The sequence below is a fragment of the Thalassotalea euphylliae genome, from assembly GCF_003390335.1.
GTDB lineage: Bacteria > Pseudomonadota > Gammaproteobacteria > Enterobacterales > Alteromonadaceae > Thalassotalea_F > Thalassotalea_F euphylliae_B.
This window is the reverse complement of the sequence record NZ_QUOU01000001.1, coordinates 4,555,185-4,612,855: the sequence shown is the minus strand read 5'-3', so window position 1 is coordinate 4,612,855 and position 57,671 is coordinate 4,555,185. Positions and strand designations below refer to the sequence as shown.

47 protein-coding genes, 1 tRNA gene and 2 riboswitches (2 of these 50 cut by a window edge) are annotated in these 57,671 nt (G+C 45.2%); of the genes, 24 read left to right on the top strand and 24 right to left on the bottom strand.

Translation table 11 applies throughout. From position 1 onward, the window contains the following. On the top strand, positions 1 to 1,832 hold the 3' portion of the coding sequence (locus DXX93_RS20005; RefSeq protein ID WP_181902277.1) for a PqiB family protein. 1,249 nt of this gene lie to the left of the window's left edge; only the last 1,832 of its 3,081 coding nucleotides appear in the window; the start codon falls outside the window, past its left edge; it ends in the stop codon at positions 1,830 to 1,832. On the opposite strand, the gene thiE is transcribed toward DXX93_RS20005, so the two are convergent. Genes thiE through thiC form a run of 5 tightly spaced genes read right to left on the bottom strand, consistent with a single transcriptional unit; the run spans position 1,829 to position 7,769 of the window. Further along, positions 1,829 to 3,490 carry a thiamine phosphate synthase gene (thiE, locus tag DXX93_RS20000; protein ID WP_116009653.1) on the bottom strand — a complete coding sequence of 554 codons (1,662 nt, stop codon included), beginning with the start codon at positions 3,488 to 3,490 and terminating at the stop codon, positions 1,829 to 1,831. The genes DXX93_RS20005 and thiE overlap by 4 nt on opposite strands. Positions 3,491 to 3,542: 52 nt before the next feature. After that, complete coding sequence (locus DXX93_RS19995; protein ID WP_116009652.1) at positions 3,543 to 4,337, bottom strand: thiazole synthase; 795 nt, start codon at positions 4,335 to 4,337, stop codon at positions 3,543 to 3,545. Between the two features lie 2 nt (positions 4,338 to 4,339). Continuing rightward, a complete protein-coding gene (thiS, locus tag DXX93_RS19990) occupies positions 4,340 to 4,588 on the bottom strand; it encodes a sulfur carrier protein ThiS (protein ID WP_116009651.1) in 249 nt (82 codons plus the stop codon). Positions 4,589 to 4,608: 20 nt separating this feature from the next. Then, positions 4,609 to 5,784, bottom strand: coding sequence for an FAD-dependent oxidoreductase (locus tag DXX93_RS19985; RefSeq protein ID WP_116009650.1), 1,176 nt, complete (start codon positions 5,782 to 5,784; stop codon positions 4,609 to 4,611). 5 nt (positions 5,785 to 5,789) lie between these two features. Continuing rightward, a complete protein-coding gene (gene thiC, locus DXX93_RS19980; protein ID WP_116009649.1) occupies positions 5,790 to 7,769 on the bottom strand; it encodes a phosphomethylpyrimidine synthase ThiC in 1,980 nt (659 codons plus the stop codon). A gap of 111 nt (positions 7,770 to 7,880) precedes the next feature. After that, positions 7,881 to 7,979, bottom strand: a riboswitch (TPP riboswitch). Between the two features lie 177 nt (positions 7,980 to 8,156). On the opposite strand from thiC, the gene DXX93_RS19975 reads away from it, so the two are divergent. After that, positions 8,157 to 9,854 carry a M1 family metallopeptidase gene (locus tag DXX93_RS19975; protein WP_220347587.1) on the top strand — a complete coding sequence of 566 codons (1,698 nt, stop codon included), beginning with the start codon at positions 8,157 to 8,159 and terminating at the stop codon, positions 9,852 to 9,854. 74 nt (positions 9,855 to 9,928) lie between these two features. Here the strand turns inward: DXX93_RS19975 and DXX93_RS19970 are convergent, their stop codons facing one another. Beyond that, entirely contained in the window at positions 9,929 to 10,228 is a 300-nt protein-coding gene (locus DXX93_RS19970; protein WP_116009648.1) for a c-type cytochrome, read from the bottom strand. A 122-nt stretch (positions 10,229 to 10,350) separates the two neighbouring features. Between DXX93_RS19970 and DXX93_RS19965 the strand changes: the two genes are divergently transcribed. Together DXX93_RS19965 and DXX93_RS19960 are read left to right on the top strand one after the other, a co-directional pair. Then, entirely contained in the window at positions 10,351 to 11,823 is a 1,473-nt protein-coding gene (locus DXX93_RS19965; RefSeq protein WP_116009647.1) for a protein adenylyltransferase SelO, read from the top strand. Further along, positions 11,811 to 12,146 carry a DUF3630 family protein gene (locus DXX93_RS19960; protein ID WP_116009646.1) on the top strand — a complete coding sequence of 112 codons (336 nt, stop codon included), beginning with the start codon at positions 11,811 to 11,813 and terminating at the stop codon, positions 12,144 to 12,146. The genes DXX93_RS19965 and DXX93_RS19960 overlap by 13 nt, the downstream gene beginning before the upstream one ends. 11 nt (positions 12,147 to 12,157) lie before the next feature. Here DXX93_RS19960 and DXX93_RS19955 read toward each other — a convergent pair whose 3' ends face one another. Beyond that, complete coding sequence (locus DXX93_RS19955; RefSeq protein ID WP_147302731.1) at positions 12,158 to 13,171, bottom strand: GGDEF domain-containing protein; 1,014 nt, start codon at positions 13,169 to 13,171, stop codon at positions 12,158 to 12,160. 207 nt (positions 13,172 to 13,378) lie between these two features. Here DXX93_RS19955 and DXX93_RS19950 point away from each other — a divergent pair, with 207 nt between their 5' ends. The 3 genes from DXX93_RS19950 (at position 13,379) to DXX93_RS19940 (ending at position 18,029) form a co-directional block, all read left to right on the top strand. Further along, the gene (locus DXX93_RS19950; protein ID WP_258872728.1) at positions 13,379 to 15,214 is read left to right on the top strand and encodes a DUF885 domain-containing protein; all 1,836 of its coding nucleotides are present in this window, start codon (positions 13,379 to 13,381) and stop codon (positions 15,212 to 15,214) included. A gap of 190 nt (positions 15,215 to 15,404) precedes the next feature. Then, positions 15,405 to 15,487: riboswitch (cyclic di-GMP riboswitch) on the bottom strand. Positions 15,488 to 15,602: 115 nt separating this feature from the next. After that, entirely contained in the window at positions 15,603 to 17,441 is a 1,839-nt protein-coding gene (locus DXX93_RS19945) for a tetratricopeptide repeat protein (RefSeq protein WP_147302730.1), read from the top strand. A gap of 24 nt (positions 17,442 to 17,465) precedes the next feature. Beyond that, the gene (locus DXX93_RS19940; RefSeq protein ID WP_116009643.1) at positions 17,466 to 18,029 is read left to right on the top strand and encodes a hypothetical protein; all 564 of its coding nucleotides are present in this window, start codon (positions 17,466 to 17,468) and stop codon (positions 18,027 to 18,029) included. Positions 18,030 to 18,108: 79 nt separating this feature from the next. Here the strand turns inward: DXX93_RS19940 and DXX93_RS19935 are convergent, their stop codons facing one another. Beyond that, positions 18,109 to 18,363 carry a hypothetical protein gene (locus DXX93_RS19935; RefSeq protein ID WP_116009642.1) on the bottom strand — a complete coding sequence of 85 codons (255 nt, stop codon included), beginning with the start codon at positions 18,361 to 18,363 and terminating at the stop codon, positions 18,109 to 18,111. A 231-nt stretch (positions 18,364 to 18,594) separates the two neighbouring features. Here DXX93_RS19935 and tesB point away from each other — a divergent pair, with 231 nt between their 5' ends. Next, complete coding sequence (gene tesB, locus DXX93_RS19930; RefSeq protein WP_116009641.1) at positions 18,595 to 19,452, top strand: acyl-CoA thioesterase II; 858 nt, start codon at positions 18,595 to 18,597, stop codon at positions 19,450 to 19,452. Positions 19,453 to 19,506: 54 nt separating this feature from the next. Here tesB and DXX93_RS19925 read toward each other — a convergent pair whose 3' ends face one another. After that, positions 19,507 to 20,754 carry a mechanosensitive ion channel family protein gene (locus tag DXX93_RS19925; RefSeq protein ID WP_258872727.1) on the bottom strand — a complete coding sequence of 416 codons (1,248 nt, stop codon included), beginning with the start codon at positions 20,752 to 20,754 and terminating at the stop codon, positions 19,507 to 19,509. 30 nt (positions 20,755 to 20,784) lie between these two features. Then, positions 20,785 to 21,705 (bottom strand): acyltransferase, encoded by a 921-nt coding sequence (locus tag DXX93_RS19920; protein WP_116009640.1) that lies wholly within the window; start codon positions 21,703 to 21,705, stop codon positions 20,785 to 20,787. 509 nt (positions 21,706 to 22,214) lie between these two features. Between DXX93_RS19920 and proB the strand changes: the two genes are divergently transcribed. Next, a complete protein-coding gene (gene proB / locus DXX93_RS19915) occupies positions 22,215 to 23,423 on the top strand; it encodes a glutamate 5-kinase (protein WP_116009639.1) in 1,209 nt (402 codons plus the stop codon). Then, complete coding sequence (locus DXX93_RS19910) at positions 23,423 to 24,682, top strand: glutamate-5-semialdehyde dehydrogenase (RefSeq protein ID WP_116009638.1); 1,260 nt, start codon at positions 23,423 to 23,425, stop codon at positions 24,680 to 24,682. Before proB ends, DXX93_RS19910 begins: the two co-directional genes overlap by 1 nt. 168 nt (positions 24,683 to 24,850) lie before the next feature. Here the strand turns inward: DXX93_RS19910 and DXX93_RS19905 are convergent, their stop codons facing one another. The 5 genes from DXX93_RS19905 to DXX93_RS19885 all read right to left on the bottom strand — a co-directional run bounded on the left by DXX93_RS19905 (position 24,851) and on the right by DXX93_RS19885 (position 32,937). Further along, entirely contained in the window at positions 24,851 to 27,670 is a 2,820-nt protein-coding gene (locus DXX93_RS19905) for an insulinase family protein (protein ID WP_116009637.1), read from the bottom strand. Between the two features lie 383 nt (positions 27,671 to 28,053). Then, positions 28,054 to 30,465 (bottom strand): ABC transporter permease, encoded by a 2,412-nt coding sequence (locus tag DXX93_RS19900; RefSeq protein WP_116009636.1) that lies wholly within the window; start codon positions 30,463 to 30,465, stop codon positions 28,054 to 28,056. A 3-nt stretch (positions 30,466 to 30,468) separates the two neighbouring features. After that, entirely contained in the window at positions 30,469 to 31,170 is a 702-nt protein-coding gene (locus DXX93_RS19895; RefSeq protein ID WP_116009635.1) for an ABC transporter ATP-binding protein, read from the bottom strand. Next, positions 31,151 to 32,431 (bottom strand): efflux RND transporter periplasmic adaptor subunit, encoded by a 1,281-nt coding sequence (locus tag DXX93_RS19890; RefSeq protein WP_116009634.1) that lies wholly within the window; start codon positions 32,429 to 32,431, stop codon positions 31,151 to 31,153. Before DXX93_RS19890 ends, DXX93_RS19895 begins: the two co-directional genes overlap by 20 nt. Positions 32,432 to 32,457: 26 nt before the next feature. Next, entirely contained in the window at positions 32,458 to 32,937 is a 480-nt protein-coding gene (locus DXX93_RS19885; RefSeq protein WP_147302729.1) for a hypothetical protein, read from the bottom strand. Positions 32,938 to 33,358: 421 nt separating this feature from the next. Here DXX93_RS19885 and DXX93_RS19880 point away from each other — a divergent pair, with 421 nt between their 5' ends. The 3 genes from DXX93_RS19880 (at position 33,359) to DXX93_RS19875 (ending at position 37,400) form a co-directional block, all read left to right on the top strand. After that, positions 33,359 to 35,449, top strand: a complete 2,091-nt coding sequence (locus DXX93_RS19880; RefSeq protein ID WP_116009632.1) for a winged helix-turn-helix domain-containing protein — start codon at positions 33,359 to 33,361, stop codon at positions 35,447 to 35,449. Positions 35,450 to 35,556: 107 nt separating this feature from the next. Further along, complete coding sequence (locus DXX93_RS20835; protein WP_181902276.1) at positions 35,557 to 35,727, top strand: hypothetical protein; 171 nt, start codon at positions 35,557 to 35,559, stop codon at positions 35,725 to 35,727. A gap of 32 nt (positions 35,728 to 35,759) precedes the next feature. Continuing rightward, positions 35,760 to 37,400, top strand: coding sequence for a TIGR04141 family sporadically distributed protein (locus DXX93_RS19875; RefSeq protein WP_116009631.1), 1,641 nt, complete (start codon positions 35,760 to 35,762; stop codon positions 37,398 to 37,400). A gap of 65 nt (positions 37,401 to 37,465) precedes the next feature. On the opposite strand, the gene DXX93_RS19870 is transcribed toward DXX93_RS19875, so the two are convergent. Further along, positions 37,466 to 38,032, bottom strand: coding sequence for an SOS response-associated peptidase (locus DXX93_RS19870; protein ID WP_116009630.1), 567 nt, complete (start codon positions 38,030 to 38,032; stop codon positions 37,466 to 37,468). Positions 38,033 to 38,311: 279 nt separating this feature from the next. On the opposite strand from DXX93_RS19870, the gene DXX93_RS19865 reads away from it, so the two are divergent. Next, complete coding sequence (locus tag DXX93_RS19865; RefSeq protein WP_116009629.1) at positions 38,312 to 38,575, top strand: CBU_0592 family membrane protein; 264 nt, start codon at positions 38,312 to 38,314, stop codon at positions 38,573 to 38,575. A gap of 100 nt (positions 38,576 to 38,675) precedes the next feature. On the opposite strand, the gene DXX93_RS19860 is transcribed toward DXX93_RS19865, so the two are convergent. Both DXX93_RS19860 and DXX93_RS19855 read right to left on the bottom strand, forming a co-directional pair. Beyond that, positions 38,676 to 39,705 (bottom strand): IS630 family transposase gene (locus DXX93_RS19860; RefSeq protein WP_441351376.1). Its coding sequence is split into 2 segments (ribosomal slippage): positions 38,676 to 39,245 and positions 39,247 to 39,705, totalling 1,029 coding nucleotides; the frame shifts between segments, so codons are not numbered across the junction. A gap of 139 nt (positions 39,706 to 39,844) precedes the next feature. Beyond that, positions 39,845 to 39,920: transfer RNA gene (locus DXX93_RS19855), tRNA-His, on the bottom strand. Between the two features lie 147 nt (positions 39,921 to 40,067). On the opposite strand from DXX93_RS19855, the gene DXX93_RS19850 reads away from it, so the two are divergent. Continuing rightward, the gene (locus DXX93_RS19850; RefSeq protein ID WP_116010068.1) at positions 40,068 to 40,613 is read left to right on the top strand and encodes a DUF1285 domain-containing protein; all 546 of its coding nucleotides are present in this window, start codon (positions 40,068 to 40,070) and stop codon (positions 40,611 to 40,613) included. A gap of 43 nt (positions 40,614 to 40,656) precedes the next feature. Here the strand turns inward: DXX93_RS19850 and hemN are convergent, their stop codons facing one another. The 5 genes from hemN to purU form a co-directional block, all read right to left on the bottom strand. Beyond that, positions 40,657 to 42,027, bottom strand: coding sequence for an oxygen-independent coproporphyrinogen III oxidase (hemN, locus tag DXX93_RS19845; RefSeq protein ID WP_116009628.1), 1,371 nt, complete (start codon positions 42,025 to 42,027; stop codon positions 40,657 to 40,659). A 92-nt stretch (positions 42,028 to 42,119) separates the two neighbouring features. Continuing rightward, entirely contained in the window at positions 42,120 to 42,452 is a 333-nt protein-coding gene (locus tag DXX93_RS19840; protein ID WP_116009627.1) for a TraR/DksA family transcriptional regulator, read from the bottom strand. A 31-nt stretch (positions 42,453 to 42,483) separates the two neighbouring features. Further along, on the bottom strand, positions 42,484 to 42,981 hold the full coding sequence (locus DXX93_RS19835; RefSeq protein ID WP_116009626.1) for a DUF2489 domain-containing protein: 498 nt from the start codon (positions 42,979 to 42,981) through the stop codon (positions 42,484 to 42,486). Positions 42,982 to 42,993: 12 nt separating this feature from the next. Then, complete coding sequence (yihI, locus tag DXX93_RS19830; protein WP_116009625.1) at positions 42,994 to 43,578, bottom strand: Der GTPase-activating protein YihI; 585 nt, start codon at positions 43,576 to 43,578, stop codon at positions 42,994 to 42,996. A gap of 1,195 nt (positions 43,579 to 44,773) precedes the next feature. After that, positions 44,774 to 45,634 (bottom strand): formyltetrahydrofolate deformylase, encoded by an 861-nt coding sequence (purU, locus tag DXX93_RS19825; protein ID WP_116009624.1) that lies wholly within the window; start codon positions 45,632 to 45,634, stop codon positions 44,774 to 44,776. Positions 45,635 to 46,051: 417 nt separating this feature from the next. Here purU and DXX93_RS19820 point away from each other — a divergent pair, with 417 nt between their 5' ends. The 7 genes from DXX93_RS19820 (at position 46,052) to DXX93_RS19790 (ending at position 55,159) form a co-directional block, all read left to right on the top strand. Next, on the top strand, positions 46,052 to 47,938 hold the full coding sequence (locus tag DXX93_RS19820) for a methyl-accepting chemotaxis protein (protein ID WP_181902275.1): 1,887 nt from the start codon (positions 46,052 to 46,054) through the stop codon (positions 47,936 to 47,938). 100 nt (positions 47,939 to 48,038) lie between these two features. Beyond that, a complete protein-coding gene (locus DXX93_RS19815; RefSeq protein ID WP_258872726.1) occupies positions 48,039 to 48,695 on the top strand; it encodes a peroxiredoxin-like family protein in 657 nt (218 codons plus the stop codon). A 170-nt stretch (positions 48,696 to 48,865) separates the two neighbouring features. Next, positions 48,866 to 49,375 (top strand): META domain-containing protein, encoded by a 510-nt coding sequence (locus DXX93_RS19810; protein ID WP_116009622.1) that lies wholly within the window; start codon positions 48,866 to 48,868, stop codon positions 49,373 to 49,375. 187 nt (positions 49,376 to 49,562) lie between these two features. Then, entirely contained in the window at positions 49,563 to 50,369 is an 807-nt protein-coding gene (gene hutG, locus DXX93_RS19805) for an N-formylglutamate deformylase (RefSeq protein ID WP_116009621.1), read from the top strand. A gap of 13 nt (positions 50,370 to 50,382) precedes the next feature. After that, a complete protein-coding gene (locus DXX93_RS19800; protein ID WP_116009620.1) occupies positions 50,383 to 51,759 on the top strand; it encodes a formimidoylglutamate deiminase in 1,377 nt (458 codons plus the stop codon). Positions 51,760 to 51,887: 128 nt separating this feature from the next. Then, positions 51,888 to 52,838, top strand: coding sequence for a formate dehydrogenase accessory sulfurtransferase FdhD (gene fdhD / locus DXX93_RS19795; RefSeq protein WP_116009619.1), 951 nt, complete (start codon positions 51,888 to 51,890; stop codon positions 52,836 to 52,838). Then, the gene (locus DXX93_RS19790) at positions 52,838 to 55,159 is read left to right on the top strand and encodes an FdhF/YdeP family oxidoreductase (RefSeq protein ID WP_116009618.1); all 2,322 of its coding nucleotides are present in this window, start codon (positions 52,838 to 52,840) and stop codon (positions 55,157 to 55,159) included. The genes fdhD and DXX93_RS19790 overlap by 1 nt, the downstream gene beginning before the upstream one ends. Here the strand turns inward: DXX93_RS19790 and DXX93_RS19785 are convergent. After that, positions 55,136 to 55,489 (bottom strand): hypothetical protein, encoded by a 354-nt coding sequence (locus DXX93_RS19785; protein ID WP_116009617.1) that lies wholly within the window; start codon positions 55,487 to 55,489, stop codon positions 55,136 to 55,138. The two genes, DXX93_RS19790 and DXX93_RS19785, sit on opposite strands and share 24 nt — an antisense overlap. 129 nt (positions 55,490 to 55,618) lie before the next feature. Here DXX93_RS19785 and ccoG point away from each other — a divergent pair, with 129 nt between their 5' ends. After that, a complete protein-coding gene (ccoG, locus tag DXX93_RS19780; RefSeq protein ID WP_116009616.1) occupies positions 55,619 to 57,058 on the top strand; it encodes a cytochrome c oxidase accessory protein CcoG in 1,440 nt (479 codons plus the stop codon). After that, positions 57,058 to 57,671, top strand: partial view of a serine/threonine protein kinase gene (locus tag DXX93_RS19775; RefSeq protein WP_116009615.1) — the 5' portion only. The gene runs 364 nt beyond the window's last position; only the first 614 of its 978 coding nucleotides appear in the window; it begins with the start codon at positions 57,058 to 57,060; its stop codon lies off the right edge, out of view. Before ccoG ends, DXX93_RS19775 begins: the two co-directional genes overlap by 1 nt.

The following is a 57,671-nucleotide window of genomic DNA, read 5'->3' as shown; positions in this document are numbered from 1 at the left end:
ATATTTTTTATAAGCAACAAGTGGTCGGTAATATCCAAGCCATTGAAAATACTGGCCCAAGTGCGTTTGAAGTGCATATTCATATTCAACCTCAATACCAAAGTTACGTGAGTAAAGACAGCCGGTTTTGGAATGCCAGCGGTGTCAGAATTGCGGGTAACATTCAACAGCTCGATATCCAAAGTCAATCCATGCAAGCCATACTGGCAGGTGGTATCGCTTTTGATAAAGGCGTAGCAGAAAGCGCAGGAAAAAGTACAGCAGCGACACAAGAGCAAGCCAATAACGGCGACACTTTTGTGCTGTATGAGCACATCGACATGGCCAAGCAACGGGTTGCGATTGAGCTGGCGATGGCAACGGCTAAAGATGTTCGAAAAGGCACGCGCATCATGTATCGCGGTGAGCAGATCGGTGCCGTGCACAGTATTCGCTACATAGATGATAGTGCTCGTTTAGCGGTGGGGATTCTGCCCGAATTTCGTTGGCTATTAAAGGAAGATACGCAGTTTTGGTTGGTCAAATCTAAACTTACGCTTTCGGGATTAACCGATACTGAGGCGCTGTTTGGCGGTAACTATTTCAATGTCGACCTTGGCAGTACTGACAAAAACAGTACGCTTAAAAATAGTGCAGAGCGCCGTCAGTTTGTCGCCCTCGACAAAGCGCCGGCAAAACACACGTCAGCGGAAGGTTTACAGCTTACCGTGGTCAGTGAGACTGGCAGCGAAGTGAGCCCGGGTAGCCCAATTAGCTATCGCGGCATTGTCGTTGGGCAAGTGGATAATATTGAGCTGGCGCAAGATGGTGAAAACGTTGCGATTAACATCACCATTGACGAGCAGTATCGCCATTTAGTGCACGATTACACGCGTTTTTATCATGCTGGAGGCTTTACTATCACGGGCAACCTAACTGATTTTGTTGTTAAAACGGAATCGGCAGAGACGGTGTTAACCGGTGGCTTGAGCTTTTTTAACCCCGATGGTGTGATTAACCCTCAGCCGACACAAGAAGCGGCCCAATATCGCTTATTTAATGATTTACGCCACGCGCAAAATGCGGGCGTGGCTATTCGTATTGCGTTTAACCAAGTCGCGGGATTAAAGCCCAATTTAGCGATTAAATATCAAGGGCAAGATATTGGCGTGGTCGAGCGCATTGTGTTTGATAGCGATCATCACGGTGCTACAGCCATCGCTTATTTAAACCATTCGGGCCGTAAATTTGCGGTTAGCGGCACTAAGTTCTGGTTTGCTGAACCTGAGGTTGGTTTAGTGGGGTCTAAAAATGTTGAAGCCTTTATTACTGGCGGCTTTATTGACACCTTGCCTGCTAACTTAGCCATTGCTGGCAATGGCATTGCTACTGCTCAAACCGAGTTTACAGCCGAAGATTATGCGCCAGCGGTGACACAGCTACCCTATGGTTTAAATTTACAACTAACGGCCAAACGCTTGGGGTCTGTGCGCGTTGGAAACCCAGTGTTGTATCGCCAAGTGAAGGTGGGCGAAGTGATCGGTGCAGATTTGGCCCCCACCGCTGATCAAGTGCATATTTTTATTAATATCGAACAACGCTTTGCCAAATTAGTCTCGCCTGCCAGCCAGTTTTGGAATACCAGCGGCTTTAGCATGGATGCCGGATTGTTTTCTGGTGTTTCAGTGGATGCAGAGTCGATTGAAACCATACTAGCTGGCGGTATTGCCTTTGCCACCCCAGACGATCAAGCGGGCTTATCACCAGTTGCTCAGGGGCATAGTTTTACCTTAAAACAAAATCCAGCGGCTCAATGGCAAGAGTGGTCGCCGAAAATTCAACTAAATCGTTAGCGACAAGCATCAGAGCGCTGTTGGCAAATGGCTTGTAGCGCTTGCGTTGCTTGACGGTAGTCATCCGCGCGAGTGATCGCCGTTACCACAGCAATGCTATCAACGCCTGTGCTGGCAACGATTTTCGCGCGCTCATGGTTAATGCCGCCAATCGCTACGATGGGAATCTCTTGCTTGAGCGCCAGTAAATGGCGCAAATTGTCGATGCCCTGAATTTGTCCGGTCATATCTTTGGTCACTGTCGGGAAAATTGCCCCAATCGCTAAATAGCTAGACTTTAGTTGGCGCGCCAATAAAAGCTCATAACAGCCGTGGGTGCTGATCCCCAGTCTAAGCCCAGCATTAGCAATAGCATTGAGATTGGCATCGGCGAGATCTTCTTGCCCTAAGTGCACGCCGTAAGCACCGTGTTTTATCGCCAGCTGCCAGTAATCATTGATAAATAGCCGGGTCGTTGTATTGCTCGTTAGCTTTACTGCTTGGGCAATTTGTCGGTCAATCTCATCAAGCGGTAAGCCTTTGAGCCTGAGTTGGATAATATTCAGCTCAAGCGGCAGCAATTGCTCAAGCCAAGCGAGCGAATCAATTACCGGATAAAGCCCTAGCTTTTCTTTGCCAGAATCAGTGCCTAAACCATTGTCTAAATCATTATCTAAACCATTACCTAAACTCAGCGAAGGAAAGCCAGAGTTGGGTAAATTTACACTGTTGTTAACTACGTGAGGAAAATAGTTATCATCCGTGGGGAAAGCGCCAACAGCAAAAGCGCCATAGTAGTCGGTAGTTCCAGTACTCTCGCTTAACCCCTGATTGATAAATGCTTTAGTTAAGGTGAAGGCATCACGCAATAAATAACCTTGTGCCAGCAGTACCGTTAATGCTGACGCAAACGCGCAACCAGAGCCGTGACTGTAGCTAGTGTTTACTCTTGGACTGCTGAGCGTTAATACTTGTTGTTCCGGTGCGCCTGCTGAGTCGCTAGTTTCCGCAGATAGGTAGGCAATGTCTGTGCAAGTATTCGCATCACCACTGTGGCCACCTTTTACTATTACGGTTTGAACCCCTTGGCTCAGCAAGAGCGACGCCGCTTGCTCGGTTGTTTTCTCTGGTGTTTTTCCTACACAGGTAAGTGCTTGAAGTTCTGGTAAATTAGGCGTGATGACATCAAGGTATGGCAATAAGTTTTCGATCACAGCTGGATCTAATTGGCTGAACTTACCGCCAACACTGGCACTGGCAACGGGATCGTAGACAGTGATCAGTGTGGGATCTTGCTGTTTGAGCCTTGCCAATAGCGCGATCAGCCAATTGACTTGATGATCGTTTGCCAATAAACCGATCTTGATGGCGCTTGGTGGCTTGTCATTGAGGAGCAATTGGGCTTGCTGTTCAAGTACTTCCGTCGCGACTGGATTTACCGCTACTAGTCGCTCTGAGTTTTGACTGGTATTGGCGGTGATCAGTGTACAAACTTCGACCTTTCCTTGGCTAAGGCTGTGCATGGTTTTGATATCGGCGGCAATACCAGCACCGCCAGAGCAGTCGCTGCCGGAAATTGTCCAAACGATAGGCTGAGGCTTTCGTTTATCCGTTGGCTTATTGAGAGGTTTGTCGGCAACTTTATCTAATGCCAAATGGTGCGAACGCGGTGTGCTCATAAGAAACTCTTATTATTCTTTCGTCAGTGCTTAGCTTGCAATGCTCTGCTTATTAAGTTTGATGCCAAAATGGGGTATCGAGTGTTGGCGTACTTGGCTGTGCGGTCTGTCGCTCGGGCATAATGCCAGCTTGCTGAGCCAACTGCCCTGCCTCCATCGCAAAGGCAAAAGCTTTTGCCATAGCAACAGGATCACTTGCTAGCGCAACCGCGCTATTGAGCAGTACGCCGTCATATCCTAACTCCAGCGCTTGCACCGCATCTGAGGGCTTCCCAATACCGGCATCAACAATCAAGGTTGCTTGGGGTAAACGACTGCGAATCGTGGCGAGATTGTAGGGGTTCATCAAACCTTTCCCTGTACCTATTGGCGATGCCCACGGCATGATCACTTCACAACCTAAATCGTAAAGGCGCTGGCATAAGACTAAGTCATCCGTGCAATACGGCAATATTTGAAAGCCATCGTCAATTAAGGCTTTGGTTGCCTTGAGTAGCTCAATGGGATCGGGTTGCAAATTGTAGTCGTCACCTATCACTTCTAATTTTAGCCAGTGGGTTTGAAATAATTCACGTGACATGTGCGCTAAGGTAATCGCTTCATTAGCGCTTTTGCAACCTGCGGTATTGGGCAATAGCTTAATTTGATGCTCATCGGCGAGTTGTTGTAAATACTGCCACATCATTTGCCCACCCTGCTCTGCTGGTGCTTGGCGTTTAAGTGACAAGGTCATCACTTGTGCGCCGCTGGCAATTACGGCTTGCTGCATAATGGCTGGGCTTGGGTAAAGTGCCGTACCAATCAGCAGTCGGCTATCAAGCTCGGTGCCATAGATGGAAAGTGACATGCTTAACCTCCTTGGATCGGCGAAAAAAGCTCAACACTTGCGCCGTTGCTGAGCGATGTTGCTTTGTAATCACTCTTGGCAACAAAGATTTGATCGACAGCTACTGCAAATAGCTTAGGCTTTGGGTGCACTGAAAAATATTGGTCAAGCAGCTGGCTCACTGTGATGCTTGTTTCTTGGTATTCAGTCTTTTGGTATTCAGCTTGTTCAAGGGTGAAAGCTTCACCATTAACTATATAGGTATGGGTCATTTTTTTGCTCTGGTACTGTTTCAGGTGTCAGCGTATAGCGACTCGAAAAACGCTGGCGGCACTGATTTAGAGGACTTGCTACTTTTAGCCGTATTAATTTGCTGAGCCACCAAGTGTAAGCCCGTTGCTAACATCACTGGCGCGAGCAAATAACCGTGGCGATATAGGCCGTTCAGTTGGATCAGCCCTGATTGGCTTCTTGCTTGTGGTCGATTGTCGGCAAATGCTGGGCGGCTGTGGCTGAGCTGCTCAATAATCTGCGCCTCGGCAAAGCCTGGGTGTAGGCTATACAAGGCAGAAAGCAGTTCAAGTGCCGATTGCACTGTGACTTTACCCGTTGCGCCACTCTCTATTTCCGTCGCACCAATCACGTACTCATGATTGGCTTTCGGGGCGATGTAGAGCTTGTACCTTGGGTGCATTAAACGTACTGGCAGCGATAATTCGACTTCTGGCGCATATACTCGTATGACCTCACCGCGCACTGGCCTTAACATCGGCAGTGCTCCCTGATCTTCGATATTGGTATCGGCATTGGCACTAGCTCGGCTATGAATGGCACTTGCACCAATACCACGACAATCAATGACCAAGTCAAATTGCTTAGTACCTGAATCGGTACGCACTTGGAACGGAGATACCGCCAGCACTTGAGTTTGCTCATGCCAGTTGACTGTATCATTTGCTTTAAGCGCACTCGCCAATGCATTAAGCAGCTGATGGTTATCAATACAGCCTTCCCCTTGCAAATATGCACCGTTTTCAAAGCGCTCCGCTAGTGCGGGTGCCTGCTTTGCGAGTTCACTTTTGCTCAGCAATTGAAGCTGAGCTTGCGGATACTGCAGGCTGATATGGCGTGTAAAGCGCTCATAGTCACCTTGGTCAGCGCGGTGGCTAACGCAAATTGAACCATGCGCTTGAAAATCCACTGGGCTGGTAAGTTCGCCGAGTAATTCAGGCCACATGGCTAGTGCTGCCTCGCCCATGGCGACAAGCTCTGGCTCACAGCTCAACGACTCGCCATAAGGGGTAAGCAAGCCCGCAGCGGTGTAAGCGGCGCTCTGCTGACCGTCAATGGCGTCTTGATCGTACAGGCTGATCTGGTGTGCGTTATTGTGCTCGTTACAGGCTAGGCTTAGCTGCCAGGCCATTAAACGACCTAGCAGCCCGGCGCCAACAATTGCGATATTGGCCACTGTGTTTACCTTGCTTGATGATAAATTTCAGCGCCAGTCGCCTTAAATTCCGCTGACTTCTCTGCCATACCTTGAGCCAGCGTTTCATCAATGGCATCGCGACTAACACTAATGGTTTCATCAGCGAGCTTGATTTCAATGCGTTGCTCTGCCTCCAATTTTGCAGCATAGTCGCGCACATCTTGGGTGATTTTCATTGAGCAGAATTTAGGGCCACACATTGAGCAAAAATGGGCTATTTTGCCTGACTCTTGCGGCAGGGTTTCGTCATGATATTCGCGGGCGCGTTCGGGATCTAAGCCTAGGTTAAATTGGTCGTGCCAGCGAAACTCGAAGCGCGCTTTTGACAGTGCATTATCGCGAATTTGTGCACACGGATGCCCTTTTGCTAAATCGCCCGCATGCGCGGCAATTTTGTAGGTAATTAAGCCTTCTTTGACATCTTCCTTGTTGGGTAAGCCCAAGTGCTCTTTTGGCGTTACGTAGCACAGCATGGCACAGCCGTACCAACCAATATTAGCGGCACCAATCCCTGATGTGATGTGGTCATAACCGGGCGCGATATCTGTCGTTAGTGGCCCTAACGTATAGAATGGCGCTTCGTGGCAATGTGCCAGCTGCTCGTCCATATTGGCTTTAATCATATGCAGTGGCACATGACCCGGGCCTTCAATCATCACTTGGACATCGTGTTGCCAAGCGATTTTGGTGAGCTCACCTAAGGTATGAAGCTCAGAGAACTGCGCTTCGTCGTTGGCATCAGCAATCGAGCCGGGGCGCAGGCCGTCACCTAATGAAAAGGCAACATCGTACTGCTTACAAATTTCGCAAATATCTTCAAAGTGCGTGTACAGGAAGTTTTCTTGGTGGTGTGCTAAACACCATTTGGCCATAATGGAGCCACCGCGCGAGACAATACCTGTCACGCGCTTTGCCGTCATCGGCACATAGCGCAACAGCACACCGGCGTGAATGGTAAAGTAGTCTACACCCTGCTCTGCTTGTTCAATTAAGGTGTCGCGAAACACTTCCCACGTTAAGTCTTCAGCAATGCCGTTTACTTTTTCGAGTGCTTGATAAATAGGTACAGTGCCAATTGGCACTGGCGAGTTACGCACAATCCACTCACGCGTTTCGTGAATATAGCGGCCAGTGGATAAGTCCATGACGGTATCTGCGCCCCACTTGGTCGACCACACCAGCTTTTCCACTTCTTCTTCAATGGATGAGGTAACCGCTGAGTTACCGATATTGGCGTTCACCTTGATCAAGAAATTACGGCCAATAATCATCGGTTCAGATTCGGGGTGATTGATATTGGCGGGAATTATGGCGCGCCCTGCGGCCACTTCTTGGCGGACAAACTCTGGCGTAATCTGTTCAGGAATGTTGGCTTGACCAGCTTCGGTAAACTTGGCCCCAAAGCCCTGCCCGTCGTGACGTTGGCTGAGAATTTCGTCTTTCATTTCTGCCCGTTTGGTATTCTCACGAATGGCGATGTATTCCATTTCCGGCGTGATAATCCCTTGGCGTGCGTAGTGTAACTGGGTCACGTTTTTCCCGGCTTTGGCGCGGCGCACTTTCGGCAGGTTTTCAAAGCGAATATGATCAAGCCCTTCATCCGCTAAACGCTGCTGGCTATAGCCAGATGTCGCGCCCGTAAGTTCTTGAGTATCTGCGCGCTTGGCGATCCATTCACTGCGCAGTTTAGGTAAACCCTCATGGACATTAACGTTAATGTTTGGATCGGTGTAAACGCCAGAGCTGTCGTACACACGAATTGGCTCGTTAGGCTCAAAAATCGGTTTTTCTTCGGTGCCGCCGACAAAGGTGTCGCCAACGGCAATTTCACGCATGGCTACTTGAATACCGTGTAGCTTACCCGGTACATAAATTTTGCTGGAATTCGGGTAGCTTTGTCCCGACACATTGTTGATAAAGGCTTCTGCCTGCTGACGGCGCTCACGGCGCGATAATGAACTCATGGCTCTCACCTAGATAATAATGAATTATATTCGGCGGAGTTGACTAGGTATGACGAGAACAACACAAGCAGCCAGTAGCCTAAAATTATCTACTGCTAATCATGATATTGAGTTTGTGTTGCGCTTGTTCCCTTCGCAGCAATTACGCTGATCAGGTTCTACGGATCCCGCTTTCGCGATCTCAGCCCTATGGCACTCCGACAAGTTCGCTGAGCAACTTAACTTTAACTAGCTTGCTCAGATGCTTTTTAGTCTTACAAGAATTTTAACTTTGTGCAAGCGCCAGATTTATCCCATCGGCAATAAACTCACTTTACCCATAGCTTGCCTTCAACTGGTTAGCAACGCACAATATCGCTCATATTCTCAGAGCGAAGAGTTAAAAAAATGATGTCCAACAAATGGTTATCAACGACAGCGAGTGCCTTACTCGTGCTGACCAGTCATCAAGTTAATGCCCAGCAGCCGAGCGAAATCAAAAAAGCCAAGCCAAATACGCCTGACATTAGTGAACAAAGACAACAGCATTTGCGCGGCGCAATCACACCGGAACGTGCATGGTGGGATGTTAAACACTATCAGCTGTCGCTGGCCGTCGATATTGGTGACCGATCTTTTACTGGCGAAAACGTCATAACCTATCAAGTGATTGATAGTGCGAAAGAATTGCAAGTTGAGCTACAAGCACCTATGAAGCTTGAAGCTGCTGTGCAAGCAGGGCAATCCTTAGCGATTCGTCAAGAAGGTTACAGTTATTTTATTTCGCCAAACGAGCCACAGCAAATAGGTCAGGAATATCAGTTAACTTTGACCTTTTCGGGTCAACCTCATGAAGCGAAAAATGCCCCTTGGGATGGCGGTATCACTTGGTCGGAAGATGAAGATGGCATGCCTTTTATTGCCTCCTCAAACCAAGGGATTGGTGCCAGTATTTGGTGGCCGAATAAAGATCACGGTTACGACGAACCCGATCGCGGTATTGATATGTTGATTGAAGTGCCAAGACCTTTGTTTAATGTCTCTAATGGCCGCTTAATTAACATTGAAGATCAAGGGGATAGTCGAGTTTTCCACTGGCGCGTTATCAATCCTATTAATAACTACGGTGTGAATATCAATATTGCTGATTACGTTAATTTTGCGGAGCAATATCAAGGTGAAAATGGTGTGCTAGATATGGACTATTACGTGCTGCGTGCTAACGAAGAAAAAGCGCGAGTGCATTTTGGTGATGCAAAGCGAACCATTGAAGCGCTAGAGCACTGGTTTGGCCCATATCCGTTTTATCAAGACAGCTACAAGCTGGTTGAAGCCCCGTATCTTGGCATGGAGCATCAAAGCTCAGTCACTTATGGCAATAACTATCAGCAAGGCTACAAAGGGCGTGATCTCAGCGAGACAGGTTGGGGCTTAAAGTGGGATTTTTTGATTGTTCACGAAACCGCACACGAATGGTTTGCCAACAGTATCACGGCTAAGGATGTCGCTGATTTATGGATACAAGAGAGCTTTACCACTTACGCTGAAGGTTTGTTTGTTGAATATCACTATGGCAAAGCGGCAGGGGCTGAGTACTTGCGTGGACAACGCCAGAATATTCGCAATGATAAGCCAATGATAGGGACTTATCACCAACATCAAGTGGGTTCGTATGATATTTACCCCAAAGGTGCGAATATGCTGCATACGCTGCGCCAACTGCTTAATGACGATAGCAAATGGCGTGAGATCTTACGTGGTTTAAACAAAGTTTTTTACCATCAAACCGTTACTACCGAGCAAGTTGAAAACTATATCGCTGAGCAATCTGGACTAGAGCTTAATAAGTTTTTTGATCAGTACCTGCGCGACAGCCGTATTCCCGTGTTGGAATATCGACTAATGGACGGCGAATTTAAAGCCCGTTGGCGTCATGTGGTGGCTGGTTTTACCATGGCAATTCCGGCGAAGTTTACTGGTGATGTAGCAGCTGATCAGCAAAAGTTTGCGCTGACAACAGATTGGCAAACATTTGAATTACCGCAGGGGGCGACAGGTATTCAGTGGGAAAAAAACTACTATATTGCGCAGCTATTGATAGAGTAAGGTTTTGATTTATAAGGTCTTAGAAAAACAAAAAGCGCTCAAATGAGCGCTTCTGCTAAGCCCAAAGCAAATGCTTATTTAAGGCTAGCGTAGTATGCAGCTAGGTTAGCCATATCTGCATCAGTTAGGCCCATCGCCATAGGAGCCATTACTGGATCTTTACGTGCGCCAGATTTGAAATCTTTTAATTGCTTTGCAATGTAAGCTTCTTTTTGGCCAGCAAGGTTAGGGTACATTGGAATAGCAGAAATACCTTCTGCGCCGTGACAAGCTGCACACATTGCTGATTTTGCTTTACCCGCTGCAACGTCGCCCGCGAATGCTGGAGCTACCATCATTGCTGCAGTTGCAATAGCAAGAGTCATTTTTTTCATAATGTCTGTCTCTCTTAATGATTAGATTTTTCTGAGCCTTAGTCGATTATATGGAAAAAGACCTAAGTTGTCCTAGATTTTTTAGTATTATGTAAACACTTACTATGACTCAAGTAATTACGATGTCCGAGCCAATTGCGTTTAATTTCGACAATCGACTTATCAAGCATTTACCTTTTATTTATCGACCTGTATCGCCGACTCCTTTAGTGAATTCACATTTGGTGGCGACCAGTGACGCTATGCTAGCAGAGCTTGGCATTGCAAAAGATGATTTACATCAAACTAATTTTGTTGATGTTTTTGCTGGCAAGGTATTACCTAAAGGTGGCTATTTTCATGCGCAAGTCTACAGCGGTCACCAATTTGGCCAATACGTGCCGCAATTAGGTGACGGGCGGGCCATTAGCCTTGGCGAAATAGTTGCTCAGTCTGGCCAGCGATTAGATGTCCAGCTAAAAGGGGCAGGGGAAACGCCGTTTTCTCGTATGGGCGATGGCAGGGCGGTGCTGCGCTCTTGCATTCGCGAATTCCTTGCCAGTGAGGCGATGGCAGCGCTTGATATTCCCACCACACGGGCGCTATGTATTATCGGTAGTGAGCACGATGTTTATCGCGAGCGCGTAGAAAAGGGCGCGATCATGACACGAACATCGCCGAGTTACCTGCGTTTTGGTCATTTCGAATATTGGTTTCATCGAGGGAAAAAAGATGAACTTAACCAGTTAGCGGATTTCTGTTTAGCCGAATACTTTCCTGAGTGTTTAACCGAGGAAAACCCACACAAAGCCATGCTGGCGGCGATTGTGCAAGCAACTGCGATGTTAATTGCTAAATGGCAAGTGCATGGCTTTGCGCATGGGGTTATGAATACTGACAATATGTCGATCCTCGGCCTGACCATCGACTATGGCCCGTTTGGCTTTCTCGATGACTATCAACCTAGTTTTATCTGCAATCATTCCGATCATACCGGTCGCTACGCGTTTGACCAGCAGCCAAGCATTGGTTTATGGAATTTGAATGCGCTGGCTATCACGTTTTCTGATTGGTTATCGACCGAAGAAATTCGCGCAGCGCTGAGCCAATATGAGCCAATATTCGTGCAGCACTACATTTCGTTAATGCAGCGAAAGCTTGGGTTGGTAACATGGCAAGATGAAGATCAGGTGTTGTTAGGGGAGTGGTTAACACTACTGGCCAAGCAAAAAGCAGATTACACTGTGAGCTTTCGACAGCTGAATCAGGTATTTATCGATGATAGTGATAATCAGCATTGCCAAGACTTGTTGGCGCATTTTAGCGATAAACAAGTGGTTGTTGAGTGGCTGAAAAAGTATCGCCAACGACTGGCGGACGACGACATGACAGATAATGCCCGCCAGCAAATTCAAAACCAGCATAACGCCAAGTTTATCTTGCGTAACTACTTAGCGCAGCAGGCGATTAGGCAAGCAGAGCAAGGCGATTACAGCGAAATTGAGCGCCTACAAGACATTTTACAAAGCCCATTTGAAGAGCAAGCAGATGCTGAGCAATATGCTCAGCCAGCGCCAGAGTGGGGGAAGCATTTGGACATATCATGCAGCAGTTAACGCCATCATCATCGCTTGCTATTTCAGCCGTATGGCAGCGCGATGATCATCTCGATATTCGCTTTGACGGTGAGTTTGATGAAGAAGATTTTACACCATTAACCCAGCGGGTATTGGATAGGTTGGATAATGCTCGCGTGCTGGAAAACATCCCCGGAGCCGACCGCCACAATGTGCGCTTTAGTCTCCAGCTCGCAGGGCAGAATGGCTATTTTGTCTTAAATTTTGAGGTGTATAGCCAATCGTGTTGGCTAGCGGCAGAATCAGACAGCGAGTTACTTATCTTGACTGAACTTCATCATTTACTGTCTGGTGGTACTTAAACTAGAGAAAGCTAAGCCGATAACATGGATACTTGATTTTGCCCTTGACGTTGCGCATCAGACAGCGCTTTTTTTGTGCGATTAATCAGGCTTTGTAAGGTTTCTCTTTGTTGAAACTCGCTCACACCGAGCGAAATGGTCATTTGTGGTAGGCGAATGCCTGATTTGCTACTGATAAAGCGAATTCGCTCGACACCTTGACGTATTTTTTCGGCAATTTCACCTGCGATACCCATTTCCACATCTGGCAATAAAATCAGAAATTCCTCATTGCCGGTGCGCACTGGCAAGCCGCTTTCTCCAACATAATTACTGACTTTATTGGCGATTTTCGACAAAATCACATCACCAATTAGCGAGCCGAATTTATCGCTAAAGCGGTTGAATTCGTCAACACTGACAACAAGCGCGGCAATTTGACGATCGGGAGAGTCTGTCAGCCAAGCATCAAAGTGTTTGTTAAGTGCTTTGTGATTAAACAGCTTAGTGACGGGGTCGAGGTAAATTTCGCGACGAGCGGCATTGAATTCTTGATACAGGTTTTTGGCATTTTGCTCTGACGCGGTCAATTTTTCGATAAGCGCGCGTTGTTGCTCTCTTAGCTGCTCAACGGTTTGGGTTAAATTAGCAAGTGCTTGTTCCGTCTCAGCGTCATTACCACTTTGGAGAGTCGCGACATTGTTGTCTAGCGTAGATAGCAATTGTGAACTTTGTTGCGTAGAAGTTTGGCAGGTTTCACTGAGATCGGCGGTGAGCTGTTTCACTTCGTCAAACATTTCATCACGCAGGTTGTTTTGACCAAGCACATACTCTCGATAAAGCTGCTCAAACAGAAAGTTATCTAAACGGCCATAAGTGAACAAGTGCTGATCTATTTTGGTGATCAGCGGTGTGTTTTTCTCACAAATATACTCATAAGCAATAGCGTAATTTATTGGGGTTACCGGTAATTTCCACTGCGCTAACAGCTTTGCGGCTTTCGCCATTTTAACTTGTGCTTGTGCTACGGAATCATGGTGCTTCAATGATTCACCCCAACTAATCTAACTGCTCCGCCATTCTGGCTAAATTCCTTGTAAACTTCTAGCCTTGAACGCAACTTTTGTTGGTAAATAACGTAATTAAGTAAAAAATTGCATACAATTTCAACAATGATGATGCTAAAACAGTGGCTGCTCGTTTGCGAAGCTAGTTGCAAGGGGTTAGTTGCAACAGATGAGTTGACGGGTAAAATGAAAAAACAAAGAGCCTCCACAATACTAATAACACAAGCGATTAACGTGATGAAATACCTCATTTTTGCCATGGCATTGATGCTTACTGCATGTAGCCATACCACTCCAGAAACCAAGCTAGACGCCAATCAAGCACTCGCGAACCTGATTGACGAATACCAAGCATACGAGCAACAGAGTAGCCCGTTTAACAAGCCAGAAGTTGGCAAAAGTAATCGTGAGCTGCCGGATTTAAGTGCGGCAACACTTGCGGCTAACCATCAAGCATTATCATCGATACTGGCGAAAGTGAACGCGATTGACACAGAGGCACTCGACGATGCCAACCGTATTAACTGGTCGGTACTGCAATATCGGATGCAAAATCAAGCAGATTACTACCTCAACAAAGAGTACTTAATGCCGATCACCGCCGAATCAGGTTTTCACGCATATATTAGCTTTATCAATCGGATGGTGAGCTTTAAAACAGAGCAAGACTATCAAGATTACCTCAGTCGACTTGCGCAAATCCCACGCTACTTTGATCAGCAAATGGCGTGGATGCGCGAAGGTTTGGCGCAAGGTTACACCCAACCTCAAGTGGTTTTGCAAGGGTTTGAAGAGTCTATTGCCGCATTTATCAAAGATGATGTCACCGAAAGCGCTTACTACCAGCCATTTGTCGCTATGCCCAAACACTTGAGCGATGCACAAAAAGAAACATTGCGCGCAGCAGCCGTCAAATCAATAACAGAGCAAGTATTTCCAAGCTATCAAGCCTTCTATGACTTTATGGTTGGCGAGTATCAACCAAACGCGCGACAAAATATTGCCGCCAGCAGCTTGCCTAATGGCGAAGCGTTTTATGCGAATCGCGTAAAACACTTTACCACCCTGGAAATGACCGCGGATGAAGTGCATCAAATTGGTTTAGCCGAAGTCAAACGCATTCGTGCTGAGATGAATGCGATTATTGCAAGATTAGGCTTTGAAGGCTCGTTCGCCGATTTTGTTGAGTTCCTGCGCACAGACCCGCAATTCTACGCAACGACACCGGAGCAATTGCTCAAAGAAGCTTCATTTCTTGCCAAGCAAATGGATGCCAAGTTACCGAGCTTGTTTAAAACGCTACCGCGCACACCATACGGTGTCATTGAAGTACCAGCGAATATTGCACCTAAATATACAACGGGTCGTTACTCTGGTCCTTCGCGTGATGATCAACCGGGCAATTATTGGGTCAACACCTATCGCTTAGATCGCCGTCCACTATACGTTTTACCAGCATTAACACTACATGAGGCAGTACCCGGTCATCATTTACAAGGGTCGATTGCCCGTGAAATGAGGGATGTACCAGAGTTTCGCAACAAAACCTATATTTCGGCATTCGGTGAAGGTTGGGGCTTGTATGCGGAATATTTAGGTATTGAAGCGGGCATGTATCCAGATCCCTACAGTGACTTTGGCCGTTTGACTTATGAAATGTGGCGGGCGTGTCGCTTAGTGGTCGATACGGGGATGCATGTTAAAGGGTGGTCACGCGATCGCGCGATGGACTTCCTTGCTAGTAATACGGCGTTGTCGCTACACAATGTAAGAACTGAGATCGACCGTTATATCTCATGGCCTGGGCAAGCGCTTTCGTACAAAATTGGCGAATTAACGATCAAGCGCCTGCGCCAGGAAGCGGAGCAAGCGTTGGGGACTGATTTTGATCTGCGCGAGTTCCACGATCAACTGCTTGCAAACGGCTCTATGCCATTATCGATGCTAGAGATTGTGATTACTCAGTACATCGCACAGCAGAAAGAACAACAGCAGAAACAAGCATTAGCTGAGCAAAGCTAAAAAGTGGCACTTTAGCGCCGAAAGCAGGCTGATTGATGATTGAATTGAGCAGCTGCTAGGCGCTATTTCTATTCGTTCAAAAACTCTTGGTATAAGAGAAAGATAAGAAAGGGGAAAGACACGCAAAGTATACCGCAGGAGATAAGGTTAGCTGGATCGCTAAGAAAGATAAGCCCCCACTATATCTAAATTTGGCAGTCCCGCTGTCCTAGGTTTCCCCTTAGACCGGTAACTTTGCGTCTCTAGCTTTCGCTAGATTTGCCTTTAACGAGCTTTAGTCGCTCGACGACATTATAGTCAAATAATAACCAGAGTAAACCTCAGGTTGGCTCTTATTCATACGATTCGTTAAAATAGCGTTAGAAATAAATAATATAGGTTGCTGTTGGTGAAACAAATTTGGTTAGTGCTGATTCTGGTAATGGCTTATGGCCTGAGTCAGCCACTGAGTGCGCAAACGCAATTACCAAGAGAAGCTGTCGCCGCCAACATCGAGCGGGTTAACAGCTATTACCAAGCAGATAAAGAAGCCCTGCCATACGATGAAATTGTCTCATTGGCGACGGCAATTGTGCAGTTTCGTCGACAATATCCCAAAGACGTAATTGCTAAAGCCTATGTCTTACTGGCAGAAGTTGCTGGTAGTAAGGGCGATGCCGCACGTGCCTTCCAGTTTGCTGTTGACGGCCTAACTTACAAACCTCTACCTGCTGAACTGCAACTCAATTTAGAAATAAAACTCGCCGAAGGGTACTTCGTCAAAAGTAAATACCACAATGTTTTTCACTTTGTTGATCAGGTATGGGAGCGCGCAGAAAAAGAAGGGCTGGTGAAGTATCAGCTGTTAGCTTTAGGTTATCGCGCCATGGCAAATGCCTTGATCGGCGAAGCGCAAAAAGCGGCAGACGACCTGCACTTAGTGAAAGAATTGATTGAACAGCATTTTCAGTACGCGGAGCATTTGCAGTTACTGGAAGTTATCGCTATCTCGTATCACTATCTGGGCGACTACCAAACCGCGATGGAAATTCACGAGCGCATACTCAAATTGCGTTTTGCCTTAAACCGCAAAAATGGCATTGAGCGCACCTACTATAACCTCGCTTCGGCATATCGAGAGTTAGATCGCCTTGACGATGCGTTTAACGCTTTTTGGCAGGTAAAACAGATTGCCGAAACACGTGTTTGGCCAATCAAAAGGGCCTATGCCGAGTTGGGTATTGGGCAAGTGTTATTGGATCAACAAGAGTATCAAGAAGCGTATATTGCGCTGGTGGAAGCGGAAGATTCGTTTAAAGGTCAAAACCTTAATAAGCCTTATCTGAGCACCTTAATTGCCCTTGCTAAGGCGAGTTTCGCGACGGGGCGCCAAGCATTTGCATTTCAGCTGCTGGTGCTGGCCGAAGAGCTGTCAGAAATTGTCGAAGTGGCAGGCGATCAGGTCGACTTGTATTTGTTACTCGCCAATCGCTACCAAATTGAAGGTGACAAAGACAAAGCCTTGGTGATGCTAAACCGATACGTTGAGCTTCAACATCAGTTCTTTAAAGACGCAAAATCACGGGTGATCAGAGCGCCTAGTCGTATTACGGTTGAGCAGAGTAACAAAGAGCTTGCCCTTGATTTAGCGGAAGCTTACGACGCACATACCGAATTTTCTGCACAAGTGAAACAACAGCAGCACTACATCATAGGGTTAACCTTACTGAGTATTCTGCTTGTGGTGGTGGCCATCGTCCAATGGTTAGCTTATCGCTCGCGCAAGCATCACGATGTTTATGGGCAATTCGAGCGCCCGACTTATGTCGTACCGACACCCACACAAACCAAATACATTTACCACCGTGCCTTTAAGAAAGCGCGCAAATACGAATATCCACTGACGATCGGCTATTTAACTATCAGCAACTGGCCCGACTTAGCCTTTAGTTTCAATAAGCGGGTCATTAGTGAAGTCAATAAAACATTGGCTACTTTGATCAATGAGCATATGGGAGAGTTTGACCAAAGCGGTCAAATTAACGAGGGCGAGTACATTGTGCTTTTCCCACATCAGTCGCGAGGGCAAGCCCAGGCTAAATTTGAAAAGCTAATTGACGCATTAAAAGTGCGGTTTTTTGCCAATTTAGGTGAATTTTCGGTTAATATAAGGTTTTCTTTAGACACGCCTGCGGTACAAGATATTGATCCTTATATCTTCTTATCGCGTTTGAGTGATGTCTCTTAAAAATACAGGATAATTAGTCAGTTTATGTTTTTTGCGTTTATTGTGATTGCCATATTTGTGGCTGTCAGTGTCTATTTTTACTTTCGTAGCGAGCGATTAGTGCAAGATTTAGTGAAGCAAAAGCGCGATACGACTCTGACCCGCAAGAACCATAAACAACTGCTTGATACGGTTGCCAGCATCGCCAATAAGCAGCAAGAATTTTTTACTTTTCGCTATAACAAAGCCGTAGAAGCGGCTGAGCAAAAGTCGCCTTCAATACTCAGTGATCTCAAACGCATGTCGCCTTTAGTCAACAACTATGCCGCGGTGTTTAACGCGTGTGCCGTGGCAAAAGATCAGCTGAAACCCAATGCACAAACACACTTCGAAAGTCACAAACCCGGTTCATACAAAGATTTTTTGACCTTTATTTCAGGTCGTGAAAAGCATGTTGCGCGCATGTGGGCAAGCAATAGCTTAACTGGCTTTATGTCTGTCATGGAAAGTTTATTGAATGAGCAGCAGCAAGCGCTCGCGAAAATTAAACCGGTGAAGAAAGAGCCGACCAGTGATAATGACGATATTGAGTTTCAGAAATTTAGCTAGCTTCTTGAAAAGCGAAAATAAAACCGGCGCTATTTAAGCGCCGTTTTTGATCATTGATATGCTATCAACAGGTACTGTATTAGTTGCGAATATGTATCTCTGGGTCGGTATCAATTTCACCATCCCATGCTATGGTGGCTATTTTTCCATCGCATAGCAAAATAGCCAAACTGCCGTTGCCACTTGAGCGGATAAACGTTAAGTCGTAGCCAAATTGGGTAAGACTACTCGCAGCGAACTTTTGCGCCAGTGTCAATTGCTCCCAAAGCCTTGCTTGAATTTGATCGTGTTGCCTTCGCTCTAACAGCATTTCGCGTTTTGAAACAGCTTGCATCGCTAGCCTCACATTACTATTTAAACTGCAAATAATTATTACGTGACACTATATAACATTGTTTAAAATTTCAACAATTAAATGTTGTGGATTGACAAAAATTTATAACTTTCTACAGGTTAGCGAGGTAAATGGCTTACGTAATTAGGGGGAGAGTCGCTCCACAAGGGTATTCTCTGCCCGTGTTTATTATATAATGCAGAAAAACAACAAGTAGCAGTGAGGGCGTGTATGAGTCAGGTGTTGGATGACTTATTGTCACTTTTAACATTAGAAACGATTGAGCAAGGGATCTATCGGGGGCAAAGCCAAGATTTGGGCTTTAAAGCCTTATTCGGCGGGCAGGTAATGGGGCAGGCGCTATCAGCCGCGCAAGAAACCGTTGATGAGAATCGTCATGTTCATTCATTACACTCATACTTTCTAAGAGCTGGCGACGCCACTAAACCCGTGGTTTATGATGTTGAAGTGCTGCGTGATGGTGGCAGCTTTAGTGCCAGACGTGTTAAAGCCATTCAAAACGGCCAGCCGATTTTCTACATGACGGCTTCGTTCCAGCAGCCAGAGCAAGGGTTTGATCATCAAGATGCCATGCCGAATGTGCCAGGTCCTGAGGGCGTGCCGTCATATCAAGAATTTATCAAAGCTAACCAAGCGGTATTTCCAGCGCATATTCGTAAAATTTTTATGGCGGAAAAGCCAATTGAGTTGCGAGCGGTAGAGCAATACAACTGGGTGTCACCAGAAAAAGTGCCCGCTAAATCGCATATGTGGATCAAAACCAATGGTGATTTACCGGACGATTTACGTGTTCATACTTATATGTTGGCGTATGCGTCAGATTTTCACTTTTTGCCGACTTCTTTGTTTCCACACGGTCAAACTCACTGGGATCAAAAGTTTCAGATAGCGACGATAGATCACACTATGTGGTTCCATCGCCCATTCCGATTTGATGATTGGCTGCTTTATGCGGTTGATAGCCCATCGGCAACGGGTGGTCGCGGCTTAGTGCGGGGGCAAATTTTTAATCGCCAAGGCGAGCTTGTTGCCTCGACGATGCAAGAAGGCGTTATTCGCGCGCGTTAAGCTTACGCTCACCATGAACTAAGTTATTGTCGTTAGCGCCTGTAAAAGGAGGCGCTATTGGGTTACTTGGCGTTGCCAATCATACCCTGTAGGGTGTTGGAAGATGCGCAATCCAAATTCTGGGGCAATGGCGTAGAGGTGATCGAAAATATCCGCTTGTATACCTTCGTAGTTCACCCAATTTTGATCCCTGCTAAAAAGGTACAGTTCCAACGGAATGCCCGTTGGTGTTGGGGCGAGTTGTCGCACCATGCAAGTCATTTGCTGATGCACTTTGGGGTGATTACGCAGGTAAGCGGTGATATAAGCGCGAAACGTGCCTATGTTAGTAAGTTGGCGCTGGTTGCGTTTGTCGCTCCCGGCACTTCCCAATTTTTGCTGGCTTTCGGCCAGCTCCACTTGTTTTTGCGTTAAGTAGTCACCTAACAAGCTAATACTCGTCAGTTGCTCAACTTCTTCCGGTTGATAAAAGCGAACACTGGCGGCATCAATACAAAGCGCGCGTTTGATGCGACGCCCGCCAGAATTGAACATATCGCGCCAATTTTTAAAGGAGCCGCTAATCAAGGCATAAGTGGGGACTGTGGTGACTGTGCGATCAAAGTTTTGAATTTTTACTGTATTGAGGCCTATTTCAAGCACGTCACCATCGGCGCCGTATTGCGGCAGTTCAACCCAGTCACCCGGCGCCACCATTTTGTTCGCGGCAATTTGAATACTGGCGACTAGTCCTTTGATCGTGTCTTGGAAAATCAGCAAGAGTACAGCGGTTAACGCACCTAAACCGCTGAGTAGGAAAATTGGTGACCGATCTATGATGACGGCGACAGATAATATGGTGGCCACCAAATAAATGGCGAGCTTGACCAACTGAATTGTCGCATTCAGTGGCATGTAGCGCGTTTTCGCTTTGGTTTGATAAATCGCCTTAATGACGTCCAGTAAGGCTGACAACACCCGCGCAATTTGAAAAATGACAGCGACACGCGCAATCGCGATTAATATTTTGGCTGTGAGCGACTCTTCCAGCAAGAAAACCGGCGTGAGGGCAATGATCAGGAAAAACGGTACCAGCAAGCTAATTTTGGTAAACACTTGATGAGTAACGAATAAATCATCCCAAGTGTTTTTCGTTTTCTGCACAACTTTCTGAACGAGCACTAAAATGCGGTGCTTTACTATGTAGTGGCTGATACTTGCCAACAGCAATAACAACACAATACCTGAAATGCTGGTGCCGAGTGCCAAATATTGGTTTGGCCAGCCAAGCATTAGTAGCTGTTCAGAAATCCACGCTTGCACGGTTAAACTCCTTTTAAAAGTTACGCTTTGTTACGGTTGTGATTGGGGCTTTGACTGGTGATCAGCCAATTCCATTTCGGCCATGGTTTGGTCTTTATCGCGCCACAGCTGATTGACCCATTGTTGAAAGTTTTGCTTAAACGCTTTGTCGTTAAAATAATCACCAATAATTTCTTCTGGGATATCAATCGTCTCAACATTAACGTGAATGTCGGTAACGTCACCAGAAATAAACTGTTGAAAACTCGGAATGCCATTCGGGTAATAAATCGTCACGTTAACTATCTTGTTTAGATGTTGCCCCATGGCATCAAGGACAAAGGCAATGCCGCCAGCTTTTGGCCTAAGTAAATGTTTAAACGGTGCCTTTTGTTTCTCATGCTTGGCTTGTGTGTAGCGTGTGCCTTCAATAAAGTTCATCACACTAACGGGCTTGTGTTTGAATTTTTCACACGCCTTGCGCGTGGTCTCAATGTCTTTGCCAATTAAATGTGGGTTCTTTTTCAAGAAGGCTTGGCTGTAGCGTTTCATAAATGGAAAGTCTAATGCCCACCAAGCAATGCCGAGAAACGGCACGTAGATCAGCTCTTTTTTTAAGAAAAATTTGAGAAAGGGAATTTTGCCGTTGAGCAGGCGCTGTAATACTAAGATGTCGACCCAGCTTTGGTGATTACTCAGCACTAAGTACCAGTCTTTTTTGTCCAGTTTGTCGAGACCCGTCACTTGATAATTCACTTTGGTGAACAAGTTTTGGATACCCGTGTTGCAAGTCACCCAATTACTCGCCATGCGATCAAGCAAATAACTGAACAGCTTCTGCCAACCTTTGGCTGGTATCAGCGCTTTCAAAAGCGAACTAACAACTACGGGTAACACCCAAAGTAACGTATTGATTGTGTAACACAGCAAGGAAATAAGGCCGATCAAAGGTCGTGGTAGAAAACTCAACATAATAATGAACTTAACTGGTAAACAAGGCTATTTTCAGTGGGTGATAAATAGATTGTAAGGCTTTCAATAGTGTTTGAACATGGTTTTTTCACACGCTGGCAGACCGCTTGGGCGCAACGAAAATGCCATGATTCACGGGCAAGCGCTCAGTGACTTGGGGATAAAATGAGTTTATTCGATTTGCGCACCACATTTGGTCTGAAACCGTTATTTTGCCGTACTGTATGTTCTGAGCAATTAAAAGTGACTAGAGCTAAGTAAATTTTTTGTATAAAAAACAGCAATATTAAGTGAGTTGTCAACTAAGGTGACAAAATAAACACATTTTTAGTCAAGTATTCAAATATACACATTTAATTAACATTTAACTGAGGGAAACACTGGATACTCAATGGTTATGCGATAAACCTATTAAAAATAATATTTTAGTTGATACGAGTGGTAAAAGGTGATTGCTATTTAATCTGTTTTCACGGCATGCTAGGCTGGTTGAAAATAGAGGAGGAGCAATGAACTTTCAACGTGTTGTAATTAAAGTTGGCAGTGCCTTGGTTGCCCCTGATAAACAGGGTTGCAGCGGGCAGTACTTACTGTCTATCGCGCGCTTCATTACCCAATGCCACCAAGCGGGAAAAGAAGTCATTTTGGTATCGTCTGGCAGTGTCGCTGCTGGCCGTGCATTAATACGACATGGCTCACCCAACCCCTCTATCCCCACTAAACAAGCAATGGCAGCGGTTGGCCAAATGAAAATGATGGCGAATTGGCAACGTTTTTTTGATGTGCCCTGCAGTCAGCTGTTGATCACACACGGCGATTTAAAAGATCGTCAGCGCTATATCAATATTAAAAATACCATTCGTATTCTGCTCGCCAACGGTGTGATTCCGATCGTCAATGAAAACGATACGGTGGCTACCGAAGAATTAAAAGTCGGTGATAACGATAACCTAGCCGCACAAGTGGCGCTGGTAAGCGAAGCGGATTGTTTATTGATATTAAGTGATGTCGATGGCTTGTATCGCGAAAACCCCAAAGACAACCCCAATGCTGAAAAGCTGACGGATGTTGCGCAAATCACCTCAGCTATCTATCAAATGGCGTCTGGTACCAGCAATCATATCGCCACAGGCGGCATGCAGACTAAAATTCAAGCGGCTGAGAAGGCCACAGAAAACGGTATTGCCACCTATATTTTAAGTGGTGAAGATGCGCAAGCACTGGAGCAATTTGCCCAAGGGGTTAATGCTGGTACGCACTTTCATGCACAGCAAGCACCGTTCAAAGCGAAAAAGCATTGGCTAAAGCACACACTAAAAAGTACTGGCCGTGTTTTACTGGATGCTGGCGCAATAAAAGCCGTCACCCAGAAGGGCGCTTCTTTATTGCCGTCTGGCATTACGAGTATTGACGGCCGTTTTGCGGCCGGAGACTCGATTGATATTATCGATGTCACCAGTCAGTCGGTTATTGCGAAAGGCATTAGCCAGTACAGCTACCGCGATTTAGCAAAGATTATTGGCCAGAACAGTAATCAAATCGCCACTATTTTAGGTTATTGCCCAAGCAAAGTGGCGGTGCATCGCGATGATATGGTGATTTTACAATCTGCTATCAATAGCGAGATCAATACTGATAGTGAAACCGATAGCAAAACTGTCACCACAGCGAAAACCACTACGCCAGTCGTGAACCAGATAAGTCGTAAGGAAGAGTAATGAATTCAACAGCTTTTGATATGCAGCAAATGGCGCAGCAGGCCAAAGCCGCAAGTAGAGAAGTGGCGCAATTAACCACTACCGAGAAAAACCAACTACTGGCTGATATGGCGCAGGCGATCCGTGCGGCAAGTACCGCCATTATCGCTGAAAATGAAAAAGACTTAGTCGCAGGCCGTGACAAAGGTCTATCTACAGCCATGCTTGACCGATTAACCCTGAACCCTGCGCGTATCGACGATATCGCCGCCGCCATTATGGATATTGTCAATTTACCTGATCCGGTCGGCAATGTTGCCAACATGCAGCTTCGCCCGAATGGTATGCAAGTGGGCAAAATGCGTATTCCGCTGGGCGTCGTGTCGATGATTTATGAATCTCGCCCGAATGTCACAGCAGAATCGGCGGCACTTTGTATTAAGGCCGGTAATGCTGTGGTATTACGCGGTGGCTCAGAGGCGATTCACAGCAACTTGGCGCTGGCGAATTGTTTGCACCAAGTATTGGCGACACATCAGCTGAATCCTTACATGGTATCGGTGATTCCCGATACCAGCCGCGCAGTGATTGAGCAATTATTAAAACAGCGAGAATCTATTGATTTAGTGATCCCTCGCGGTGGTGAAGGCTTGATTCGTTACGTCACCGAAAACAGCCAAATTCCGGTTATTCAGCACTTCAAAGGGGTGTGTCATCAGTATGTGGATGAATTTGCGGATTTAAGCAAGGCGATTGATCTGCTGGTCAACGGTAAAACGCAGCGCCCAAGCGCTTGTAATGCGCTCGAAACTTTACTCGTTCACCAAGCGGTGGCTGCGCAATACTTGCCGCAAGCCGCGAAGGCATTAGCAGAATTTGATGTGAAAATTCACGCCTGTGAGCAATCTCAGTCATATTTTATGAACGCAGAATTGGCAACTGATGAAGACTACCAAGCGGAATATCTAGCACAAGAAATTGCGATTAAAGTGGTGGCTGATTACGATGCCGCTATTGCTCATATTAATCAATACAGCTCAGATCATACCGAAGTGATCGTTAGCCAAGATACCTCACGCTGTCAGCAGTTTATTCGCCAAATTAACGCGTCGGTAGTGATGGCAAATGCGTCATCTCGCTTTTCTGATGGCGGCCAGCTAGGGTTAGGCTCTGAAATTGGTATTTCGACCAGTAAGCTGCACGCTTATGGGCCAATGGGGCTAGAAGCGTTAACAACAGAGAAATTTGTGGTACTAGGGGATGGCCAAGTAAGGCCATAGAGTATACGCCATAAACTATAGTCCATAGGCAATTGTCGAGGGCAAAACTAAGTGGCGCTGAGCACCTCTCACATTTGCCGTGAGCCAATAAAAAAGCTGATATCACGCCAAGCCTAAATGCTTGGGGTAATATCAGCTTTGAGTGATGGCAAGTGTTAGCGTGTGGTGCTATTTACCGGCCGCAGACCAACTAAAGTAGTTGGTATCTTTAAAGTCTTCGCCTTTTAGTTGGGTTAAGGCGTTCATAAACTTACCTTCGATAAACATCACTTTGTATAGCGCTAATAAATCAGCCTTAGTGGTCGCGCGAATGTCACGGATTTGTTCAGCCTTGGAGTTGAAATTGTGTTTTTCTTGCTCCCAGTCTTGAATAAAGTGACCCACTTCAACAAAGATATTTTCAGGCTTTTTGCTAAGTTCATCGGCGACTGAGTTAGCCAGTTGCGCAATGGCTTTTTCGTCAACCTGCTCAAGTGCTTGGTAAAAGCCGAGTTGGAAAGACTCAATGCGCTCTTTCAGTTGCTGCAAGTCGGTATTGTCACTGACAATCATGACCGAAAGCGCAGGGAAGTCGTGAATACTCTCTTCATAGCTTCTCACCACGTAGCCGACTTGTTGATTGGTTCTCAATTCTTTAAACAAGGGCGTTGACGACAAGCGATTGAGCAAGTGCAGCTGCGCAAGTACTTTGGCCGACTTTTCTGGGTAGATGTAAGTATCCACTAGGCCGACACCATCTTGTTTCACCGATACCTTTTTTACTACGGCGCTGCCCTGTTTTACTGAAAAGTCAGATGCCATGTACCAAGGCTGCATATCGCTCTCACCTAACAGTTCGCGCGTTTGCTTGGCAAAATCAATCAGCTTTTCTGGGGCGAAGTTACCGTGGGCATAAATATCGACAAAGTTGTCGCGCAGAATTTGCTGGTGCATCGCTTTGACTTTTTCCAAAGACGCATTGGCCAGTGCCTTGCGCGTTGCCTTGATGGAATATTGATAAGGGCTACGACGTGTTAAATTCATTGCGTGAAAAGACAGCTGATCTGAAATTTTCAGTGCCTGCATACTTTCCAGTGAATCGTTGACTAGCTTGAGTGCTGATTTGAAGTCACGCTCGGTAATTTCGAGCCCTTTGAATTCTTCGATCAGCTGAGTTGCCAACTTAAATTGCTTGCTACTGCGACCAAATAGGCGAAAAACCGTATTGTTCGCATGATTCGCGGCTGGGCTTATCATTACCCCGTTGCGCTGCTGGGCGCGTTGCAGCAAGCGTTGATTTTCTTTAATAAAAATCACGTTAAGCAGTGAAGCACTCACTGCGTTGTCGATGTTTTCCGAGGGCGCTGTTGACGTGAGTGCAACGTTTAGTACACCTTCTTTGCCTTTGTGGTGAGTACTTTGTGAATAAAATACTTGTGCACCGGCTTGGCTGTGTATTTTTCGTGGAGATGAATAATCGCCATCTAAGACAACTTCAACTGCTTCTTCTTGCTCGATAACCTGTGCTGCAGGCAACTTTACCGCAAGAGATGAGTTTTGCCATTTCGCCAACTCTTGCGCGGTAATTGCCGCAACGCGGTAGCCACCTTCTGCGTAAGTTAATTCAGTCTCTACTTTTTCGGTTGGGTTAATATGGTAAATACGTGCGCGTTCTGGGGTCAGCAAATCCGCTAACTCACCGATTTGCTTGGCATCAAATTTCTTGGCGACAAAGTTGTGATCAATTAAATGCTCACTTGGGATATCGAAAATAGGTTGTGCCAGTTGCATAGCCAGTGGCAGCGCTGCGGGCGCGCGATAGTCTTCGTATTGCAGATTGAGCAAGCCTTTTAGCTCATCGAAATGTGCTTGGCTGATGCCCTGAGCTTTGATTTGCGCTAGGTAGCCAAAGGTACTGGCAAGTATTGTGTCTTGCTCGGCTAGGCCTTTATCCGTTAACACAAATTGAACAAAGGCGCTGCCATTGTTACCCCATGCGTTAGGCATAAACATTACACTGCCAAACTGAATTAGCCCTTGCTCTGTTAAGGTGGCCAGCAATGAACCCTCTTCTTGCGAGGCTAATAACTTTTGCAAATAGGCGTTAGCTTGGTTTTGCCACTGTGCCATATTGTTTGGCATGGCAAACTCAACCGCCAATACCGGCACTTTCACCTTACTTTGTACATAAATATGCTGCCCTAAATGCTCAGCCTGATAAGCTGGCAACACAGTTACTGGGCGTTTAACTTTCTTGTTGTTAATGTCAGCAAAGTACTTTTCCGCCAATTTTTTAAGTTGCTTAGGCGTTTGGTTACCCACCAATACCAATTTCATGATATTGGCAGAGTAATAATCCTGATGAAAATTACCTAGCTCGGCTAATAGAGCAGTTTTATCTTTGTTGAGCGTTGCTAAATTACCCACACCTAGTTGCACTCTTGGATGGGCCAAGTTACCGGTGCGCGCTGCAGCGCGTTGCTGAACAAATTGATCTGATTGACGATGGGTTAGCCACTCAGAATTAACCGCGTTGATTTCTTTTTGCACCATGCTTTCGTCAAACAAGGGCTGTTTAATGGCGCTGCTTAATCGGTCGAGCGCTGGCGCAAACTGCTTGCTGTCGATGGAAAATAAATACGTGGTTTGTTGCTGGGCTGTGTAGGCGTTAGTGCGGCCGCCATTCTCGCTGACAAAGGCCATAAATTCATCGGGCGTAGGGTACTTGTCAGAGCCCATAAAAATCATGTGCTCAAGAAAATGCGCCAACCCCTGAAATTGCGCTGGATCTTGGTATTGACCAACACCGACGGATAAGGTCGCTGCTGACTGTTTCAAGTTGGGATCAGATACCGTGATAACTTCCAGTTGATTACCTAAGGTGAAAGTGTGGTATTCACGTGGGTCGTTTGGGCTTTTGTTGACTGTGCCTGCGTAGGCACTAAGTGCTGCGCCAGACAGTACAAGTGCAGTACTGAGCTTACTCAGTTGTTGGGTAAAGGTTTTCATAAAGCACACGCTTCCTTGTTTTCCATGTTGTTATTAGTGAGTGTTGTTACTTGCAGGCCAATAGCCGGAATATTCGATGTTTGCTCTAACTCGTGTCTAATCAATGACGAAGCCTAATATGGCAAACTTAACCTTGAATAGCTGACAATTGGAGTAGGCAAAGATAAAAGGCAACATACTTCACTAATATTTACTACTTACTGTTGTTGAATATCGCTACTGAGGAATTTTCGCGAACACACACCCTATTAAACTCTGGTGAGATTCACAAGTGTTGCATGCTATATTTTAATATAAATCATGAACTTAATTAGAGAGCTAAGTAGTGGGTTAATTGAATACTATTAGCGTAAAGTATGAAACTCCTAGCCTTCTTCTGGTGCTTAATTCATTTGTGTCTTGATGGACTCGCTAGTGAGTTGCAGTGCGGGAAGCAAGGCAAGTAAGGTGATGAACAGTATCAGTGCGATTACACTTAGCCCGAACAGTTCAGCCGATAAATCAGGTATTGTTAAATGCTTAGCTAGTAAAGGCATGACAAGTTTGACAATGAGCAGCGCAAGTGGAATTGAAACACCAAGATGAGCCAGCTTTTTCCCAAATAACTCTTTAAAAATATGCTTGGGTAACGCCCCCAGAGCTAACATGGTACCAAACTTGGCACGGTTCAGTGCAATGAACGCTGCTTGTTGATAGTAGAGATTAAAACTCACAACAATGAGTATAAGTACCGCCAGTAAAAGTGCTAAGTCAAACAGAATAAACTCGATTGCATCTAATTGGTAAAGTTGGTTTTCAAGTGACTCTCTCGCTATTCTGCTGCGCAATGAAATACTGTTTCCTGCCCAATCGTCGATGAGAGGTAAAAACTCATTTTCTACTGAGGCAGGGTAATAAAAAGTGACGATGCGATTTAAAAATTGGCTAGTTTGGCTCAGGTGTTGATATACGAAGGGAATACCTGTTTTATTAATACCAAAATGAGGAAGGTCTTCGACGATGGCGGTGACTGTTAGTTTGCTGCTTTTCATCGCAGAGTTGATGGTAATTTGCCCCCCAAGTAAGTCGCTCAGCACCTGTCTACCTGATAAAAGTTGCAGTGCTGCTGTTTCGTTGAGTACTACGCCATATTTTTCAAGGGGCATACTACCTGCCAGCACATTCGCATTGATCGTTTCAAAATAATTACTGGCGACGTCGATTTTTCTTGCTGTGTAGTTAATAACCTTGTCACTGACCGATGGCTGGTATTTAATTGATTGTGTTGAGGGCGTGACAAAAGGGGCGCCAGACATAGTCACGTTTGCAAACTGATGGACCTCTCCGTCAAGCCAATTTCTGGCGAGGCTTATCGGCTGGTGGCTGGTGAAGGTTACTTCTTTGATTTGTTTGTTAATGTTTAATTGCGTGTAATAAATGATTTGCTGATAAATAACAATAACAGAAAGCGAAATAGCGAATAGTGCAATCGTTTTTTGTAGTACGTCATTGCTATAGCTTAGCAGTGCTTGTTTTTTATTCATGGTCAGTTGAGATGATCGCTCAAACACTTGTCGCTTCGCCAACGATACCAAGGGTAAAACTGCACACAACATCATAAATAGGCTGATTAATAGGCTGCCGAGTAGCCAACTTAACCAGTCTGGGTTGGTGCCCAGTTTCTCTATCAAAAGTGAAAAGTGCGATGATGTTGTCAAAAAGTGAAATAGCGCAACATAAGAAACTGCGCCCGATAAACACACTAAGATAACAACAGGCAATTGTTCTTTAATGAGTTGGCGAGCAAGCAGGGAGAACCTAGCGCCAACAGCAATGCGCACCATAAATTCCTGTTTTCTCTTGATCAACATGTTGGTCACGTGTGAAAGCAGCCCAATGCAACAGAGTACAAGAAAGAAAGTCGAGAGGATAAAGAGTACTTGCCAGCTACTAAATAAGGCATCTTTGGCGTTGGGAGAAAGCTCTACGCCGTTGATTAACCAGTTGTCATGAGGTGCCTCTTGAAAGCTCATGACATCATCATCGCTTTGCCGCTGAAATTGAGCCAATGCCTGCTCTAGTTCGCTAAGTGCCATAGGTTGGTTCAGTCTAGCTATGCCAAAGTAGTGAGGGATACCCGGTAATAAACTTTGGGTTAATCGTTGATTTTTCGCTACTTTCGCAGGAATAGCGCGTTCATCAACAGTAAGCCTAAATGGCATGGTGTCAGCCAATTCACTGTGTTTAAGCCATACAGATGGTGTGAAACTGCCAAGGTCATCCATTGAGGCAGGTAAAATACCTGCAATCCGGTATCGCTTGCCATTTTGCGTAAGTTGTAACACCGCCTCTGTCAGCTTGATATTTGAGAGGTATTGTTCGGCAAATCGCTGTGAGACCAACGCATCATTGCTAGCCAGGTTTGTTACCTTTGCTAGTGCCCCTTCTATAGCCAAAAGCGAGGCAAAATTGTCTGCGTAGTAAACCACAGTTTGGTTCAGTGCTGTGGTGTTATTCAGGTACAAAGTTGTCGTATTAAAAGATAGTGTGGTGACCTCTTCAACTTCCGGCAATTTAGCCACTTGCTCTAAATTGTAGCCTCTTATCGGTGAAAACTCACCGGCTTGGTTTTTTCGACCTATGGTTATTAATTCTGCTGAGCTGCCAACGAATGCTGGACGGTCTTTGAGGAGCTCACTACCAATTTGCAGGATAAAAGTGAACAAGGTATTGAGGAGCGCGAAACACAGTGCTAAAAAAAGTAATTGCCCTTTGAACTTACTTATCGCGGAAAAATATTTATCAAAAGCTGGCATAGATTAGGCAACTACTCGCAAGTTATGACTGGTTGCAATGCGGCCATTCTCAATCGTGATAGACTGTTTACAGGCGGCAGCAATATCTTGATCATGAGTTACCATTAATACCGTTGTGCCACTATTGTTGATATCATTAAGTAGCTCAATAATTAGTTGGCCACTTTCTGTATCTAAGTTACCGGTTGGCTCATCGGCAAGAATCAGATCAGGATTGCTGACGATGGCTCGGGCGATAGCGACACGTTGTTGTTGACCGCCTGACAGTTGTGAAGGGTACTGCTCTGCCTTATCTGTCAAATTGACTTTTTTAAGAGAAGCCAAAGCCAGCGCACGATATTGTGCTGGTTTTATGTCAGGGTTGTATTTTAGTGGTAGGGTGATGTTTTCCACCACGTTCATATCGTTGATCAGATTAAAATTCTGAAATACCCAACCGAGGTGTTTGTTACGCAGTATACTTTGCTGATAAAAAGAAAGTTGGGTGATATCGTGGCCGCTAAGCTCGTAGGTACCCGAGCTTGGCGTATCGAGCAAACCAAGTACGGATAGCAAGGTCGATTTGCCACTGCCTGAGCGTCCCAAAATAGCAACGTAATCGCCTTTGTATACTTCAAAGCTAACGTTATTAATGGCCGGGAGTACGGTATCGCCATGATAGAAACTTTTGCACAATTGGCTGACTTTAATTAACGGTTTGTCCATGTAGCTCCTCTACCACTATTTTCGGCTGGTTGCCCAACTCTTTTGGGGTGCTCATTAATACTGAATCATTGGTGTTAAGCCCGGTAATTACCTGCATTTTGCCATCGGCTATTTTGCCGACTTTCACCTCTGTGGGTTGATAATAGTCAGCGTCAGCCGTTTTTACGTATAGCGAATAGGTCGTATGACTGTGCTTAACCGCTTGCGGCTTGTTGACTACCATACTAATACCTAAATTATCAGTAATTACCTTGCCACTTATTTCCAAGTTTGGACGAGCCATTGCTGGCATATCGTTGCGGGGGATAACGTCAAAAGACACTTGATTGTCATTAACATTGGGTGAAATCCTGCTGATGGTGCCAGTGACGGCTGCACCCTTAATATTTAGTACCACGAGTTGATTTAGCGCTAAATCGGAGGCGTTAACGGCTGCGACACTTAATTCTGCATAAAGTGATTCGGGGTCAGAAATTGCGCCGAGTATTTCGCCAGCATTTAAGTGTGCCCCCAATTCTATACTATCGCTCAGGTGGTTAAATAGCCCTGTAAAGGGAGCGCGAACCACTAAATTGTTGAGCCCTTTCTGTGTGTATTTAAGCGCTTGCTTAGCTTTCTCCAGCTTTAATTTGGCTGAAGCTAAGTGAGCCGTTTTGGCTTCAATAAAAGACTGTAAGTTATCGCTTCTCAACTGCAGGTTTAATTTACCTTGTTCAACTTGCAACTGAGACTTTTTAAAGTCAATGGCTGAAACAATATGCTCGTCAAACAGTTTGCTTTTGGCCTCTAGCTCGATTTCACTAATAGCCAATTGGCCTTTAGTAATAGCAAGCTCATTATTGATAGTGCGTTCCTCCTTGTTTAAGTTTGCTTTGAGCATTTGGAGGTCGGCATCTAGCTCTAGTATTTCGAGCTCTTGCTGTGCTAATTTCTCAACTAATGCTGTGTTGTTGAGGGTCAAAATAGGTTCGCCTTCTGCCAAAATAACCCCGGGTTTTACATGGATTTTCTCAACTAAACCTGGGGTAGCTGCAATGAGTAAGATTTGTCGGTTAGGCTTTAAATAGCCGAATGCTTTAGTACTTACTTCAAGCGTAGTGTGCCTCACAGTGTCAGCGGCAACCTTTTCATCTGCGCCAAATGGCGAAGAGAGGGCGTCAAGCGCAAAATAGCCAATGAAGAGCATTAGGGTAACCCCGCCCAATATTGTTGCGCGCCTGCTTAAACGCGCAGAAAGTGATTCACGTTGAGGAATATCCATATCAGGGCAATAACTCTTAAAGCTGATTAGTAGAAGGTTTGGAAAATAGTGATTGCACTATTGTTTTTCAGGCTGTTTAGCACCTGTTCATGCTTGCCCATAAAATCGGGCATCACACTCAAGATGGTTTGCAATGATTCTGACGGCATATTGAAGTACAATGCAATGTAACGGTCTTCCGCTATTGGGAATTGGGCTTCAACTACTGTTGGTGACAAAACCTTGATTGGTTTATCACTAACATTACCGACAAAACTGATCAATGACTGCTGATCATAAGGCTCTTTTACGTTAAACAGGGTCAACGTTTCTTGTTTACTGATAAATGCTTGATTTACTTTGTCATAGATATACACCTTAGGCATTGGCGGATTTTTATCGCTTCCGGGGTTGATGACTTGCTGGTAAATAGGTGTCATTACGCCTAGGCCAACGACCTGTGCTGAGTTGGCGTAACTTGATGCCGAAAAGAAAGACAAAAATAAGATGAAGATCAATCTAAGCAAAATGTACGTCTCCGTATAAAATGTATGAGCAGGGAAACCCCCTGCAACTTTAACTCATTTGTTAACCAATTTTAAGGTCGCACGTTACACCTACATTTGGATCTGAAGTGCAACAGATTGTTCCAATTTCTGTATCATGACATGCGGCAATTGCGCCAAAGCTCGATAGTGTGAACAGAGCGGCTAATAAAGCAGAAGAAATTTTTTTAACATACATTTTGTGTGTGCTTTTTATGAATCGCACTTTTCATTAAGTGCACGGCTAAACTATTCCATTTGTATTTACATTAAGATAATAACAGTATAATTTTCTTGTAATTTTTATATAATGCTAGAAGAAATAAGGGCTGTAGCCATTTATTAAATAACATTGTGTTGTTGTCTTCTTTATTGTTATCAGGGCAGGTTACCCACCTTTTCTATGGAAAATTCACCTAAACCTATTTATTTGATTGACGACTTCGAGTTTGTACCTGCTCGCTTTTTGCTTATCGACCATCGCCCTGAAAAAGGTGGGCAAGAGAGAAAGTTAGAACCCAAGCAATCTAAAATCCTTGAACTGTTTGCGCAACATCAGGGGGAAATTGTTTCTAGAGAAGTATTGGAGCGAGAGGTTTGGGCTGGCACTATTGTTTCTGAGCAAGCCGTTAATAATAAAATATCAGAGTTAAGAAAGCTGTTTGGGGATAACTACAAAGCCCCCAAATACTTAAAAACCCACCCCCAACTGGGCTATGAGTTAATTGCTCCTATAAGTTTACTTAACGAAGTAAAACCTGAACCTGCTGAGCCAGACCAATATTCTTTAGCGCCCGTATCAACTGAACATTTACCAATAAAATCTAGTTATCACGCCGCTTTTTTTTACCTAATTTGTATTGCGATGGTAGTTGGAGGAGGGTTTTACTTGTACAAGGTGCTTGAAAACACTCACCAACATGAAAAAAAAGCGGTTAGCCTCTCACCTGTGACTGTTGAAAAGGGGCAGGAATTTAGCCTGAATGTTAGGCGTGACGGCCAACTAACCTACAGCTATCGCCCATTGGGAGCGGAAAATTGGCGAATAAAAATTAAATCCGCTGACGGCATGAAAGAGCGTTATATAACAGATGAAAACGAAGATTCAAATTCACCTGTATGGCTTGGTAATACAGATGTTATTTTTTATATAAAAAATATCGGTAATAGCTGTTCCATCTGGCGCGCAGACGATGTGTGGCAAAAAAATGTTCACAAGCGTTTGGCTGGTTGCGGCAATTTAGCCAGCATTACCCCATTGAGCGTTGGTGATAAACAAGAATGGCTTTATTTTTCGAGATTTAACGGCCAGTCTAAGTTTGAGCTGGCACGTTTGAATATTGAAACCCTTAATGCAGAAACGTTAGTCGCTCCACCTAGTGCCAGCTTTGGCGACTATTCGAGCACTATTTCGCCTGATGGTAAAAAGTTAGCTTTCTTACGAGCATCATCCTATTCGCAGGTGGATATTATGGTACTTGAACTAGCCACGGGGGCAATAAAACACATACTCACGGTAACACACAATATATACAGGACAAGTTGGGATAATAGCAGCGAAACTCTTTATTACATTGATCAAGATAATAGATTAGTGGCTCAAAATACCGAGGATGGTGAGATTACTTTATTGGCCAGCCTGCAACAAAAATCACTAGCACCTTACCTTGATTATGATGGTGTTCCCTACATTGTTGAGGGGGATTTTCATGTGGCTGATATTTGGGAAGGCGATGTGTCTACTGAACAATATCAGGAAATAGTCGCTTCCAGTTATCAAGATTACGGTGTTGAGGTGTCAGGTGAAACCACTTTGTTTACCTCTAATCGAAGTGGTTTGCCGCAGATATGGCTTAAAAGCAAAGGTGCTCCAACTCAATTGACTTCATTTAAAAGATACAGTGCGATAAAAGATAAGCACTTAAATACAGATCTAAATGTCCTATTTTTTATTCAGGATAACGAACTTTATCGACTTGGTATCGACTCCCAAAAACTAGTAAAGCTCACACCAGCAGGTTGGCGAGTTGAAAGCCTAGTGTCGGATTGTAAAACAGGAGAGTCGCTTTTTACCGCAAAGTCTAACGGTATATGGAGTTTGTATCGTTTTGATAATGCGGCGCAGCGGCCAATAAAAGTCTTGTCAGATATTTACCAAATAAGTGCTGATTGTGATTTTAATAAATATTATGGCCAGCAATTTACCGGATTAGGCTTGGTTGAAATCAGCTTGTATGATCAGACAACATACAAATTATCGTTTGCCGAATTAGCGAAAATAACCAGCATTGAGTGGCAAGTAAATAATAACCGTCTTTATATTTTGGATAAAAATAAGCTGGTTAGTTTCGACTTGTTAACCAATAAGCTGGTGCTATCGCATGATTTCAGTGATGAGTTTGTGGTACACACATTTGATGTCGATGCAGGACGACAGTATTTTACCGCCAAAAGACAAACAGAAATGGAAATAAAAAAGATAATTTTCAATTAGTTAATTTCAAATTATAAAATGGTGATGTAATTATTATATCGTCGAGATTTGCACTGGGCGAATTGTAATTAAAGTCGTATCCCGTTTATTAATTGACGGGATTGACCATGAAAAAACTTACCCAGTATACAGTTGTTGCATTATTCACCTTATCTTCTGGCTTTTATGCTTGCGCTTTTACTTTTGAAGATACTAAGACCCCAATCATCAATGATGATGTTGATTTAACACCAATTCAGCAAATATGTAGTAAGTTCCCAATGTGTAAAGACAACTAAAAGTAGAGTTTTTACATGTAAGGTTATTTGCAATGGCAGTTAAGAAAAGATCGATAGAACTTTCTGTATGTTTAGTTAAAAGCGAGTATGCAGATCATTTGGACTCACAACTCATCGATACGTCTAAATGTCTAGCTCCTTTTGAGCTAGATATCGGCGACTCAAGTACGTCGTTGTATATTAAAAAAGAGTCAAAGTCGCAACCAGGATGGATAGAATTTTTAGCGTCTGCACCCGGAGTTTCAGCAGAAATGCTCGGAGAATCACTTAGCATTGGTGCAACATTGATTATTCGAGTTAGTGAAAACACATTTATCCTCTCTTTTGGGCAAGGTCACTTTCTACGCAATGACGAAATTATTGTCAGAGAGTTCGGATTAAAAGTGGTCTTAAACTCAATTGTTGCAGACGACATTCGCAGCCTTGATAAGGCTACTGGCGAATTAACTTCGCTAAATGCCAGAACACAAAGTAGTAAAGGAGGTGATATCTATAACCTGCTTATTGATACGGAAATGGACTTTCTTCAGGCTCTTTCAGCAAAAGTTAGAGACGAGTTCACGGATTTATTCGGTGTTAAAATATCTGGTCGAGATGTGCTAAAAATTAGTCCTAAGATAGATATTTTTGATTTAGTTCCTACCCTAACTGCCTGTTACAACCAGTACAAGAAGCCACTGCCGAGTGAATTTACTTGGGTTGATAATATAAAGCGAGTAACGGACAAGCCGCTAATTGCAGATCTTAAAAATGAGCTGGTGGTCTTGTTAAACAGTAGCTCTGCTAAAGATTTAGCATGGTTGGGTGAGCCTGAAGTGGTAGACCATGAGCAGCTACAAGGGTATTCATTTACCGAGAAGAGTAAGGAACTTGATTTATTTCTTAGGCTTGATCATTTGCTAGAGGTACTGGAAAAAAAATCTGGCAGCAAGCCATTCACAATAAAAATACTGGAAAATCAAACTATCTGGGCACGAATGAGTGACGGTCGTGTACTCTATAGCTGGTCTGCATACCGGTGTATTAACACTGAGATAAAGTACAAAGGTAATACTTATCTACTAAGGAGTGGTGAATGGTTTAATCTTGCTTCATCTTACCAACAGGCTGTTGATGATGCGTTAAAACCTATTCCTATCAATAAAATAAAATTACCTGCTTATACGCATAACAGCGAAGGCTTGTATAATAACGATGCAGCTACGCAAATAGGTGGTCATTGCCTTGATGCTAAAAATATAATTCATGGCGGTCGACACAGTAAAATTGAATTTTGTGACTTGCTACAGGTTAAGAGTCATACAAACTTAATTCACGTTAAGCGCTATAGCGGTTCTGCTACTTTAAGCCATCTATTCTATCAGGCTCAAGTTTCTAGTGAGCTGCTAAAAGTCGATGCAGATTTTAGAAAAAAACTCAACGAGAAGTTACCCGCAGAAGCAAAGTTTACTGATGTTTTCGCAACACCAAATACTGACAACTATCATGTAGTGTTTGGCATAGTAACGAAGAAAAACTTGCCGCTAGATTTACCATTTTTCTCAAAGATCACACTGAAAAATGCCCATAGGTCATTGATAGCACTTGGTTACAAAGTGTCGATTACAGTGATCGATATTGAACAGAATATTGATGTAAAGTCTATTGCGCCGATCAAAGCAAAATTATCATAAAGTAATTTCAACTTAATGCGTTAAATTGATAGTTAATGATTTAAGCGTTTTCAGCGAGCTAACGCCTAAGCTAGCTTGATTGAAATATGATCGTCATTGATGGCGTCCATCAAAGGGCTAAGTTCATCTGGTTGCGCATTGAACCAGTAGTCGATATGCGCTGGTTGGATTAGCACAGGCATGCGTTGGTGAATTTCGCCGCATTTTTCGTTGGGGCTAGTGGTTAAGGTAACCAACTTGGGGGCGGCAAGGTCATAAAGTATACCCGCCATTAAGAACGGTTGTTTATTGGCGTGCGTGAAGGCATATTTTTCTTTCTTGCCATTCTCGGCTTTCCATTCGTACCAACCTGAACAAGGGACTAAACAACGGCTGTGGCCAAACGCTGCTTTAAATGTTGGCTTAGTGTTGACGGTTTCAGCTTGTGCGTTGATGAGTAGTCGATTTGACCACTCAGGCTGAATACCCCATGTCGCATTGAGTTGTTGAAATTGCCCGCCGGGGCAAATAATGGCGGCAATATCCTCAGAAGGGCGCAAATCAGGGTTGGTTTCAAGGTTAAATTCAATCCCTAACACATCGTTAATAAATTGTGCGATAGGATCGTCAATAATGTTTAATCGGCCACACATAGCTGCTTCTTATCTGCCAAGTTAATGCTAATACTAGCATTTTTATCACGTGACTTAACTGTCAACGCTAACGCGACTGGAATAATCACCAATACGGGATAATTCGCTATTGATTCTTAGCGCTAGATCACTAGAATACCCGCCGGTTTAAATTTCGACGTCTATCGTGCGTGTTCGAATCATTAAATTCTGCCAGAAGGAAGTTAACGGCTTTGAGTCGCTAACATGGTCTAGTCTCCAAGGAACCGCGCCAGGTAATTACATCGTTTAGGAGTGAGAATGTCTCTTAGTTTATTTGCCGATATTATCGGTATGACAGGCACGTTTTTAGTGGTGCTTGCTTTCTTTTTAATTCAGTTAGAAAAACTTAGCCCAAAAGGCATGGCGTATAACTTGTTAAATTTAACTGGTGCCATTTTACTGCTGATCAGCCTGTGTATTAACTTTAATCTGGCGAGCTTTGTGATTGAAATTTTCTGGATCGCAGCGTCATTGGTTGGTATTTACCGTTATTATCAGCGAGAGCCAGCACAGACCAGTTAATGGCTTGTGGCCTTAAAAACCATTAGTTATTTTAAAACGCCGTACTGAGTTACGGCGGTTTTTGTGCCATATGAAACCCATATAATACCAATTGAAATAATTATCTGACCACCTTGATCCAATCGCGAGTACAGAGTTTTTTCACTCTATCAATATCCGAAATGAATGTGTTCCAAGCGACTGAAACCTGCTCTACTATTTCATCAAACCCGCTGAATACACGATTAGATAAGCAGTGCTGGCGTAACCATTGCCACACTTGCTCAATTGGGTTTAGCTCTGGTGAATAGGGTGGCAACTTGATTAGCGTAAGATTAGAAAATGGACTAGCTGTATCCATTGTATGCCACCCCGCACCATCAATGATAACCACCGCATGTCTACCCTGAGGTGTAGCTTTGGATATTTGAGACAAGTGCTCTGTCATCATCGCTTTATTGACGAGCGGCGTAATTAGCGCTTCGGTTTGGCCTGTCGAAGGGCAAACAGCACCAAATAAATAGCCGTAGTCAAACTGCTGTTGTTTAACCGCCCGTGGACGACTTCCTTTTTTCGCCCACGTTCTTGTTACTTGATTTTGCTGGCCAAAACGAGCCTCATCTTGGAACCACACATCAACGTCTTCGGGCTGGACATGCCATGGGGTGTTAAGGATCGTTTCCAGTCGGAAGGTTTTTAAAAACCGCTTGGGCTTGTTCGGATTGCTTAGGATGCTTGGAGCGGCTCGTTATCCAACTAAAGCCGAGCGCATGGAGCAGGTGATAGATATTGCGTAGTGAATAAGTCACATCAAATTCTTGAGCAATGAACTGTTGAATATCTTCCCCAATCAGTCTACCGCCACTGTTTTTTTCTGCATGGGACAACACAAATGCTGACAGCTGATTCAGTTGCGCTTGTGAGAGTTTGGAGGGTCTCCCCTTGTTTACTTTGGATTGCAGCCCTTTAAGCCCTGCCGATAGGTAGCTGTTAACCCATTTATTAACGCTGCCTCGAGCAACACCGAGTAATTGAGCTATTTGCGCTCTATTTTGACCAAGTGAAAAGTGATAAATGGCGAGCAACCTCATTCGGACTCTCGCGTTACTTTCTTGTTGGGCGAGCTTTTTTAATTCTGTTGGGTGATGCATGCTGATCTACTGGTTGAAAAGTCATGGCTATTAGATCACATGTTTATTTCAATTGGTATAACATGAAGTAATAGAAGGATTGGCACAGTAAAGCCGTGCTTTTTATTTTAAATATTAAAGGAATAAAGTGAGAAAAGAGTGGGGTGGCATATGGGACTTGAACCCACGACAACTGGAATCACAATCCAGGGCTCTACCAACTGAGCTAATGCCACCATCAAGGAAATCTAACTCGCCTGTGCGAATCAGTGCGCGGATTCTATATCAGTTTACTGGGCTTTGACAAGCGCCAACTCGTAATTTCTTGCAATACCAGTAAAATTAATACCATTAGTATAAAAATTGATGAAAAAGGCAGCACTATGTCGTTAGATAATTTGTTCGCGCAGCTCGATGGGCATTTGTCGGGTGAGGAAAAGCAGGGGCCGCCCGTAGAGTTATGGAACCCTGAATATTGTGGTGAGATTAACTTACAGATTAAACAAAACGGTGACTGGTTTTATATGGGCACGCCGTTTAAGCGCTTGTCTTTGGTTAAGCTGTTTGCGTCGGTATTAAAAAAGGAAGGCGACGAGTTTTTCTTGGTAACACCGGTTGAGAAAGTAAAAATTCAGGTGGAAGACAGCCCATTTTTAATTACACGTTGGGAGTGGCAAGGTGGCGAGCCACACTCAGACCTACTGCTGGCGACGAATTTGGGCGATGAGTTGGTGTTAAGCGAGCACCACCCACTTCGATTAGATGGCGAGGGTAACATTTACATTACAGTACGCCGCAATTTAGAGGCGAAAGTACATCGCAATGTTTATTATCAATGGGTTGAGGCGGCGCAAGAAGTTGCAACCAATGGCTGCACTAGCCTGTTTATGCACAGCCAAGGGCGAGGATATGAAATAGGGCGTTATTAATACGCCCTATCCTTTACTAATCTGCCAGAGGTTCAGCGTAAGTCTAGATCACTCGAGAGAAGCGCTGCTGGTGGATATGCTGCTTCATATAAGCATCAAAGCTCATGCAGATATTACGTATGAGTAACCTTGCTTTGGCGTGAACCACAATCTCGTGTTCGCGGTTAGTCACTAAGTTGTCTTCAATAAAGGTTTCCAACGAGACCAATTCCTCAGCGAAATAGTCGTCAAACACAATGTCAAAGGTTTGTTCAATCACACGCTTGTCGAGCGACATATTGCACATTAATGAGCGAATGACTTGGCCGCGTAGCACGTCGTCGGTATTAAGCGTTACCCCTTTTTCAACCGCGTGATGGTGCGCGTCGATCATTTGGTAATACTGTTTAAGCTCTTTGTTGTTCTGGCTATAACAGCGGCCAACGGCACTGATTGAAGAAACCCCTAAGCCCAATAAGTCACAATCACCTTGCGTCGTGTAACCTTGGAAGTTGCGATGTAAATTGCCCGTGCGCTGTGCTATCGCTAATTCATCATCGGGTTTGGCAAAGTGATCCATGCCGATAAAATCAAAACCTTGCTGACATAGGGTTTCTATCGCGAGTTGCATGAGTGCGAGTTTTTCGTTGGCATTGGGTAGCCATTCGTCTTTTAGTTTGCGCTGCGCGGCAAAGCGCGATGGCAAATGGGCGTAGCTGAACAGTGAAATACGATCGACGGCCATCTCTTCAACACTGGCTAAGGTGCGACCAAAGGTGTCTAGTGTTTGGTGTGGTAACCCGTAAATCAGGTCAATGTTAATGGATTGAAACCCTACGGCTTTTGCGTGATGGGTAAATTCAGTAATAAATTTGGTTGATTGCTCGCGGTTAATGGCTTTTTGCACTTGCTCATCAATGTCTTGCACGCCAATACTCATGCGATTAAAGCCAAGCGCATAGAGGTGAGCGGCTAAGTCTAGCTCGATTTCACGCGGGTCGACTTCAATACTCATTTCCAACTGCTCGGCGAAGGTAAAGTGTTGCTTGAGCAAGTTAACTAAATGAGTAATTTGTGTTTTCGTGAGAAAGCTTGGCGTACCGCCACCCCAGTGAATTTGTTTGACTTGGTAATCGCTAAACAATGGGGCGCGTTGAATGATTTCTTTGGCAAGGTAATCGAGGTAGATATCCGCTTTGTCGCGATGGCGCGTGACTATTTTGTTACAACCGCAGTAATAACAAAGGCTGTGACAAAATGGAATGTGCACGTAAATGGATAAATCACGCGTATCTGAGCCAGCGACAGCATCAATAAACGCTTGGTCGTTAAATTCGTCGTGAAACTCTAGCGCCGTAGGGTAAGACGTGTATCTTGGCCCACTGGTGTTGTATTTGGCTAAAAGTTTTTTATCGAATAACTGTGCAACTTGCATGATATCTCCTGAATGTTAAGCGCAGTATTTTATCAGAAGACATCATGGCAAAAGTTGATCAAGCGCAAGGCCTGAAAGGAATGGTTAAATGGCTATTCAGCGCACTTAATACACTTGATGGCTGCGGGTTGTACGGCTAAGCGTTTGGGGTTTATTTCTTCACCGCAGGTTTGACAATAGCCATAGTTGCCATTGTTGATCAGGGTAATGGCGTTAGAAAGTTGTTGTATCTCAATTTTTGCTTCAGATTCTAACGCGTTAAGCACTTCATCGTTTTCACGCTCACCCGCTTGCTCTGACCAATCGGCATGGCGACCGTCAGCAAAGTCTTGGTGAATTGAGTCAATACGCTGTTGCAGAGCAACAATGCGCTCAGTGAATTGTTGTTTTAACTGCTCGGGTTGTTGTGATAACTGTTCAGACATTATTCGCTCCTTAGCATGAGCGAATAATCGGTTAGGAAGATTCGCTTATACTAGCTCGTTGCTCGGTTGCTGTTTCATATAGGCTGTCGAGTTCCAATGAAATTTGCTCCGTTAGTTTTGCCTCCGCTTGCATGCGCTCGACATCTTGTTTCATGCGTTGTTGCTTGGGCAATTTTTTACGCTCAGCTAAAATCGCGTGATGTTTTATACTGTCGTATAACTCAACTATAGCAGGAAATTGTGCCGACATAGCGGGCGTCAATTTAAGTGAGTCCATCAATACGGTTAAGCGCCAAGCGCCTTCACCATATTCACATTGCTCTTCTTTCATTGCTTTGACGATGATCAATAAACTGTCGAGCACTTTGCGATCGTGTTTTTGCCACTGCGCTTGGCGCTCTTGCTCAGCTTTGGCTTGGGCTGCGTTTTGCTGTTTTAGTTGCATCAGCAGCTTGCCAGCATAAATGGCAAGGGCAAATATAATGAGTGCACCAATTGCAGCTAATACTAGCCAAGAAGTTGTCGTCATGTCGGCTGGCTCTTAGTCTTTATCTGAGTAGTCTGAAAAATCACTGGTGTCGAGCTTATCCCACAAATCATCATCAGCTAACGACTCAGCTTGCCCTTTGTTTGTACCTGCTTCGTCTTGCTCTTCCAGCTCGCCAGATAAACGTTCGTATTCGTCCATGAGTTCATTGTATAGCTCGACTTCTTCTGCGCTGAGTGCTGCTTCTTGTTCTTGCTTGGCGAGAATCAATTGCAATCGCTCATCGTTTTCAATCGCGGCTAGTTGCTGCGCAACGCTAGGAGCCGAGTCAATCACACGGACACTGGCAATAGGCGGTTTACTTGATTTTGCTTTAGTCGGTTTGGTGTTGGTTACTGCCGTGGCAACAGCGCCCAATTCAATAGGCTTTTTACTGCCAACACGTGGATCTTTGGCAGGCTTGCCCATAGCGCCTGTGTTTTTCTTTTTAGTGCCTTCAAGTTGACGACTACCCGCCGCTTTACCTGTTTTCTTCTTAGGCTTTTTATCGGAAACCACTACTTGATTGTTAGCAGTATCAGTTTTGCGCATACCACTCGAGCCAACGCCTGGCTTTCTTGATTTCTTTTTGCGTGTCATGGGATTTATTGTGAACGGAATGAATGGGGGGTATTTTACGGGAATTCACAGGAGATGGAAAATTTCTCACTGTTTGACTTTGTTACCTGAACCGCTCACTGATGTGTTAATGGCACTGTTAACTTAATGGTTAGTGCGAACATACCGGCCAGTGTTCAATTTCCTTGCGTTTAATTTCAATAGGCCAACAAGAAAAAAGCGATGCATTGCATCGCTTCTGGAGAGTAACTGTGGCTCACGCCATCAATATCTTTTCCGATCCTGAATTGGTGTCCTACCTAATTAGCACAGTCCCTGTTAATTCAATTATATCCTGTCTTATTATGGTCATTTCCGTACGTATTTTGTTTTTCTCGGTCTTCCTGACGCTTTTTGGGCTATCCTTACGAGCCCTCCTGGACTAGTAAACTTATCATCCTGATAATCGAGTAAACCATCCGTGTTTAAAATAAGGTCTTCACCTAGCGAGTAACATTAGGGTGAATGACATCTTGCTTCCTGTGCAAATCTAGTGGTACTAGCGTCCTTTTTCTTAATTTTTGCTTGTTAACTGATGCGCCTTAATCAGCACAGTTAATTTGTAAGCTGATCATTACTTTACCTTGTTAGGTCATAACAGCAAGTTATATTTGCGGTGTTTTTTTAAACATTTTGACTATTTCCAGCTAAGTTCCTGTATTAAAAGTGTAATTAAATTGTAATCGAGTGTGAAAAAATTGAAAAAAATATCGAAAATAGCAAATGTCTTACAAGGTTTTTGGGTTTTGGATTACATTGTGCTGTGTTTTTACGCTAATTTAGGCACCGTTTCGGTGAAAAAACGGTCATAAATTGCAGTTCAACAGAGAGCAACCTCAGATTTTTGGCGAAAATTCACCATTACGCAGTATAAAACAGAGTCGTTTAAATCGATTATTGGGTGAGAAAACGAATGCCATAGTCAAGAACAAAGGCAATGCACAAATAAGGGGCATTGACTCTGGTAAAGGCTCAGTAACGATGCTGTGTTCATTTCGAATGCGCTACTGCGATTAAATGTTAGTTAATTCAATTGGTATAAAGCCTAGTTTGGTGCAAATTAAGCTAACACTAGGCTAGTGAAAACTCAGTGACCTGAGCGTGACGAGCAAATTTTTACTCGCCACTATGACGATGTGCGGAATGCAATAAATGGCGCTATATTCGTTTAAAAGGATTAGGCCAAAATAACGGTTTTGTCGCCATTTAAGCAGATGCGTTGCTCAGCGTGCATTTTTACCGCGTGTGAAAGCGCCGTCGCTTCCAGGTCGTGGCCCATATGCACCATTTGATCTATGGTAAATGTGTGATTAATGGGTTTGACCTCTTGCACGATAATCGGCCCCTCATCTAAATCCGCTGTTACGTAGTGTGCTGTTGCACCAATAACTTTGACGCCACGCGCATGTGCTTGGTGATATGGCCTTGCGCCTTTAAAGCTTGGTAAGAATGAATGGTGAATGTTGATGGCCTTGCCGCGTAACTTATCACATAAATCGTCAGACAAAATTTGCATATATCTTGCCAGTACCAATAGCTCTGCCTGATAGTCATTAAACAAGGCTAGCATTTGTGCTTCTTGCTGCGCTTTCGTTTCCGCGGTAATGGGGAGGTGGTGGAATGGAATGCCGTGCCATTCGCTTAATGCTTGGCAATCGGTGTGATTTGACACAACCGCTACAATATCAATCGGCAGAACACCTGCTTTCCACTTCGTTAGCAGCGAGACTAAACAGTGATCGTCTTTTGAAACGGCAATCACGACTTTCGGCAGTAAATCACGGCTACGCAATTGGTACCGCATATTGAGAGGTTTAGCGAGTGTGTCGATACCTGCTTTGAATTCCTCGATCGGTACTGTCAGTGAACGGTCATCAAAAGCAATGCGAGAAAAGAAAGTATCGCTGTAAGGATCACTATACTGCGCTGTTTCGGTAATAAACGCGCCGTGTTCATACAAGTTTTGGGTGATTTTGGCTAATACCCCTGAGGTATCAGGACATTGCCAAGTGAGAACATAATGGTGATGGGGCTGCATGAACACTTCCTAATTTCAAAAACCGTATCTTGCCAGTAAATTTGCCGACAAGGCTAGTACAAAAACGCATAAGACTGTGTTTACTGAAATATCTTTGAGTTGATCACTAACGGACGATGACCACGACAACCATAGCCTGGCCATCGTTATCGTGCTATAACCTTGTTCGCTGATTTTAACTATTTGAAAAGTTAACACTTTTTTTACAAGTGCGTCAGGTTTAAGGGCGGCACTTAACCCGTTGAAAAAGCAACTTAAAACGTCAAATAGCGATAGCCCAAGTTAACCCTTGAGCAGCTGAGTACGTTAAAAACAAGACCCTGTTAGATAAAAATTACAGTCAGACAGAAACACTGTTAGTAAAAAACACAGTTAGATAGAAAACACAGTCAGATAGAAAACATAGTTGAGATGTATATGTTCGCTAAATTAAAGTTCGCTCATAAAATCAATTTGATCGCTGCACTATTAATTATTGTTGCCTTATCGGTATTAACCGTGCGCAACTACACCGCAGCAAATAAACAGATTCATCACCATTTACAGCAGAGTATTACCGAAATTGCCTCATCGGTCTCTGGTAATATTGCCAATTGGCTTAACGGTAAGCTGGCAATAGTGGAGGCGATTGCTAGCGCAACAAACGCTGAGAGCAGTGTGCCTGAAATGTTTGATATTGCTGTGCAAGCCGATAATGCTGGTGATTTTAAAAATGCCTACATTGCGGTTGAGCAATCGGGCGAATTTATTCTTGATGATCCGAGTATTGTGCTGCCCGATAATTTTGATGCTCGGCAGCGCCCTTGGTATCGCCAAGTTAAACAAGCACGTACGCCTTCTTTTACTGAACCTTATGTGGATGTCACCATCAATCAGTTATTAATTTCTGCGGTGACGCCAATTGAAAAACAAGGTCAATTTATTGGTGTGGCGGGCGGCGATATCTTACTCGACAAAGTGGCTAACATTATTAACAGTATTGAGTTTTTAGGTTTAGGCTATGCCTATTTAGTCACTGAGCAAGGGAAAATATTGAGTCACCCAGATGCTCAGTACATCGACAAAAACATCAGCGACTTATTAGGCTACGATGCGTCGCTTAGCAGCCAATTAATGGATGTTGACGAACGTAATCAAATTATTGCGTTTATGCCAGTGGAGGGGATTTCATCGGTTAACTGGTATTTGGGTGTTGTGCTCGATCAAGACAAAGCCTATGCGCCACTGGCAAGTGCGCGCATGAGTGCCATTGTATTCGGCTTGATCAGCGTGATCGCAACGGTCATTTTACTCAACCTGCTGTTAAGTCGAATGTTAAAACCTGTTCAGCAACTTTCCCATGCCATCAAAGATATTTCCCAAGGGGATGGCGATCTTACCAAGCGCTTAGCGGTGATCAGTCAAGACGAGATCGGCGAGCTTTCCCGAGATTTTAATGACTTTATCGACACGATTCATCAATCCATGAGCCGCGTACACACGGTGGCGACCACGCTCAATAGCCAAATTGATCAAGTGCGTCACAGCGCAGCGACGGGGATATCGATGGCTGAGCAGCAATTAAGCCGAGGTACGAATGTTTCTGCTGCCGTAACTGAATTGAACAGCTCTGCGCAAGAAATCTCTATCAATGCCGCAACAGCGTCATCATTAACCTCAGCCATGCATGATCAATCTCAGGCCGGTGTCGGGGCAATCAGCGATAACATTGTTGCGATGCATACACTCAGCGAAGTGATGGCTGGCTCAAGCGATGACATCACTAAACTTAGCCAAGAAACGCAGAATATCGGCAATATTCTCGATGTGATTAAAGGGGTCAGCGAACAAACCAATTTACTGGCCTTGAATGCTGCTATTGAGGCCGCGCGCGCTGGTGAGGCTGGCCGAGGTTTTGCTGTGGTGGCCGATGAAGTAAGACAGCTAGCGCAGCGCACACAAGTGGCAACCACTGAAATTGAAGTGATGATCGGCAGCTTGCAGCAAGGTTCGTCAGCGGTGGTTGATACCATGGCGGAAAGCCAAACCAATAGTGCCAACAGTGTCGCGTTAGCTAATGTCGCAGGCGATAAAATGCAACAAGTCATTGGTGCGCTTAGTGATGTCGAGCGAGAAAACCACTCGGTAGCAGTCGCGACTGAGCAGCAAGTTAACGTGATCCAAAGTATTGATGAAGATATTTTGCAGTTGATGAATTTAAACGAACAAGGCGTTGATAACTTGCAGCAAACACAGCACGCATGTGATGAATTGCAGCAGGTATTTGATGACTTGAACGGACTTGTGCGCAAATTTAAGGTGTAACGCATTTGGGCGCTGTGAATGCGTTCAATATGGTATTGAGTGAAAGAAATTGGCTCGAAACAAGGTCAATTGCGCTGATTAAAACTAAAAGAGACTGTTTATGATGAAGTTATTTATACCTGTAGTAATTGCCTTGTCAGTGTTGTTTGCGCCAGCCAGTATGGCCGATAGCAAGATGATGAAAACTAAGCCGATCGCCGAGGGCGCTGACTGGGTTAGCCCGTTACTTAATGGCCAAATGGTGCCAGCAGTGGATGCGGTCACCATTAACGGCGACAGCAAACCGTTGAAAGAAGTGCTTGATGGCAAGAAAACTATTTTATTCTTCTACCGCGGTGGTTGGTGCCCGTTCTGTAATACACAAATGGGCCAACTAAAGCAGTTAGAGCCAGAATTGAAAAAAGCAGGTTTTCAGCTGATTGGGGTATCAACCGATGCGCCAGCAGACTTAAAGAAAAGTGTTGAGAAAATGTCACTTGAGTATCAACTGTTGTCTGACTACAACTCAACGATCAGCCAAGCATTTGGTTTAGCGTTTTTCACTTCCAAGAAAACGACAGATCGCTACTTAGCGGCCATGAAGTTGTCTAACCCACTGCAGAAAAACGCTGATGGTGAATCGCGCTTAGTATTACCTGTACCTGCCATCTACGTGATCGACAGCACGGGCTTAGTACAGTTTAGCTATGTAAACCCTAACTTTAGAGTGCGTTTACAGCCGGAAATCTTATTAGCCGCTGCTAAATTGGTGAAGTAAGCTTAGGTTTATAAAACAAGGCTTTTAAAATAAGAGCCTTTACATAAGCGTCACAACGCCTGAGCACTGGGGCTGTGTCGTTTGAAAATTGTAACCAACTAGTCGCTTGTTGGCGGCTAGCTGGTTACAATAGCGCCAATCACAACCACACTCTCGAAAGGAAACAGAGTATGAATAAAGGTTTAGGCGCAGCTTGCGTTGTCGCGAGCACCTTACTGACAGTCAGTGCGTGCAGCAATCAAGCCCCTGTGAACTCCGCAACTTCCACAACCCATTCCTCAGCATCCGCTAGCTCTTCTGCTTCAAATACTGCACAGGTAAATGCCATGCACAATATGGAACGACTTCATCAGCATCAATGGCAGTTGGTTGAACTTGAGGGCAGTGAGGACGTGAGCGGTTACGGTGGTAAGCCGATCAGTTTGCGTTTTGACTCAGCACAGCAACAAATTAGTGGTTTTTCTGGCTGTAATCGTTACTTTGGCGCTTATACTGCGGATCAAACGACGTTGTCTTTGGGTCACTTAGCGATGACTAAGATGTTTTGCCAACAAGGCATGGCATTAGAAGCGAAATTTGCTAAGGCAGTCACGCAAGTCGCCAGTTACGAAGTCGTGGATCAAACGCTAACGTTTATCGATCAGCAAGGTACTGCGGTCGCGCGCTTTAAAAAAGACTAGCACAGCGACCTCGCGACTCTGCTTATCCCCATTGCATTAATCGAATGGGTATAAACACCATGTTTTAGCCGAACCGTACGTTCGGCTTTTTTATCAGTGCAATTCACTCGTTTCAATAGGCCGAGTTGCGCCCATTCGAATGCGCATGGTAAATTAGCGTTACAACTTGTATATACAATTAGATGCCATGACCAATAGTTACTCACTCGTACAAGGCAGCACGCCACTGCTTATTAGCATGCCACACAACGGCCAAGCGTTACCTGACGACATTGCCGCTAACATGACCAAAGCCGGGTTAGCTGTTCGGGATACCGACTGGTTTTTAGATGTGCTTTACGATTTTGCGAGCGAGCTTGGTGCGAGCATTATTGCCCCTAAGTACAATCGTTATGTCATTGACCTAAATCGCGATCCCAACGGCGTCAATCTTTATCCTGGCGCGAACAGCACTGAGCTTTGCCCAACGACGGCCTTTGATTTATCACCTATTTATCTTGAGGGTAAAGCCCCAGACGAAGCAGAAGTCAAAAACCGCGTCGTGAATTATTGGCAACCCTATCACCAAGCACTGGCGGGGGAGTTAGCTGCAATTAAGCAGAAGTTTGGCGCGGCGGTGCTACTGGAAGCCCATTCGATTTTGTCTCACGTGCCACGTTTTTTTGAAGGTCGCTTACCTGATTTTAACTTTGGCAGTGCTGATGGCCAGAGCTGCTCGCCTGCACTGACTAAACGTGTCGAAGCACTGGAGTTTGCCCCTTATAGCAAAGTCACTAACGGGCGCTTTAAAGGCGGTTACATTACCCGCGCGTATGGCGAGCCTGAGCAGAATATTCACGCGCTGCAACTAGAGCTATCGCAAATCACGTATATGGACGAAGCAAGTTTGAGCTATTGTGAGCAGCGTGCAGCAGCAGTTAAACCTAAGCTAAAAGCACTCGTTGAAACCTTAATTGGTTTTGGCGCTGAGCTTAGCGCTCATCAGCCACAATAACAGGGATATTGAGATGAAATTATTTGCGAAACAACTACTGACGGTTGATGGTTGGCGATTCAATCAATTAGTGACTATCGAAGCGGGTATCATCACTGACATTTGTGAGACGCATGGTGATATGACTGAAAATGATGCCGACATGGTCAAAGGCATTGTGATACCGGGCATGGTGAATTGTCACTCCCACGCATTTCAGCGCGCATTTGCCGGTTTTAGTGAGCAGGGCAGTGAGGGCAAAGACAGCTTTTGGACATGGCGCCGTATCATGTACCAATTTCTTGAGCAACTCACGGTGGCTGATGCCCAGTTAATTGCGCAGCAGCTTTACATCGAAATGCTCAAGCAAGGTTATACCCGTGTAGCCGAGTTTCACTATCTGCATCACGATCAGCAAGGTCAGCAACACGAATCGCCAGCGGCCATGGCGGAAGCCATTTTTAAAGCGGCTAATACCAGTGGTATTGGCTTAACCATGTTACCTGTATTGTATCGCTTTAGCGGCTTTGGCCCGCAAGCAGCGAATGACGGGCAAAAACGTTTTATTCATTCGGTCGCTGATTTCAATTGTTTGGTGGATGATTGTTTTACACTGGCTGAGCACTACGGCAATAGCAATGTCGGTATCGCGCCCCACTCACTGCGTGCCGTTGATAAACCCTCGCTGGTTGAGGCCGTTGCGCATGTACGCGCCAAAGACGCCAATGCACCGATCCACATTCACATTGCTGAGCAGCAAAAGGAAGTGAATGACTGTATCGCCCATTACGGTCAGCGTCCTGTCGAGTGGCTTTTAGACAATATGACGCTCGATCAACATTGGTGCTTAATTCACGCAACCCATATTGACGAGCAAGAGCGACGTGGCATTGTTGCTAGCGGCGCCATAGCCGGTATTTGCCCGACGACTGAAGCTAATTTAGGTGACGGTATTTTTCCCACTGCCGAATTTGTTGGCGAGCAAGGGAAATGGGCGATTGGCTCAGATAGTCATATTTCAGTAAACCCAGTGGAAGAGTTACGTTGGCTGGAGTATGCACAGCGCTTAACTAAACAGCAACGCGCTATTCTCGCCACTGATGAGACGCCATCGGTTGGTCAGTACTTATGGCAAAGTGCCGCGCAGGGTGGTGCCCAAAGCACGTCATCGAATACTGGCGCGATAGCCATTGGCAAGCAAGCTGACTTATTGGTGTTAGATGATGCTAAGCTTTCGGTATATGCCAGTGGCCAACAGTATTGTTTAGACAGCCTAGTGTTTGCTTCTTCCAGCCCTGCTATTGCTGATGTGATGGTCAATGGTAAGTGGGTGGTCACTAATGGCGAACATGCGGCAGCACAAGAAACTCATGAAAAATTTAGTGCACTCTTGTCTCGGTTGAGTGGCTAGGTTAAGTGGTTAGGTTAAGTGGTACTGCTCAGTAGTTCAAAGTCAGTAGTGCAAATAACGAGTTCAGATAAACAGCTGGCTACGGCATTAAACTAGCGCAGTCTCTCAATCTAAAGGGTTTAATACATTTGAAATCAGCGTCTCAAGCCACTAAAGCTATTCAGGCCGATAAAGCCAGCCAAATCAGTAAAACCCAGCTGGTGATCTGCAATGAGCAGCAAACGACCCGCCTTGTTTGTGACAAGGCATCAAGTGCTGTCTCTGTCAAAGTATTGGGCGATATGGTTGCCAGTGAGCAAGCATTACAGATCATGCTGAGCTTTTTTGACCAAGGAAACTGGCAACAGCGATCACTGGCGGTGGTAATGCGCACGCCGGGCGATGACAAGGCGTTAGTCTTGGGCTATTTGATCAGCCAAGGGGTTATCAACGCACTTACGGATGTGCAAACCTTATCACTTAGCGAAGAGAACCTAGTCGAGGTGAAGCTGGCAGCGCATGTCGTGGTAGACTGGCAGCGCTTTAGCCGTGTGTTTGCCAGTCAATCGGGCTGTGGCGTTTGTGGCCAAAGCCAGTTAAAACAACTGGCACTGCGCTACGAGCCGCAAAAGGCTCCGAGCCAATGGCTGATGCCTGCTCAGCTGTTAACTCTGCCTGCATTGCTGCGCGATAGCCAAGATTTGTTCGCCCAAACGGGGGGCAGTCACGGCGCCGGATTGTGGCTTGCCGATGAGCAAAATAATAAGCTTGCTTTTACGGCTGAGGATGTTGGCCGCCATAACGCCGTTGATAAGGTGCTAGGCGGCGCTTACCAACAGCAAGTTGGTCTGAGGAAGAGTGTCTTGGTACTAAGCGGCAGGATCAGCTTTGAATTAGTGCAAAAAGCCGTTGCAGCAAAGATCCCTGCCATTGTTGCCGTTGGCGCCCCTTCAGATCTTGCGATTGCCACTGCGCAGCAATTTAATATTGCCTTGATCGGTTTTACCAGGGCTAAACAAGCGAATGTGTACTGTGGGCAAGGGCAGTTGCGCATTGAACATCCGTCGCTGATTGAACGCCCCTTGTCTGCGGATAAATAATGGTGTCGGATAAAAGCCCATACAAAAAATATTCAGGCAGCGCTGGTGGTTGGGGAGCACTTGCGAGCACCGCAAAACACTTACTGCGCAGTGACAACGTCGCCAAGAACATTAAGAACTTGTTAAAAACCAACCAAGACCACGGCTTTGATTGCCCGGGTTGTGCTTGGGGGGAGAAAGACGAACCGGGGCGTTTTCGCTTCTGTGAAAATGGTGCTAAAGCGGTTAATTGGGAGGCGACAGGCAAGCGCGTTACAGCTCAGTTCTTTGCTGAACACTCGGTAGCTTGGCTTGCTAAACAAAGTGATTATTTTCTTGAGCAGCAAGGCCGCTTGGCAGAGCCCGTAAGTTATGACGCTGCGTCAGGCCATTACCAAGCGAGCAGCTGGTCACAGGCGTTTACCTTAATTGCTGAGCAGCTCAATCAGTTAGACAGCCCTAATCAAGCGGAATTCTATACTTCTGGCCGCACCAGCAACGAAGCGGCTTTTTTATACCAGCTATTTGTACGTGCTTTTGGTACTAACAATTTTCCTGACTGCTCTAATATGTGCCACGAAGCCAGTGGGGTTGCGCTTAAACAAGCGATTGGTGTCGGTAAAGGCACAGTAACGCTCACCGACTTTGAACATGCCGATGCCATTTTTGTCTTTGGTCAAAACCCCGGGACGAATCATCCGCGTATGCTCGATACCTTGAGTCAGGCGTCTAGGCGTGGCGCAAATATTGTCAGCTTTAATCCGTTAAAAGAGCGTGGCTTAGAGCGCTTTACCAACCCGCAATCTGCCAGCGAAATGCTCTCTGGCGGCGCGACACAGATATCCAGCCATTATTTTCAACCGAATTTAGGCGGTGATATGGCGGCGGTACGCGGCATGGTGAAAGTGCTCGCAGCGCGTCATAAAAAAGCTATGGCAAAAGGCGATACGGTCTTTGATAATCATTTTATTGCCGAGCACACGACAGGGTTGGAAAGCTATTTAACAGCAGTTGAGGCAACGGCGTGGCAGCAGATTGAGCAGCAGTCAGGGCTCAGTCAAGCGCAAATTGAGCAAGCGGCCACCTTGTATCAGCAAGCCGATAACGTCATTTTCACTTGGGCAATGGGGATAACGCAACACCAGCATTCGGTGGCGACCATCCAAGAGATGACTAACTTACAATTGCTGTTCGGCCAAGTGGGCAAACGCGGTGCAGGTTTATGTCCGGTGCGCGGCCATTCAAACGTGCAGGGCGACCGGACTATGGGGATTAATGAAAAGCCGGATGCTGCTTTTTTAGATAAACTCGCTGAGGTATTTGATTTTGCGCCGCCACGTGAGCACGGTCACAATACTGTGCAAGCGATTGAAGCCATGCTGGCGGGAAGCAGCAAGGTATTTATTGGCTTAGGCGGTAATTTTGTCGCGGCAACGCCAGATACCGCGCTGAGTAAGCAAGCAATGGGCAATTGCCAGCTCACCGTGCATATTGCCACTAAGCTGAATCGCACCCACGTCACCCCAGGTAAACGCTCGTTAATTTTACCTTGTCTTGGTCGTACCGATATCGATCAGCAGCTCGCAGGGCCACAACAGGTGACGGTTGAAGACTCATTTTCTATGGTGCACGCCTCTGCGGGTGTTGTTGCCAGTGATATTGGCGAAATGCGCTCTGAGCCAGCGATTATCGCAGGTATGGCTGAAGCGACGTTAGGTAATTCACCCGTTAACTGGCAGGCGTTGATTGCTGATTACAGCAGAATTCGCCAGTTGATCAGCCAAGTGATCCCCGGCTTTGGGGATATGAATCAACGCTTAAATGCGCCAGGTGGCTTCTATTTAGGTAACCACGCCGCGCAGCGTATTTGGCAAACACCATCGCAACAAGCGCACTTTCACGCCCATGAGTTACCGCAAAGCATCGTGCCTGCCTCGATAAGAGCCTTGTCCAGCGATAAAGTGTTTACGTTGCAAACGCTTAGATCTCACGATCAGTACAACACCACTGTTTACGGCTTTGACGACAGATACCGTGGCATTAGCGGTGAGCGCGACATACTCTTGATGAACCCCGACGATATCGCCGCGTTAGGGCTATCGGCGGGTGCGAAAGTGGATATTGAATCGCTTTGGGGCGACGATATTAAACGCCAAGTACTCGGTTTTAAACTGATACCTTACGATATGCCTGCGGGTAATACGGCGGCATACTTTCCAGAGGCGAATGCTTTGGTGCCACTTGCCAGTGTCGGGCACCAGAGTTTTACACCGACGTCAAAGTCGATTGCCATTGTGGTGAGGCCGCATAAACCTGAGTTAAAAGAAGCTCGTATACTTTGAGATAGTTTGGCACACCAAGGCTTGGTTGTTGGCGTGCAGCTTGCCGTCGCGTTTGCCTGCGCAGTTTTCGCGGTAATAAGCTTTAATGGCACGTCGAGAACTGGTGATTTCTTTGACGTACTTTACCTCACTGGGGCGAAATTGATTGAATTTAGGCTCCAAGTCTTTGTAAACCCGATCAGCTTTGAGGCGCGCTTTCGTGTCGGTGGCGTCTGAAAACACCTCCAGTACAGTTTCTTTTTGTTGTTCGTACCAACTGGTCACTGCTGGCTGCGGGTAAAAGTGCAGAAAAACAGCGGCGAAAACGATTAAGATCAATATATTTTTCATGGCTTATCATATAATGGTGCAGTGGCGGTAGCATAATCAAAATTCTGCAAAGAATACATTCTAATCAGCGATTACTTTTGCAGCTAGCGCAAAACAAAATTCAATCATCCCAGGGGGCTAGGGTTTAGAGTGAGTGACGAAAGTAAAAAATCGGGCGTTCAATCCGTAATTCCTGTTAAAAACGTAGAAATTCATCAACCTAAAGGCGGTACGCAAGAGCAGTACAAGCCGCGCGACCAAATATACGTACGCAAGGTCACGGGTTTTTTCCAACAATTGCGCCAGAAGATGAATTTTGTCTTCTTGTTCATGTTTGCGGCTATCCCGTGGGTGCATTTTAACGGCCAACAAGCGGTGTTATTCGATATTGGTGAGCAGCGTTTCAATATTTGGGGCCTAACCTTGTGGCCACAAGATTTAACCTTACTGGCTTGGCTGTTTATTCTTAGCGCTTTCCTGTTGTTTTTTGTGACCACGTTTTTAGGGCGAGTATGGTGTGGTTACATGTGTCCGCAAACGGTGTGGACATTCATTTTTATTTGGTTTGAAGAGAAAATCGAAGGCAGTGCCAACCAGCGGAAAAAACTCGATGCGCAAAAAATGGACGCCACCAAGTTGCGTAAAAAGGCACTAAAACACTTCTGCTGGCTGTTTTTCTCTGTGCTCACCGCGCTCACCTTCGTGGGTTATTTCACCCCTATTCGCGATCTTTTCGTCGATTTCTTTACCCTTGAAGCTTCGCTCATGGCAACGGGTGTGGTGTGGTTCTTCGCGTTTTGTACCTATGGCAATGCCGGTTGGATGCGTGAAATCATGTGTTTACACATGTGCCCATATGCGCGTTTTCAGTCAGCCATGTTCGACAAAGACACACTGACTGTGTCTTATGACGACAAGCGCGGTGAAAATCGCGGTGCGCGCGGTCGCAAGCAAGATCCCAAAGCCTTGGGTTTAGGTGACTGTATCGACTGTAATTTATGTGTACAGGTGTGCCCAACCGGCATTGATATTCGCAATGGCCTGCAATACGAGTGCATTAACTGTGGGGCTTGTGTTGATGCTTGTAACGGCGTGATGGAGCGGATGAAGTACGAGCCGGGTTTAATTCGCTACACCACAGAGCACGAGCTGGAAGGCAAGAAAGTGCATATCGTCCGTGGTAAGTTGATTGGCTACGCCACCTTATTAGTGATCATGACTTCGCTATTGGGTTATGAAATAGCGACACGTGTGCCTGTTTCAATGGATATTATTCGCGATCGCAACGAATTGGCTCGTGAGAATTTTAACGGCGAAGTGGAAAATGTTTACACACTGAAAATTCTGAACAAATCGCAGCAAGACAACACATATCGCTTATCGGTTGAAGGTATCGACGGGGCAAAATGGATTGGCGACAACGAGGTATTTGTTGAGGCGGCTTCGGTATATACTCTGCCCATTAGTATTGCCGTAGACCCTTACGAGTTAAAAGATTATATGACTGATATTACCTTTGTTGTTGAACTTGCCGAGCAAGATAGCGGTGTGCGATTAACGCATGATAGCCGCTTCTTTAAGAAGCGCTAATGGCTGTATTTGATTTTTCATCGCTGTCGCCAGATTTAATTTTAGATGGTTTAGACAGCGTTGGCGTATATGCCGAATCGGGCTTGTTGGCGCTTAATAGCTACGAGAATCGCGTCTATCAATTCCAAGATGATCATGGCGAGCGCTGGGTGACTAAGTTTTATCGGCCACAGCGCTGGCAACTGGCACAAATTCAAGAAGAGCACGACTTTGCCGTAGAGCTAGCCGAGCAAGAAATTCCGGTGATTGCGCCTGTGGTGCGCGATGGCAAAAGTTTGTTTGAGCACCAAGGCTACCACTTTGCGCTGTACCCATGCCGAGGTGGTCGCATTTTTGAAGTTGATAACCTCGACCAGTTAGAGTGGATGGGGCGTTTTGTCGGTCGTATTCACGCCATTGGTGCCAAGCAAGCATTTACCCATCGGCCATCGTTTAACACGGACGAGTTTTTATTGGCCGCGCGCGAGACCATTGCCACGAGTGGCTTTGTGCCTGCGCATATTGAAACGGCTTTTTTTACCGTACTCGATCAAGTAATTCAGCTGGCGTTAAGCCAGTATCAACCACACTCAACGATACGCTTACATGGCGACTGTCACGCAGGGAATATTTT

Bases quoted from the DNA above. Each gene is read 5' to 3' on its own strand.
- DXX93_RS19815 (WP_258872726.1), top strand. From the start codon at position 48,039: ATGATGAAGTTATTTATACCTGTAGTAATTGCCTTGTCAGTGTTGTTT.
- DXX93_RS19850 (WP_116010068.1), top strand. From the start codon at position 40,068: ATGTCGTTAGATAATTTGTTCGCGCAGCTCGATGGGCATTTGTCGGGT.
- DXX93_RS19900 (WP_116009636.1), bottom strand. From the start codon at position 30,465: ATGCCAGCTTTTGATAAATATTTTTCCGCGATAAGTAAGTTCAAAGGG.
- proB (WP_116009639.1), top strand. From the start codon at position 22,215: ATGAACTTTCAACGTGTTGTAATTAAAGTTGGCAGTGCCTTGGTTGCC.
- DXX93_RS19810 (WP_116009622.1), top strand. From the start codon at position 48,866: ATGAATAAAGGTTTAGGCGCAGCTTGCGTTGTCGCGAGCACCTTACTG.
- DXX93_RS19865 (WP_116009629.1), top strand. From the start codon at position 38,312: ATGTCTCTTAGTTTATTTGCCGATATTATCGGTATGACAGGCACGTTT.
- DXX93_RS19950 (WP_258872728.1), top strand. From the start codon at position 13,379: ATGAAAAAACAAAGAGCCTCCACAATACTAATAACACAAGCGATTAAC.
- thiS (WP_116009651.1), bottom strand. From the start codon at position 4,588: ATGACCCATACCTATATAGTTAATGGTGAAGCTTTCACCCTTGAACAA.
- DXX93_RS19800 (WP_116009620.1), top strand. From the start codon at position 50,383: ATGAAATTATTTGCGAAACAACTACTGACGGTTGATGGTTGGCGATTC.
- DXX93_RS19895 (WP_116009635.1), bottom strand. From the start codon at position 31,170: ATGGACAAACCGTTAATTAAAGTCAGCCAATTGTGCAAAAGTTTCTAT.
- DXX93_RS19790 (WP_116009618.1), top strand. From the start codon at position 52,838: ATGGTGTCGGATAAAAGCCCATACAAAAAATATTCAGGCAGCGCTGGT.
- DXX93_RS19835 (WP_116009626.1), bottom strand. From the start codon at position 42,981: ATGACGACAACTTCTTGGCTAGTATTAGCTGCAATTGGTGCACTCATT.
- DXX93_RS19940 (WP_116009643.1), top strand. From the start codon at position 17,466: ATGTTTTTTGCGTTTATTGTGATTGCCATATTTGTGGCTGTCAGTGTC.
- DXX93_RS19875 (WP_116009631.1), top strand. From the start codon at position 35,760: ATGGCAGTTAAGAAAAGATCGATAGAACTTTCTGTATGTTTAGTTAAA.
- thiE (WP_116009653.1), bottom strand. From the start codon at position 3,490: ATGAGCACACCGCGTTCGCACCATTTGGCATTAGATAAAGTTGCCGAC.
- DXX93_RS19905 (WP_116009637.1), bottom strand. From the start codon at position 27,670: ATGAAAACCTTTACCCAACAACTGAGTAAGCTCAGTACTGCACTTGTA.
- hemN (WP_116009628.1), bottom strand. From the start codon at position 42,027: ATGCAAGTTGCACAGTTATTCGATAAAAAACTTTTAGCCAAATACAAC.
- DXX93_RS19880 (WP_116009632.1), top strand. From the start codon at position 33,359: ATGGAAAATTCACCTAAACCTATTTATTTGATTGACGACTTCGAGTTT.
- DXX93_RS19820 (WP_181902275.1), top strand. From the start codon at position 46,052: ATGTTCGCTAAATTAAAGTTCGCTCATAAAATCAATTTGATCGCTGCA.
- yihI (WP_116009625.1), bottom strand. From the start codon at position 43,578: ATGACACGCAAAAAGAAATCAAGAAAGCCAGGCGTTGGCTCGAGTGGT.
- DXX93_RS19995 (WP_116009652.1), bottom strand. From the start codon at position 4,337: ATGTCACTTTCCATCTATGGCACCGAGCTTGATAGCCGACTGCTGATT.
- DXX93_RS19870 (WP_116009630.1), bottom strand. From the start codon at position 38,032: ATGTGTGGCCGATTAAACATTATTGACGATCCTATCGCACAATTTATT.
- DXX93_RS19965 (WP_116009647.1), top strand. From the start codon at position 10,351: ATGTCCGAGCCAATTGCGTTTAATTTCGACAATCGACTTATCAAGCAT.
- purU (WP_116009624.1), bottom strand. From the start codon at position 45,634: ATGCAGCCCCATCACCATTATGTTCTCACTTGGCAATGTCCTGATACC.
- DXX93_RS19890 (WP_116009634.1), bottom strand. From the start codon at position 32,431: ATGGATATTCCTCAACGTGAATCACTTTCTGCGCGTTTAAGCAGGCGC.
- DXX93_RS19785 (WP_116009617.1), bottom strand. From the start codon at position 55,489: ATGAAAAATATATTGATCTTAATCGTTTTCGCCGCTGTTTTTCTGCAC.
- DXX93_RS19920 (WP_116009640.1), bottom strand. From the start codon at position 21,705: ATGTTGAGTTTTCTACCACGACCTTTGATCGGCCTTATTTCCTTGCTG.
- DXX93_RS20835 (WP_181902276.1), top strand. From the start codon at position 35,557: ATGAAAAAACTTACCCAGTATACAGTTGTTGCATTATTCACCTTATCT.
- thiC (WP_116009649.1), bottom strand. From the start codon at position 7,769: ATGAGTTCATTATCGCGCCGTGAGCGCCGTCAGCAGGCAGAAGCCTTT.
- hutG (WP_116009621.1), top strand. From the start codon at position 49,563: ATGACCAATAGTTACTCACTCGTACAAGGCAGCACGCCACTGCTTATT.
- DXX93_RS19935 (WP_116009642.1), bottom strand. From the start codon at position 18,363: ATGCAAGCTGTTTCAAAACGCGAAATGCTGTTAGAGCGAAGGCAACAC.
- DXX93_RS19975 (WP_220347587.1), top strand. From the start codon at position 8,157: ATGATGTCCAACAAATGGTTATCAACGACAGCGAGTGCCTTACTCGTG.
- DXX93_RS19910 (WP_116009638.1), top strand. From the start codon at position 23,423: ATGAATTCAACAGCTTTTGATATGCAGCAAATGGCGCAGCAGGCCAAA.
- DXX93_RS19970 (WP_116009648.1), bottom strand. From the start codon at position 10,228: ATGAAAAAAATGACTCTTGCTATTGCAACTGCAGCAATGATGGTAGCT.
- tesB (WP_116009641.1), top strand. From the start codon at position 18,595: ATGAGTCAGGTGTTGGATGACTTATTGTCACTTTTAACATTAGAAACG.
- DXX93_RS19840 (WP_116009627.1), bottom strand. From the start codon at position 42,452: ATGTCTGAACAGTTATCACAACAACCCGAGCAGTTAAAACAACAATTC.
- DXX93_RS19960 (WP_116009646.1), top strand. From the start codon at position 11,811: ATGCAGCAGTTAACGCCATCATCATCGCTTGCTATTTCAGCCGTATGG.